At 33.7% G+C, this 57671-nt stretch carries 50 protein-coding genes; 22 read left to right on the top strand and 28 right to left on the bottom strand.

Annotated features, from left to right (window positions below):
• Window positions 1–195: 195 nt before the first annotated feature.
• Entirely contained in the window at window positions 196–615 is a 420-nt protein-coding gene (locus CLU81_RS20170; protein ID WP_099711438.1) for a DUF3244 domain-containing protein, read from the bottom strand.
• A gap of 449 nt (window positions 616–1064) precedes the next feature.
• On the opposite strand from CLU81_RS20170, the gene CLU81_RS20175 reads away from it, so the two are divergent.
• The 3 genes from CLU81_RS20175 to CLU81_RS20185 all read left to right on the top strand — a co-directional run bounded on the left by CLU81_RS20175 (window position 1065) and on the right by CLU81_RS20185 (window position 3780).
• On the top strand, window positions 1065–1937 hold the full coding sequence (locus tag CLU81_RS20175) for an AraC family transcriptional regulator (RefSeq protein WP_099711439.1): 873 nt from the start codon (window positions 1065–1067) through the stop codon (window positions 1935–1937).
• 348 nt (window positions 1938–2285) lie between these two features.
• On the top strand, window positions 2286–3155 hold the full coding sequence (locus tag CLU81_RS20180) for an alpha/beta hydrolase family protein (protein ID WP_099711440.1): 870 nt from the start codon (window positions 2286–2288) through the stop codon (window positions 3153–3155).
• Window positions 3156–3258: 103 nt separating this feature from the next.
• Complete coding sequence (locus CLU81_RS20185) at window positions 3259–3780, top strand: hypothetical protein (protein ID WP_099711441.1); 522 nt, start codon at window positions 3259–3261, stop codon at window positions 3778–3780.
• A gap of 65 nt (window positions 3781–3845) precedes the next feature.
• Here CLU81_RS20185 and CLU81_RS20190 read toward each other — a convergent pair whose 3' ends face one another.
• The 4 genes from CLU81_RS20190 to CLU81_RS20205 form a co-directional block, all read right to left on the bottom strand.
• The gene (locus CLU81_RS20190; RefSeq protein WP_099711442.1) at window positions 3846–4811 is read right to left on the bottom strand and encodes a hypothetical protein; all 966 of its coding nucleotides are present in this window, start codon (window positions 4809–4811) and stop codon (window positions 3846–3848) included.
• 163 nt (window positions 4812–4974) lie between these two features.
• The gene (locus tag CLU81_RS20195) at window positions 4975–6831 is read right to left on the bottom strand and encodes a T9SS type A sorting domain-containing protein (RefSeq protein WP_099711443.1); all 1857 of its coding nucleotides are present in this window, start codon (window positions 6829–6831) and stop codon (window positions 4975–4977) included.
• 174 nt (window positions 6832–7005) lie between these two features.
• Window positions 7006–7974, bottom strand: coding sequence for a TerC family protein (locus tag CLU81_RS20200; RefSeq protein WP_099711444.1), 969 nt, complete (start codon window positions 7972–7974; stop codon window positions 7006–7008).
• A 634-nt stretch (window positions 7975–8608) separates the two neighbouring features.
• Window positions 8609–9625, bottom strand: coding sequence for a glutamine synthetase beta-grasp domain-containing protein (locus tag CLU81_RS20205; RefSeq protein ID WP_099711445.1), 1017 nt, complete (start codon window positions 9623–9625; stop codon window positions 8609–8611).
• Between the two features lie 426 nt (window positions 9626–10051).
• Between CLU81_RS20205 and CLU81_RS20210 the strand changes: the two genes are divergently transcribed.
• The 11 genes from CLU81_RS20210 to CLU81_RS20260 all read left to right on the top strand — a co-directional run bounded on the left by CLU81_RS20210 (window position 10052) and on the right by CLU81_RS20260 (window position 21119).
• Entirely contained in the window at window positions 10052–12241 is a 2190-nt protein-coding gene (locus CLU81_RS20210; RefSeq protein WP_099711446.1) for a glutamine synthetase III, read from the top strand.
• A gap of 393 nt (window positions 12242–12634) precedes the next feature.
• Window positions 12635–13537, top strand: coding sequence for a hypothetical protein (locus CLU81_RS20215; protein WP_099711447.1), 903 nt, complete (start codon window positions 12635–12637; stop codon window positions 13535–13537).
• Between the two features lie 72 nt (window positions 13538–13609).
• Window positions 13610–14146: a hypothetical protein gene (locus CLU81_RS20220; protein ID WP_099711448.1), complete on the top strand. Its 537-nt coding sequence runs from the start codon at window positions 13610–13612 to the stop codon at window positions 14144–14146.
• A 5-nt stretch (window positions 14147–14151) separates the two neighbouring features.
• Entirely contained in the window at window positions 14152–14562 is a 411-nt protein-coding gene (gene csgH, locus CLU81_RS20225; protein WP_099711449.1) for a curli-like amyloid fiber formation chaperone CsgH, read from the top strand.
• Between the two features lie 5 nt (window positions 14563–14567).
• The gene (locus CLU81_RS20230; protein WP_099711450.1) at window positions 14568–14888 is read left to right on the top strand and encodes a CsgE family curli-type amyloid fiber assembly protein; all 321 of its coding nucleotides are present in this window, start codon (window positions 14568–14570) and stop codon (window positions 14886–14888) included.
• Window positions 14889–14904: 16 nt separating this feature from the next.
• Window positions 14905–15309, top strand: a complete 405-nt coding sequence (locus CLU81_RS20235) for a curli production assembly/transport component CsgF (protein WP_099711451.1) — start codon at window positions 14905–14907, stop codon at window positions 15307–15309.
• Window position 15310: 1 nt separating this feature from the next.
• Window positions 15311–16681: a CsgG/HfaB family protein gene (locus tag CLU81_RS20240; RefSeq protein WP_099711452.1), complete on the top strand. Its 1371-nt coding sequence runs from the start codon at window positions 15311–15313 to the stop codon at window positions 16679–16681.
• Between the two features lie 24 nt (window positions 16682–16705).
• The gene (locus CLU81_RS20245; protein ID WP_099711453.1) at window positions 16706–18193 is read left to right on the top strand and encodes a carboxypeptidase regulatory-like domain-containing protein; all 1488 of its coding nucleotides are present in this window, start codon (window positions 16706–16708) and stop codon (window positions 18191–18193) included.
• A gap of 153 nt (window positions 18194–18346) precedes the next feature.
• A complete protein-coding gene (locus CLU81_RS20250; protein ID WP_099711454.1) occupies window positions 18347–19525 on the top strand; it encodes an AIR synthase related protein in 1179 nt (392 codons plus the stop codon).
• Window positions 19526–19858: 333 nt separating this feature from the next.
• Window positions 19859–20215: a hypothetical protein gene (locus CLU81_RS20255; protein WP_099711455.1), complete on the top strand. Its 357-nt coding sequence runs from the start codon at window positions 19859–19861 to the stop codon at window positions 20213–20215.
• A gap of 295 nt (window positions 20216–20510) precedes the next feature.
• On the top strand, window positions 20511–21119 hold the full coding sequence (locus CLU81_RS20260; RefSeq protein ID WP_099711456.1) for a GNAT family N-acetyltransferase: 609 nt from the start codon (window positions 20511–20513) through the stop codon (window positions 21117–21119).
• A gap of 7 nt (window positions 21120–21126) precedes the next feature.
• Here CLU81_RS20260 and CLU81_RS20265 read toward each other — a convergent pair whose 3' ends face one another.
• Window positions 21127–21774 (bottom strand): hypothetical protein, encoded by a 648-nt coding sequence (locus CLU81_RS20265; RefSeq protein WP_099711457.1) that lies wholly within the window; start codon window positions 21772–21774, stop codon window positions 21127–21129.
• Between the two features lie 136 nt (window positions 21775–21910).
• Window positions 21911–22534, bottom strand: coding sequence for a M949_RS01915 family surface polysaccharide biosynthesis protein (locus CLU81_RS20270; protein ID WP_099711458.1), 624 nt, complete (start codon window positions 22532–22534; stop codon window positions 21911–21913).
• A gap of 188 nt (window positions 22535–22722) precedes the next feature.
• Between CLU81_RS20270 and CLU81_RS20275 the strand changes: the two genes are divergently transcribed.
• Entirely contained in the window at window positions 22723–25050 is a 2328-nt protein-coding gene (locus CLU81_RS20275; RefSeq protein ID WP_099712818.1) for a GH92 family glycosyl hydrolase, read from the top strand.
• Window positions 25051–25250: 200 nt separating this feature from the next.
• Window positions 25251–25694, top strand: coding sequence for a hypothetical protein (locus CLU81_RS20280; protein WP_099711459.1), 444 nt, complete (start codon window positions 25251–25253; stop codon window positions 25692–25694).
• 250 nt (window positions 25695–25944) lie between these two features.
• Here the strand turns inward: CLU81_RS20280 and CLU81_RS20285 are convergent, their stop codons facing one another.
• From CLU81_RS20285 to CLU81_RS20355, 15 genes are all read right to left on the bottom strand, one after another.
• Window positions 25945–27804, bottom strand: a complete 1860-nt coding sequence (locus CLU81_RS20285; protein WP_099711460.1) for a peptidase M61 — start codon at window positions 27802–27804, stop codon at window positions 25945–25947.
• 101 nt (window positions 27805–27905) lie between these two features.
• Entirely contained in the window at window positions 27906–28184 is a 279-nt protein-coding gene (locus CLU81_RS20290; RefSeq protein ID WP_068843242.1) for a DUF2805 domain-containing protein, read from the bottom strand.
• Between the two features lie 119 nt (window positions 28185–28303).
• Complete coding sequence (locus CLU81_RS20295; protein ID WP_099711461.1) at window positions 28304–29131, bottom strand: sterol desaturase family protein; 828 nt, start codon at window positions 29129–29131, stop codon at window positions 28304–28306.
• Between the two features lie 93 nt (window positions 29132–29224).
• Entirely contained in the window at window positions 29225–29467 is a 243-nt protein-coding gene (locus CLU81_RS20300; RefSeq protein ID WP_099711462.1) for a GlsB/YeaQ/YmgE family stress response membrane protein, read from the bottom strand.
• Window positions 29468–29508: 41 nt separating this feature from the next.
• Complete coding sequence (gene aqpZ / locus CLU81_RS20305; RefSeq protein WP_099711463.1) at window positions 29509–30216, bottom strand: aquaporin Z; 708 nt, start codon at window positions 30214–30216, stop codon at window positions 29509–29511.
• Between the two features lie 24 nt (window positions 30217–30240).
• Window positions 30241–30597 carry a DoxX family membrane protein gene (locus tag CLU81_RS20310; RefSeq protein WP_099711464.1) on the bottom strand — a complete coding sequence of 119 codons (357 nt, stop codon included), beginning with the start codon at window positions 30595–30597 and terminating at the stop codon, window positions 30241–30243.
• Between the two features lie 87 nt (window positions 30598–30684).
• Window positions 30685–31581, bottom strand: a complete 897-nt coding sequence (locus CLU81_RS20315; RefSeq protein WP_099711465.1) for a DMT family transporter — start codon at window positions 31579–31581, stop codon at window positions 30685–30687.
• Between the two features lie 223 nt (window positions 31582–31804).
• Entirely contained in the window at window positions 31805–32971 is a 1167-nt protein-coding gene (locus CLU81_RS20320; RefSeq protein ID WP_099711466.1) for a peptidylprolyl isomerase, read from the bottom strand.
• Between the two features lie 49 nt (window positions 32972–33020).
• Entirely contained in the window at window positions 33021–34094 is a 1074-nt protein-coding gene (locus CLU81_RS20325; RefSeq protein WP_099711467.1) for a peptidylprolyl isomerase, read from the bottom strand.
• Between the two features lie 15 nt (window positions 34095–34109).
• Complete coding sequence (gene gldI / locus CLU81_RS20330; protein ID WP_099711468.1) at window positions 34110–34799, bottom strand: gliding motility-associated peptidyl-prolyl isomerase GldI; 690 nt, start codon at window positions 34797–34799, stop codon at window positions 34110–34112.
• A gap of 4 nt (window positions 34800–34803) precedes the next feature.
• Window positions 34804–35808, bottom strand: coding sequence for a bifunctional oligoribonuclease/PAP phosphatase NrnA (locus tag CLU81_RS20335; RefSeq protein ID WP_099711469.1), 1005 nt, complete (start codon window positions 35806–35808; stop codon window positions 34804–34806).
• Between the two features lie 334 nt (window positions 35809–36142).
• A complete protein-coding gene (locus CLU81_RS20340) occupies window positions 36143–37387 on the bottom strand; it encodes a chloride channel protein (RefSeq protein WP_099711470.1) in 1245 nt (414 codons plus the stop codon).
• Window positions 37388–37573: 186 nt separating this feature from the next.
• The gene (locus CLU81_RS20345; protein ID WP_099711471.1) at window positions 37574–37957 is read right to left on the bottom strand and encodes a RidA family protein; all 384 of its coding nucleotides are present in this window, start codon (window positions 37955–37957) and stop codon (window positions 37574–37576) included.
• Between the two features lie 356 nt (window positions 37958–38313).
• A complete protein-coding gene (locus tag CLU81_RS20350; protein WP_099711472.1) occupies window positions 38314–38619 on the bottom strand; it encodes a chaperone modulator CbpM in 306 nt (101 codons plus the stop codon).
• Window positions 38612–39535, bottom strand: a complete 924-nt coding sequence (locus tag CLU81_RS20355; RefSeq protein ID WP_099711473.1) for a DnaJ C-terminal domain-containing protein — start codon at window positions 39533–39535, stop codon at window positions 38612–38614. The genes CLU81_RS20350 and CLU81_RS20355 overlap by 8 nt, the downstream gene beginning before the upstream one ends.
• Before the next feature lie 256 nt (window positions 39536–39791).
• Here CLU81_RS20355 and CLU81_RS20360 point away from each other — a divergent pair, with 256 nt between their 5' ends.
• Both CLU81_RS20360 and CLU81_RS20365 read left to right on the top strand, forming a co-directional pair.
• Window positions 39792–40211: a hypothetical protein gene (locus CLU81_RS20360; RefSeq protein WP_144444534.1), complete on the top strand. Its 420-nt coding sequence runs from the start codon at window positions 39792–39794 to the stop codon at window positions 40209–40211.
• A gap of 289 nt (window positions 40212–40500) precedes the next feature.
• A complete protein-coding gene (locus CLU81_RS20365) occupies window positions 40501–41214 on the top strand; it encodes a hypothetical protein (RefSeq protein ID WP_099712819.1) in 714 nt (237 codons plus the stop codon).
• A gap of 199 nt (window positions 41215–41413) precedes the next feature.
• On the opposite strand, the gene CLU81_RS20370 is transcribed toward CLU81_RS20365, so the two are convergent.
• From CLU81_RS20370 to CLU81_RS20380, 3 genes are all read right to left on the bottom strand, one after another.
• Window positions 41414–42667 carry an MFS transporter gene (locus CLU81_RS20370; RefSeq protein ID WP_099711475.1) on the bottom strand — a complete coding sequence of 418 codons (1254 nt, stop codon included), beginning with the start codon at window positions 42665–42667 and terminating at the stop codon, window positions 41414–41416.
• A 137-nt stretch (window positions 42668–42804) separates the two neighbouring features.
• Window positions 42805–44541 carry a thiamine pyrophosphate-dependent enzyme gene (locus CLU81_RS20375; RefSeq protein ID WP_099711476.1) on the bottom strand — a complete coding sequence of 579 codons (1737 nt, stop codon included), beginning with the start codon at window positions 44539–44541 and terminating at the stop codon, window positions 42805–42807.
• Window positions 44542–45263: 722 nt separating this feature from the next.
• Window positions 45264–45791, bottom strand: a complete 528-nt coding sequence (locus tag CLU81_RS20380; protein WP_099711477.1) for a hypothetical protein — start codon at window positions 45789–45791, stop codon at window positions 45264–45266.
• A 247-nt stretch (window positions 45792–46038) separates the two neighbouring features.
• Here CLU81_RS20380 and guaA point away from each other — a divergent pair, with 247 nt between their 5' ends.
• From guaA to CLU81_RS20400, 4 genes are all read left to right on the top strand, one after another.
• Entirely contained in the window at window positions 46039–47568 is a 1530-nt protein-coding gene (gene guaA / locus CLU81_RS20385) for a glutamine-hydrolyzing GMP synthase (RefSeq protein WP_099711478.1), read from the top strand.
• 61 nt (window positions 47569–47629) lie between these two features.
• Window positions 47630–49546: a LysM peptidoglycan-binding domain-containing protein gene (locus CLU81_RS20390; RefSeq protein ID WP_099711479.1), complete on the top strand. Its 1917-nt coding sequence runs from the start codon at window positions 47630–47632 to the stop codon at window positions 49544–49546.
• Between the two features lie 94 nt (window positions 49547–49640).
• Window positions 49641–51773, top strand: a complete 2133-nt coding sequence (locus CLU81_RS20395; RefSeq protein WP_099711480.1) for a LysM peptidoglycan-binding domain-containing protein — start codon at window positions 49641–49643, stop codon at window positions 51771–51773.
• Window positions 51773–52174: an OsmC family protein gene (locus CLU81_RS20400; RefSeq protein WP_099711481.1), complete on the top strand. Its 402-nt coding sequence runs from the start codon at window positions 51773–51775 to the stop codon at window positions 52172–52174. The genes CLU81_RS20395 and CLU81_RS20400 overlap by 1 nt, the downstream gene beginning before the upstream one ends.
• A gap of 237 nt (window positions 52175–52411) precedes the next feature.
• Here CLU81_RS20400 and CLU81_RS20405 read toward each other — a convergent pair whose 3' ends face one another.
• From CLU81_RS20405 to CLU81_RS20415, 3 genes are all read right to left on the bottom strand, one after another.
• Window positions 52412–54271 (bottom strand): beta-galactosidase family protein, encoded by a 1860-nt coding sequence (locus tag CLU81_RS20405; protein ID WP_099711482.1) that lies wholly within the window; start codon window positions 54269–54271, stop codon window positions 52412–52414.
• 93 nt (window positions 54272–54364) lie between these two features.
• Window positions 54365–55690 carry a Gfo/Idh/MocA family protein gene (locus CLU81_RS20410; RefSeq protein ID WP_233209783.1) on the bottom strand — a complete coding sequence of 442 codons (1326 nt, stop codon included), beginning with the start codon at window positions 55688–55690 and terminating at the stop codon, window positions 54365–54367.
• Window positions 55691–55772: 82 nt separating this feature from the next.
• Window positions 55773–57095, bottom strand: coding sequence for a DUF3472 domain-containing protein (locus CLU81_RS20415; RefSeq protein ID WP_099711483.1), 1323 nt, complete (start codon window positions 57093–57095; stop codon window positions 55773–55775).
• Window positions 57096–57671: the final 576 nt, after the last annotated feature.

Raw genomic sequence — 57671 nt, forward strand, 5'->3', positions numbered from 1 at the left:
GAGAAAAACCTTTGCGTACTTTGCGGTAAAAAACCTTTGCGGTAAAAAAACCTTTGTGGTAAAAAAGTTTAAAAAAGTAAAGAGCAAAAAAAAACAGCTCAATAACCACAAAGAGCTGTTTCTAAAACTATACAGTTTTTAAACTTTACTAACTATCTAACCTCATTTTTATACTGTATGCGAGTATAAACTTTTCTAGCGTACTGCTACGCTTGTTTTGTCTGCAGAGAAACCTGCTTTATAAACTGACGAAACTGCTTTTGATGATAAAACCGAAGTTTCATCAGTAATTGTAATTTCGTGTCTTACTTTTTTTGCGTTGTCTTCAACTTCTAAGAAATAAGTTCCTGCTGGAAATTCTTCTAAGCTAAAAGTTCTTAAGATTCCGTCTTTTCCTGAAGCTGATTCAGAATAAAGTACAGTACCATCTTTATCATATATTGTCAGGTTTGCTTTTTTAATCTGATTCATAGCAAACGTGATTAATTTTCCGTTGTTCTTTAATACGTGAAGATTAAAATCATTACTTCCGTTATCATTACCATCAATTGCATAAGAACTCATTCCTGTAAAAAGCACTGCAAATACTAAACTAAATTTTAAGATCTTTTTCATAACTATCGTTGTTTAAATTTTACTTCTAATTTTCTGATGCTAAATTACCTCGGTAGTTATTAATTTTTCACAACTGTATTTTCCTATTTCGATGCTATATTCTCATTTACGAAAGCGTTATAGGTTAAAATTTGAATTATTTTTTACGTTTTAGTTAATTCAGTTATTATTATTTAACCTTTTCAAATTTATTAACATTTTTTGAATAATCCAATATTCTTACAAAAATTACTAGATTTTTATAAAACGGCTTTTAAAATGAGATATATTGAAAAAATCAAGGATAAAAATATGGGTCTTGAAAAAATAACTTAATAATCGTGTTTTGTGATTTTATTTTCTGATTACTTTTCGTGCAATATTCTCAGTTACGAAACCGATATAGGTTAAATTTTGAGTTATTGTAGGTGTTTTAGTTAAATTTGCTATTATTTTTTAAAGATATTATCATGAAGACAATCGCCCCAGCTCTTGAAGTGATATCAAACTCCTACGGAAGTTCTTTTACCTACACTAAACACGCCGAAAAGACCAATAGTAAAGCTCATTTATGGCATTACCATCCGGAGATTGAATTGGTTTATATAAACGGTGGAGCAGGGAAAAGACAAATAGGAAGCCATGTTTCTTATTATACCAACGGTGATTTGATTCTAATAGGTGCTAATTTGCCACATTGTGGTTTTACCAACGAACAAACGGGAAACACAAACGAAACCGTTATTCATATTAAACCGGAGTTTTTAGGGAATGATTTTTTTATCGCTCCCGAAATGAGAAAAGTTCAGAATATCTTTAACCAGTCTAAAGGTGGAATTGCTTTTGGCGGTGAAACTAAAAAACAGATTGGTAAGAAAATCGAAATGATGGAAAAACAACTTCCATTTGAACGATTATTGACGCTTTTGAGTATTCTGGATGAATTAGATTCGTCTAGTGATTATACGGTTTTAAATGCCGATGGTTTTTCATTAGAATTGCAAACTCAGGACAGTGATAGAATAAATGTAGTCTTTAATTATGTGAAAGATCATTTTCAGGAATCAATTGCTATAGATGAGGTTTCGCGTTTAGTGAGTATGACAACGCCTTCTTTTTGTCGTTATTTCAAAAAGATTTCAAATAAAACTTTTACCGAATTTGTAAACGAATACCGATTGGTTCATGCCTCAAAACTTTTGGCAGAGAAACCAATGAGTATAAATGAGGTTTGTTACGAAAGTGGTTTTAATAATTTCAGTCACTTTAGTAAATCGTTCAAACAATATACAGGTAAAAGCGCTTCGCAATATCGTCTTGAACACAAGATTATTATTAGTTAAGATGATTGGCCGCGGGTTTTACGGATTTAACCGATTGTCGCAGATATTTTTTTTGCCACGAATGTTACGAATTTACACTAATTCAATTCGCAGAAAAAAATAAATCAGTAAAAACCCGTTCCATCCGTAAAATCCGTGGGCAAAAAAAGATGCCCAGCATTCCATTAATGATAATGAATGAAATTCGCAGAAAAAAATATATCAGTGAAAACCCGCTTCATCTGTAAAATCCGTGGGCAAAAAAATATCACAAATTCATAATCCGAGCAGAGAAAAACTGGTCGGATTTTTCATATAATTAATTCGGAAAAAGGCTATATTTACAACCCTTAATCGAAAATTATAAATATGAAAAACTTTAAGATCTTAGTATTTACGGTTCTTTTGTGCGTCTCGTCTTTGAGTTATGCAGCAAAAGTGGATACTCTACAAGTTGCCAGTACAGCAATGGGCAAAACCTACAAAGCTGCTGTTGTATTGCCAAATTCGTATGCTAAAAGCAAAACAATATATCCGGTTATGTATTTATTACATGGTGCTTACGGGCATTTTAGCGACTGGTTGAAAAATACACCAAATAAAAAACTGGTTCAAAATCTATCTGATCAATACAATATTATTATTGTAATGCCAGAAGGCGAAACATTTAGTTTTTATCTGGATAGTCCTGTAAATAAAGGAAGTCAGTTTGAGACTTTTATTACGCAGGAAGTCATTCAGAAAGTAGATAAAACATATCGAACTATAAGCAATAGAAGCGGAAGAGTTATTACGGGACTTTCTATGGGTGGTCACGGCGCTTTGTATTTATCGGCAAAACATCCTGATTTGTTTTGTGCTGCCGGAAGTATGAGTGGTGCGGTTGATATGAGCGTAATGCTTAATAGAGATTCCTCGGCTCAGGTAGTGAAATTAATGCAACCGGTTTTTGGAGATAAAAGCGATAGTTCAGAAATGTATGCGCAATATGCGGTTATGAATATGCTCGATAAAATTAAAGCGAACAAATTACCACTAATTATAGATTGTGGAGTTGACGATTTTTTAATAGAACCCAACAGAGAATTACACCGAAGATTGGTTTATAACAAAGTAGAACACGATTATACAGAACGTCCCGGAGCTCATACCTGGGATTACTGGGAGAATTCATTGCCTTATCATGTGTTATTTTTTAATAAAATACTGCTTAAAAATCAGTTAGTTGTGAAAAAATAATAGAAAAATTCAACGTTAACTGCGTAAAATATTTTTTTTGGTTTGATTTTTGGAATATCTTTATATATAAAATTTCTAAAAATTAATAAATACCACAAATATCATGAAAAAGATACTTACACTTTTTGCAGTCGTTGGACTAATTGCGTTTTCTAGTTGTGAAGGACCAGAAGGGCCTCAAGGACCTCCGGGATATGATGGATTAATTGGTCAAGTTTTTGAAAGAGAAGTAGATTTTAATCCTACTGGATACTCTGTAGTAATTCCTTTTAGTGCGCAGATTTACCCATATGATGTTGTTTTAGTTTATCATCTCTATGAAGTTAATAATGGAAATAAAGTTTGGAGATTAATGCCTCAAACATATTATATGAGTGATGGTGGCGCATTAGATTTTAATTATGATTTTACAGTAAATGACGTTAGTATTTGGCTTGCAGCGGATTTTCCATTAAATACATTATCATCTGATTGGACTCAAAATCAAGTCTTTAGGATTGTTATCGTTCCTGGTGAAAAACTTGGAGCTGGTAAATCTGTTAATAAAATGGATTACTCAGATTATAATGCAGTTATCAAAAAATATAATATTGATGATAGTAATGTTAAAAGAGTGAAATTGTAATCAATTTGTACTAAACTAAAAAAAGGAGATCGTAAGATCTCCTTTTTTTAGTTTTAAAATATAATTTATCTTCCAGGAGGTCTTGGAGAAATAACATTAAGAGAAGGATCAAATGGTTTTTCAGTTATTGTTACTGATCGTAATTGCATTGTATAGCCGTTTGTAGGTATTGAGACGTCTACTCCTCTTCCTCCAGTATGTGGTATTAATGTAAAAGATAAAGCTTTTTTTACTTCAGTTGGGGAAAATTTATATGTAATAGTTCTCTCCTTTAGTATGTTGTCTTCAAGAGTGTAAGACTTCATATAATTTTCGGTAACGCCAATTTGCCTATAACTGTCTTCACATGTTGTAATACCTCCAAACAAAATGCCAGAATCTTGTAATGCAGCACTTAATGTTGGAAACCCATTGCCATGAACGTTATAAATTAATTTATGATTATCCGTAAAAAATGTTTTTACTGAAACCTCATAACTAATATTTGCTTTAAAAGGGTATTCAATTGATATCGCTGAAATTGTAGATAAATTGCTACTTATAATTCTACCTGTTCGTATCTCTTCACGTTTTATGCCCTTGTTGCTTGCCTTTAGAACTAACGAATTATAATAAGAATTATGATACGGTTTTCCATAACCTCTTACTAAAAAGCCATTACGATTGACAGGATTTGGTCCATATACTCCTACAATATTATTTTTTCCAGTATTACCGTCATATCTTTCATCCATACATCCGCTATTTGGATAATCAGTTATTCCATAATTAAAATTAATGGTTACAGAGTTTCCTTGGGTTTTGAATACTGAATTTTTAAATTCAGTTGCTTTGTTTGGAATGTCATATATAAATATTGGTTTTTTCGGTTTTGAACCATCAGTGATTTCGGAGTAATATTTTATATCCCCATTAATAATATACAATTGCATTGGGTTATTAAGAGCTTGTTTTTTTGAAGTCAAATCTTCTTTATTGTCACAGCCTGTGATAATAAAAGTTAACAATAAATAAAAGGAAATTTTTCTCATGATAAATGGTTTTAAGGTTTACAGTGATCTAAATGTATTGTGCAACAGGGCTTGATCTTGCCAGTAAAAGATTTAATAATAATATTATAAGGTATTAATAATAATAAGGCATAAAAAAAGGAGATCGTAAGATCTCCTTTTTTCATTTTATAGTTTTTTATTTTTAATTACTTTTTAGAAAAGTTACCTGACCATTTCTTCTTGATCCCAATCCTGTGTCGACATTTATAAAATAGGTTCCAATAGGTAGGCTAGAAACATCGATACTAATTATGTTTGGGCTTACAGTTGAGAAATTGTTTGAATTTACAATCGTTCCCAAAGTATTTGCTACGGTTATATTCGTATTTGATAAAGTATAGTCAGCTCCTTTATATTCAACGTTTATAATTGAAGATGCAGGATTTGGATATGCAATTAATGTTGCAGGTCCATAATCACGTCCTGATTTTACGGAAGTCTCATTACTATACGACTTTGTAATTGCATCTGAAAAATTTCCATTACTATTTATAGTTCTATAAGTAATTGTTGCAATACGTCTGTAATTATAGATAGTCTGAACAGTTTGACTTGTTCCTCTTGGACCGTTTACTATTGTATATTGTAAAGGTACTGGAAGGCAGTCTTTTGATGTTGCTCCATTAATGTTAGTCCAAGATCCAAATACATTTGGTCTGGTATTAGTCGTTATCGTTTGATTTTGCCATTGATATGTTATATTCAAAATTTGAATATTTGCACCATTTGGATTTTCAATAGATGGAGTAGAACCTGTAATAAGTGATGGGCTCTCTATACTTGAAGCGCCTTCAGTTAAGACCTGATCACAGCAAATAATATTGTTGTTCTTTACTGTTCGTGGTATTATTTTTAAAACATTACTAACTCTTTGAATGTCTTTGTAGATTGCGATTCTTCTAACAAGGAAGTAATTATCGTCTGTAGTTGACATGTTTTCCGGAGTGAAATACTCTAAAACTGGACCGTTTTCATTTGCTAGAGTTATCCAGATTTTGTATTCACTATTATCATTCTGACTTGTTTTTGTGTATTGCCACTCGTATCGGTCCAAATCAGCATAAGTGTCTCCTCTTTGAGCAACATGATAAGGATCTGCAAGAATGTTTAAGTTTACTTGTCCTGATGTAGATCTACTATTACCATATATTGATTTAGGATTTGTGTTTGTGATTTCAATAAAACCATTCGCATCTTTGGCGCCTTCAATTGATATTTCATTTGAAGTTATTGGAGAAGGTATTATTCTGATGTTTACAGGATTACTATCGTTAAAAGGGAAATCATTACCTAATCTTCTTTTGTAAGTTCCAGGCTCTGTTAGATAATCCGTAATTAATACATTGTATTTATTTGTCGAATAATTAACGCCTTTGTACGTAGCATTAGGAAATTGACCACCAACAAGTTTAAGCCATGAAGCCGAAACTTTTGAAGGATCAATTGTACTGGCGATCATTGGAGCAGGTCTGTCTCCGTATCGTACATCTTGATCACAGCATAATGTGTTTTTGAAATTTGGAGCAGTTGGTGGTGTCGGAGGTGTCACAGGAGGAGTGGTTGGTGTGCTGCCATTTTTAATAACAGATACATTGGCACTTTTGTAGACAATACCCGAAAAACTTTTGTATTGTGCCGAGATAGATCCTCCTGAAACATTAAAAGAGCTTAGGCTTAATGTGATCACAAAACTTATCGTTGCGGAATTTCCACCTGAAAAATTTGTAATTCTTTCAAAGCCTCCTTCTGCTACAACTGGAGTAATTGCATTATCTTTGGTAAACCAGATGCTAAGACTCCCTTCGGTTCCTACAGGAATTGGAGAATCTATTTTTACGGATAAAGAAACGCTGGATCTGTCTACAGATTCCAAATTTATAGGGCTTGTACTTGCTACACTTTTGCCGTTAACGACTAGTGGCGTAATAGTAACTTTTTGTCCAAACATTAAAGTGCTCAGGAAAAACAAAAAGATAAAAGGAATGTAATTTTTACTCATAATAAAGTTTTGATTATTTATAATAAGTAAAAATAATAAATTGTTTAGGTATAATCTTATTCTTTTGAATCAAAACATAAGATTTGTTTTATATTATGATATTGTGTTAAAATGATGCGTATAAAAAAAGGAGATCGTAAGATCTCCTTTTTATGTTTATATATTTTAGAAAAACTATTCATTATCTGAATCGGTAAGTGTTTTTTCTTCTCCAAATTTTAGAGAAACCAAAATCCCCACTAAAAGCGAAAGTGCAATAAATCCTAAAGAAGCCCATTCCGGAACGTGAATAAAATCATGAAGAATCATTTTTAATCCAACGAAAGCCAAAATAGCAACTAAGCTATATTCTAAGAAACTGAATTTTGCCAGCATATTCGCCAGGAAGAAATACATAGAACGTAAACCTAAAATGGCAAAAATATTAGAACTAAATACTAAAAACGGATCTGATGTAATAGCAAGAATTGCAGGAACACTATCCACAGCAAAAAGAACATCCATAACTTCGATAACAATCAAAGCTACAAATAATGGAGTTGCTGCTTTTTTCGCCGTTTTTGTAGAAATGAAAAATTTCTCTCCATCCATTTCTGAAGTAATCGGAATAATTTTTCCAAGTGTTTTGTATACAAAAGAATCTTTTGGCTGAAAATCATCATCTTCGCCAGAAAACAACATTTTTAAAGCCGTGAAAATTAAGAACGCACCAAACAAATAAGTTGTCCATGTAAATTTATTGATTAACATTACTCCAAAGAAAATCATTAATCCACGGAAGATTACAGCTCCAAGGATTCCCCAGAATAAAACACGGTGTTGGTATTTTTGTGGTATTTTGAAAGAAGCAAAAATAATCGCGATCACAAAAATATTATCTACACTTAATGATAACTCAATCAAATAACCTGTAATAAACTTCATAGAAGCTACGGCAGGTTTTAGATTATCAGGATTTTCGATATAATCTGTTGTATAAAGCCAGTAAATAACTCCCGAAAACAAGAATGAAAGTGTAACCCAAATCAGGGTCCATTTGCTTGCTTCTTTGGTACTAATAATATGAGGTGTTTTGTTGAAAACCCCTAAATCTAAAGCAAGGATGAAAACTACGGCTAATAAAAACAAAATCCAGACTATCATGATACTTTTTTTAAATGATCTACAAAGATAGTTTTTGAAGTTTAACTTAAAAATTTATTAGTATAAATAACCTTAAAATTTATGGTTTGTCACATAGAGCGAAGTCGAAAAGTGAACCTGATGTGACCTTTGTCAAAGTTTTAAACTTTGACAAAGGTTTTAGTTCAAAGTTATTCTGCATATTTTTTGTCATTTCGAGCTAAGGGAGACCCGAGCGATAGCGAACAGACGAAGTAAATCACACTATCGCGAAGCTTCGGGACGCAATCAAAATTGCCAATCTTTGTCGAGTTACTTGCGAAGATTTCTCCTCCGTCGAAATGACAAGATTGAGGTATATTTAGATTACGCAAACCTTTGTCAAAGTTTTAAACTTTGACAAAGTTACGATGGTACAATTTGAGGGATGAGGAATACCAAAACAAACGAAAAGATTATTATAGAAACGATTGCCCTAGCCCCGATAGAAGTGAAAATCCTTTTGTGGCGGGGTTCGCCATAAAAGATTGCAACGGATAGCGGGATTAGCTCCCGAAAAAAAAAGAAAATTATAGAAATCAAAATGACAAAATTACGACCAAAAAAAAAGTGCCATCAAATTGATGGCACTTTTAAGTATATTCTAAACTAAGAATTACAACGCTGATTTTACAGTTTTGATAATTCTTGCAGCGATTTTGTATGGATCACCGTTTGAAGCTGGTCTTCTGTCTTCAAGATATCCTTTCCATCCTTTTTGAACAGTATATAAAGGAATTCTGATTGAAGCTCCTCTATCAGATACTCCATAAGAGAAATCGTGGATAGAAGCAGTTTCATGTTTACCAGTCAAACGTTGGTCGTTGTAAGCTCCGTAAACCGCGATATGCTCAGCAGTAACAGGACGGAAAGCCTCACAAATTCTTTCGTAAGTTTCTTTAGAACCACATGTTCTTAGTACTTCGTTAGAGAAGTTAGCGTGCATTCCAGAACCATTCCAGTCAGTATCTCCTAGTGGTTTTGGGTGATATTCGATATAGTAACCATATTTTTCAGTCAAACGATCTAATAAGTAACGAGCAACCCAAATTTCGTCTCCGGCTTTTTTAGCACCTTTAGCGAATAATTGGAATTCCCATTGTCCGCAAGCAACCTCTTGGTTAATACCTTCAAAGTTAAGTCCTGCAGCGATACATAAGTCAGCATGTTCTTCTACTAATTTTCTTCCGTGAGTGTTTTTTCCACCTACAGAGCAGTAGTACATACCTTGTGGAGCAGGATAACCTCCAACAGGGAAACCTAATGGCAATAAAGTTTTAGTATCCATGATGAAATACTCTTGTTCGAAACCAAACCAAAAATCATCATTATCATCATCAATTGTAGCTCTACCGTTAGAAGGGTGTGGAGTTCCGTCAGCATACATAACTTCTGACATAACAAGGTATCCATTGATACGAGTTGGATCAGGGTAAATTGCAACAGGAACCAATAGACAGTCTGAAGATCCACCTTCAGCTTGTTTTGTTGACGAACCATCAAATGACCAATTTCCAAGTTCTTCTAATGTTCCTTTGAAATTTTCGTGCTCTTCAACTTTAGTTTTACTTCTAAGATTTTGAGTTGGTTCATATCCATCTAACCAAATGTACTCTAACTTAATTTTAGCCATAATAATATAAATTAATTTTTTTGTTTTTTTCGTTGGGTCAAATATAGATTTATTTTTTTAGTCCCGAAAATTAGGGGGCTATTTTGTTTAGTGGAGTATAATTTTTTAGAGAAGCGCAATTTTGTTAGGGGTATATTTTATAAAAAGCAATTTTTGACACCTTTAAAAAATAAATTCGTAATAATTACGGTAGATTTTTGAATTTCTCGGTTAAGGAATTATGAAAAAATGTTTATTTAATGAATAATACTGAGGTGTTTTGTTATATTTCTATAGTTAAGATTCATTATTCTTTGCGAAAAGCATTTTCTATTGAAAAATCGTCGCATAATTTTATGAATTTTATCTTCAAAACAGGGCTTTTTATTGTTTATATTTGTTCCTCTTTTTTTAATGAAAATATTACGAATTTTTAAACTTATATACATGTCAACATTACGTTTCCAAGCTTTACAAGAAGCTTCTACAAGAAAGCCGGTACATTTTGAAGAAATAGATAGAAAATCTAACATTTTTGGTTCAAATGTGTTTAATGAAAAAGCAATGAAGCAATTCCTGACTTCTGATGCTTTAAAAGGGGTAAGAGATGCGGTTCAACATGGAACTAAAATAGACAGAAAACTGGCAGATTATATCGCCATGGGAATGAAAGAATGGGCTCTTGCCAAAGGTGTTACACATTATACACACTGGTTTCAGCCTCTTACGGGAACAACTGCTGAAAAACACGATGCTTTTTTTGAAACTTCTTACGACGGAAGCGATCCTGTAGAAAAATTTGGCGGAGCACAATTAGTACAACAAGAACCGGATGCATCAAGTTTTCCGAACGGCGGAATCAGAAATACATTCGAAGCAAGAGGTTATACAGCTTGGGATCCAACTTCTCCAGCCTTTATATATGGAACAACTTTATGTATTCCAACTGTTTTTATAGCTTATACAGGAGAAGCTTTAGATAATAAGATTCCTTTATTAAGAGCTTTGTCAGTTATGGATGAAGCTGCGACAGAAGTTTGTAAATATTTTGATAAAAATGTAAAGAAAGTTACAGCGACTTTAGGTTGGGAACAAGAATACTTTTTGATTGATAAAGCATTAGCAAATTCACGTCCGGATTTAATGATGACCGGAAGAACATTATTAGGACATACTTCTGCAAAAGGACAACAATTAGACGACCACTATTTTGGATCTATTCCTACGCGTGCTTTAACGTATATGAGAGATTTAGAGCAGGAATGTATGTTATTGGGAATTCCGGTAAAAACACGTCATAATGAAGTTGCGCCAAATCAGTTTGAGTTGGCACCAATTTTCGAAGAAACAAATCTTGCTGTAGATCACAACTCCTTATTAATGGATGTTATGCAAAGAGTTGCAGAACGTCATGATTTTAAAGTATTATTTCACGAAAAACCATTCAAAGGAGTAAACGGTTCAGGGAAACACAATAACTGGTCATTGGCAACAGATACCGGAGTTAACTTGTTGAGTCCGAGTAAAACGCCAATGAGCAATTTACAATTTCTTACCTTCTTTATTAATACTATAAAAGCGGTTAACGATTACGAGACTTTATTAAGAGCTTCGATCGCAACAGCAAGTAACGATCACAGGTTGGGAGCAAACGAAGCGCCGCCGGCAATTATCTCTGTATTTATTGGAGCACAATTGACAAAAGTTTTATCTGAATTGGAAAGCGTTACTACAGGAAAATTATCTCCGGAAGAAAAAACAGATTTAAAACTAAATGTAGTTGGTAAAATTCCAGACGTACTTCTTGACAATACAGACAGAAACAGAACATCGCCATTTGCCTTTACAGGAAATAAATTTGAGTTTAGAGCTGTTGGTTCAAATGCAAACTGCTCGAATGCAATGACAACTCTGAATGCAATTGTGGCTAAACAATTAAGAGATTTCAAAACAGAAGTTGATTCATTGATCGAGTCGAAAGACATGAAAAAAGACGATGCAATTTTTAATGTTCTGAGAGAATACATCAAACAATCTAAAAAAATACTTTTTGAAGGTGACGGATATAGTGAGGCTTGGGAAAAAGAAGCAGCAAAAAGAGGTTTAAGTAATTTTAAAACCACTCCGGAAGCGATCAAAGCCAAAGTTTCGAAACAAGCATTAGATTTATTTTCGGAATTAGGAATTCTTAATCATATTGAGGCAGAAGCGCGTTACGAAATAGAATTGGAGGAATACACTAAGAAAATTCAGATTGAAGGAAGAGTTTTAGGAGATATCGCAAGAAATCACGTAATTCCAACTGCAATTCGTTACCAAAATACTTTAATTGAAAACGTAAAAGGATTAAAAGAAATCTTCGGAAAAGAATTTGAAACCATTGCAAAAGAGCAAATCGTTTTAATCAAAGAAATTTCAGGACATATTGAAGGAATAAATTCTAAAGTATTGGCAATGACCAATGAAAGAAAAAAAGCAAATCAATTAACCGATGCTCAAAAAATGGCAGAAACATATTGCAATAAAGTAAAACCATATTTTGAAGATATTAGAAATCATTGCGACAAATTAGAATTATTAGTAGACGACGAAAGTTGGACATTAACTAAATACAGAGAATTGTTGTTTACAAAATAACAATTACACAACATTGTCAAAAAGCCCGTCTTAAAAAGACGGGCTTTTTTTGTGATTATGTTAAAATAAAGGTAAAACTAGTTTGAATTTAACAAATGTTTTAGGTTAATTGTAAAGAAATTGTAATATGTAGCCTATTTCGTATCAATTTTTTTTTGAATTACAGTAGTTCATCGAGATAGTTTTACCTTTCATCGAAAAGTAGTTAAGCTCTTGTAAAATAGCTGTTTGTACTTTATTTGGATTTCGATAAGTTTTCTAATTTTGAATCTGCGAAAGAGAAAAAGAAACTTTAGGTTTCATTTTCAAATGACATTTTTGGAAGCTTGATTTCCCCCAATCACACTGACCTACATAATAACTTGTATTAATAACCAATTAAATATATTTATTATGAAAAAAGTAATTTTAAGTATCTCCGCGATGCTTTTTGTTGGTGCAATCGGAACCGCACAAATTCTACCAGGAACTATTGCTCCAAACTCAAGTTATGTGAACCAAACAGGCTCTAGCCAGGATGCTTATGTTCATCAAATTGGAACTGCTCAAAGTTCTAGTGTAAAACAAATGGATTGGGATAATACATCACAAGTTTATCAAGGTGTAAATCCATCTCAAATGACAATTCTTGGCGTTAACATTTCTCATGACAACTTAGCAGAAGTAGTACAAGATGGAGAACAAAACAATGCTTTTATCTCTCAAAATAACTGGAGAAATAAAGCGTACCAAACTCAAGTTGGAGACAAAAATGAGGCAACCATCTGGCAAGATGAGACAAATGTTTCTTATGGTCTTTTTACAGGTAACTTAAAAGGAGAAGACAAAGCAACGCAAACTCAAAACGGTAAACACAACAAAGCAACAATTGACCAGGGAACAAGCGGAAATACATTGCCAACTGCTGCTGTATTTACAGGTATGGCTCCTTTGACAACTTCAGTACCGGCTTCTCCTCATGGAAAAAACAAAGCTACTCAAACACAAACCGGAAGCTATGGCGAAGCTTATGCAAGCCAAGGTGGTTTAAGCAATGAGTCAAATCAAACACAAACTAGTGGAGCTTTTGCTACTGCTGCTTCTAAAAACGTTTCTAACCACTACCAATTTGGAGATAACAACTTAGCTAACTCTACTCAAACTGGTTACAGAAACATTGAAAATGTACTACAAGAAGGAGACGGAAACAAATCTTACGGAACACAAACTGCTGCATCATTCTTCTCTACAGGAAATGTAAGCGTTGTGCTGCAACAAGGTAATGTGAACTTATCAAATGTGATTCAAAGTAATTAAAAATGGTCCTAGAAATACATAAATATAACAGCTAAATTTTATTTAGCTGTTATATTTTAAAATCATAGAAAAATGAAAACTAGCTTTTTATATATTTTTCTTTTCACAACGCTTTTTTCTGTATCAGGACAACAAAAAGAAGATACTTCAGGATTTAAGCCTTATAGTTCTTCTGTGTTTGATTCTAAAGATACAGCTTTGAGCATAGTATCATCGATTAATAAAAAAAGCACAGATCAATTACAGTTACAACAAGTGCAGCAATTTTCGCAAGGCGTAATAATTCAGCAAATAGGCGATTACAATAAAGCCAATGCAGAAGTTGATGCTTCAAAAATTAATATTTCGGTTTTCCAAAAAGGAGATTTTAATGAGTTATCGTTAGTAAAAGATGCTAAAACAATATCTCAGAATTTCATCCAACAAGGAAAAAACAATAGTATTTCAGATTACTCTTTTCGAACAAATCTTGACATAAAAACAGAGATGATTCAAAACGGGAACGATCAAAAAATACAAAGTTATGGCTCAAATTCTATTTCAAAAGATATGAAAATTACACAAACCGGAAATGGAGCTTCAGTCATTATTTTAAACAAATTAAACTAAAAGAAATGCAATTTTTATTCAGATACATACTCTTGAGTTTTTTGTTTTTTAGTGCTGTTTTGACCGGGCAGGTTTCGGTTCCTCAAAATCAGATAAAAGCAAAAATAGACATCGAGAAAATAGAAGATAACTTTAAAATCACAGGAACGGCAGAAAACCTGACTGATGTTCTTAAAAGTGCTTCTTATCGATTATCTGTAATAAAAAATAATGATAAAAGTGATAATCAGTCTAATAATTCTCAAGTGGGAATTTTTACACTAGAACCAAATGAAGTTAAAAAATTGTCAACTACTCAAATAAATGTGAGTGCAGATGATGAGGTTATTGTATTGCTATTGTTCTATGATGAAAACAAAGAAATAGTAGCAAAAGACAGAGTGGTTCTGGGTGAAGAAAAAAAAAAGATGATGTAATAATTATGCCCGTTGACGGATTTGAGTTAAGAGGTATCGTAACAGATGATACGAAGACCAAAATGGGAAAAGATTTTTACGATAAGTATTATTACAAATACAATGACATTGGAATAAATGCAAAAAAAATAGTTGTTATAACTGAAGAATATAGTTTTGGAAGAAATACAAAAATAACCGTCTGGATAGACAACGAAGTTATTTATGATTTTTTAGTGCGACCGGACGATGAATTTTTAGAAGCTGTAGCTCAGGAATCAATCAATGCAACTATTTATTATTTGAAAGATTTAGAAAAACAACGCAAATATTTCACTCAGTATTAATTTTATTATTAAGGTCATGAAATTTATTTTAAGCCTCTTATTATTCCTTCTGTTTTCACCATTTATCAGATCACAAGCGTTGGTTTACAAGCCTGTAAATCCAGCTTTTGGAGGTGATACTTTTAATTATCAGTGGCTCTTAAGCAGCGCTGAATCTCAAAATAAATTAAAAGACAAAACAGCAGTCACACCACAAAAAACAGATCTGGAGCAATTTAAAGCAAGTTTAAATGCCCAGTTATTAAGTCAGATCTCAAGCTCACTTTATAAACAGCAATTTGGAACAGATGGTTTATCTGTAGGTTCGTACACTTTTGGAAGTTATTCAGTCGATATATTCCCTTCGTCCCAAGGTTTATCGGTGAACATTTTAGATACAACTACAGGAGAACAGACACAAGTAATCATTCCAAATAAATAAAATGAGAAATCACTATTTATTGCTGTTATTTGTTTTTTTATTTTCGGGTTGCGGTGCTTTTTACAATCAGCCAACCGGAGTAGAAAAAGCAGTTCTGGGCGAAAGCACACCAGCAACTTCTCTATTAAAAGAACTTCCAAAACCAAAAGAACAAATTGTAGTTGGAGTTTATAAATTTAGAGATCAGACAGGACAATACAAACCTCAGGAAAACGGAAGCAATTTTAGTACCGCCGTAACTCAGGGCGCAACTTCGATATTGCTAAAAGCGCTGGAAGATTCTAAATGGTTTATACCAATCGAACGTGAAAATATTGGAAACTTATTGCAGGAACGAAACCTTATTCGATCTACAAGACAAGAGTATTCAAAAAATCCAAATCCAAATGAACCACAATTAACACCATTGTTATACGCAGGAGTTCTACTGGAAGGCGGAATTATCTCGTATGATTCCAATATTATTACAGGCGGTTTTGGAGCTCGATATTTTGGTACCGGCGGTTCTATAAAATACCGTCAGGATCGTGTAACGGTTTATTTGAGAATGGTTTCAACCTCAAACGGAAAAATTTTGAAATCAGTTTACGTCTCAAAAACAATCTTGTCACAAGCAATAGACGAAAGTTTGTTTAAGTATGTAAGCTTTAAAAGATTACTTGAAGTAGAAACAGGATATACTACAAACGAACCTGTTCATATGGCAGTTACCGAAGCTATAGAAAAAGCAGTTCAATCATTGGTTTTAGAAGGAATTCAGGACAATATCTGGCAAGCAGATGCAACGCCATCAGAATTGAAAATCGCCATGAACAAATATGAAACCGAGAACGAAGTCGCAGACCGTACCGCATTATATGGAAGAGATTTAGAGCCAAGACGTTCTAAGTTTGCTATCGAAATTGATGGAGGAACTTCACTTATTGATGGCGATTATGTAAATCCGGTTTTAAAACCAATGGGACGTGGCGCTTTAAAATGGTTCATTACACCCAGTCTTAATCTAAGCGCTTCTACAAATGCAGTTTTGCTCGCCAATAAGGATTTACTTGATGTGGGATATCTCACTTATGATTTAAATCTGGAACTTTTACTGCTGCCAAGAGATAAATTTAGTCCTTATATATATGGTGGCGGAGGATTTGGAATGAATAAGAAATTTGAAAACACACATTCTAAAGTACAGTTTGGTGCAGGAGTAGAATATCTCGTATCGAATGCTATCGGAATTAAATTATTTGGAGAATATAATGTCAATTTTAGTGATAATCTGGATTATATCGAGGCAGGAGTCCGAGATGATTATTACTATAAATTCGGATTGGGATTGACGTATTATTTTTCGAGTCATAAAAATAAGAGTAAAAAATAGCCTGTTGAATAATTTAAAACACAGATGATGAGTAACTTATATTTTAAATTTTGTTTTCTTTTTTTCATTGTGCTAAGTTCTTGCAGTGAAGAAAAAATAGACGCCGTAAGCTACGGAACCGTTACCGGAAAAGTAGTAATCGCAGACAGCTTTTTGCCAATGGAGAACGCAAAAATTACATCAAGCCCAACTTCTGGAACCGTTTTTACAGATGCCGACGGGAAATTTGTAATGACTAACGTAAAAATTGGAGAATACTCCTTTCAGGCTCAAAAAGATGGTTATATCGCAAAATACGAATCAGTAACTGTGACAGCCAACAATACATCTGAAGTTATATTTGAGATAAAAAAATCAACAGGAAATAACAAAGCGCCTGCAATTCCGGCTTTGACAGCTCCTACAGACAATGCCGTAAAACAAAATACAGCACTCGATCTTACCTGGACAGCAACAGATCCTGATAATGATGTTTTGACTTTTAAAGTCACTTTGCGAAATGATGCTAATACAGATGTAAAAGTTTTTACAGATATAAAAGATAAAAAATTATCACTAACAGGATTATTATATGGAGTAAAATACTTTTGGCAAGTAACCGTAAATGACGGAATAAACGCAGATGTTTTAAGCGCTGTAAGTTCATTTACCACAATAACATTCCCAACCACGAGATATTTGGTAGTTAATAAAGTGGGTGACAATAATGTAATATCTTCGATTGATGATGCAGGCAATAAATATCAACTCACGGCCAATGAAACCAATAGTTGGAGACCGAGAAGAAATACACAAGCCAAAAAAATCGCTTTTATAAGAGCCAGCGGAGGACAAAATCATATTTATACCATGAACGAAGACGGATCATCGATCACAAAAATCACAAACTCGGTTCCTATTGCAGGCTTTAATTCAGATTATATAGGCTTTAGTTGGAATACCTCAGGAAGCCAGATTATTTATCCGAATTTTGATAAACTCTACCGAATCAATAATAACGGAAGCGGTTTGGTACAAATTTATAAAACACCAACCGGCAAGTTTATATCAGAATGTGATTGGAGTAATGACGGCACGAAAATCGCTTTAAAAGTTAATGATGTCAGCGGTTATAGTGTAGAAATTTATGTTATAAATATGTCAGGAACCGTACTTACTCAGGTACTTTTCGGATATAAAGGAGCCACAAACGGATTAAATTTTTCGATAACCGGACAAAAACTGCTTTATGCCAGAGATATTTCTGAATATGAAAATCAGAATTACAGACAACTCGACAGCCGAATTTTTGAGTACAATTTTGCTACTTCAACTGCAGTATCAATTACCAACGAAAAACCAGCAGGAACGAATGATTATGATCCAAGATATTCGCCTAATGAAGCCGAATTTATTTTTACCAATACTTCAAATGATGGCGTATCTGCAAAAACTGTAATGAAAAGTGGTATTTCAACCGCAGATACACGCGTCAATTTATTTTCAGGATTCTATATGCCAGATTGGGAATAGCCGAAAAAGATCAAAATTTTTAAACCAATTTTATTATAGAAAATCGGCAGAGACAACAAACTGCCGATTTTTTTTGTGAAACAGACATCGGAATCAATCAAAGAATTAAAAAAAGGGATTATCTTTGCACCACATCAACACAAACTAAGTTTCATGAGTTCAGATTCTAGCAAAAGGTACGCACAAAGAGGTGTTTCGGCATCAAAAGAAGACGTACACAACGCCATAAAAAACATCGATAAAGGTTTATTTCCTCAAGCATTTTGTAAAATCGTCCCTGATTATTTAACGCAGGACGAAGAATATTGCTTGATAATGCACGCAGACGGAGCAGGTACAAAGTCGTCATTAGCGTATATGTATTGGAAAGAAACCGGAGATATTTCAGTTTGGAAAGGAATCGCTCAAGATGCTTTAATCATGAATATCGACGATTTATTATGTGTTGGAGCAACAGATAATATCTTGCTTTCTTCTACAATTGGAAGAAATAAAAACTTAATTCCAGCCGAAGTTATTTCAGCAATCATCAATGGGACAGAAGAATTAATCAACGAATTAAAATCTTTTGGCGTAACTATTCATTCAACAGGAGGAGAAACTGCTGATGTTGGAGACGTAGTTCGTACCATAATTGTCGATTCTACCGTTACCGCTCGCATGAAACGCAGCGATGTAGTCGATAATGCAAGTATCAAAGCCGGAGACGTAATTGTAGGTTTGACTTCTTTTGGTCAGGCAACTTACGAAAAAAGCTATAATGGCGGAATGGGAAGCAATGGATTAACATCTGCGCGTCATGATGTTTTTGGAAAATATTTGGCTAAAAAATATCCGGAAAGTTACGATGCCCTTGTTCCAGAAGAATTAATTTATTCAGGTCAGGTAAATTTAACCGATGCCGTAGAGAACAGCCCAATCAATGCAGGTCAATTAGTACTTTCTCCAACGAGAACTTACGCGCCAATTATCAAGAAAATTTTAGACACTTATACACCAAACGAAATTCACGGAATGGTGCATTGCAGTGGAGGAGCACAGACAAAAATTTTACATTTCGTTCAAAACCTTCACATTATAAAAGATAATTTATTTCCGGTTCCACCATTATTTAAATTAATTCAGGAACAATCAAAAACAGATTGGAAAGAAATGTATCAGGTTTTCAATTGCGGTCACCGTATGGAAATCTACGTTCCGGAGAATATTGCACAAGATATTATTGCAATTTCAAAATCATTCAATGTCGATGCACAAATCGTAGGTAGAGTAGAAGCAGCCGATGCTAAAAAACTTACTATCACCAGCGAATACGGAACATTCGAGTATTAGGATTTAAGTTGCAAAGGTTCTGAGTTACTAAGGTTTTGAGCTTAATATTAGAAGTAAATATTAAAATTTATTCAGCATATAATGCGTAGAGGCGCACAGCAGTGCGTCTCCCGCAAAGTTAGACATCGCTTTTGAAAGTCGATTGTCAGGCTGAGCGAAGTCGAAGCCCGTTCCAATTTTCTAGACTTCAACTTCGATAAAGAATAAAATTTTATAAAATAATAACCATTAGCTTTTTTAGGAGCTAATCCCGATAGTAGTGAAAATCCTTTTGTTTTTTAAAGAAAAAACAAAAGGATTTTCACTACTATCGGGGCTAAAAAACATCAGGCTATGTACGAATTACTTTTTTGGAAATATTTAGAAGAAGTTTACTTAAATCATCACGAAGTTTACGAAGCCCTTGTCGAAAAAGAAGAAGTCGAAGGTTTAGAAAAACTTCCTGTTGAGGTAATCATGAACAGAATCAATTCTGTTTTTTCAGAATGGGAAAAAGTAGATGAAAACAGCTGGAAAAATACCAACGGAAAAGGAGCATTTCAAGTAATTACAACACCACAAAGTGTCAAAATCGATTGTTACGGAACTGAAGGTAAAACCATGAACAAGTTAGTTGCCTTAATGGAAGAATTCAAATGTCCGTTGTACGATCCGCAAGTTCCGGAGCGATATGACGAAATGAGTGAGTAATAGATTTATTATTCTTTAAATCTTGTGAATCTTTGAAAAATAAAATATCACAGCGTTGCATGAAGGCGTCAAAAGTATAGTCCCTACGGGACATTTTTATAAGTCATTCATTTTATTTTACCAATATCTAACTCCTATCGGAGTATTTCAAATCAGATTAAATATCTCGGAGAGATTAAATATTGGTAGAAACATATTTTACAAATTCCTCATTTGTCCCGTAGGGACTACATAATTAAACCAGAAAAAAATATTGGATATTTTTATAATCTATTAAATCTGCGACAAAAAAAATATGAATACAACATCAAATTTCAGTTTCTCAGACAACATTATCCTTGAAGACGATTTAGTTTTATTGCGTCCATTACAAGAATCCGACGTCGATAATTTATTAGAAATCTCGATCAACGAGCCAGAAACCTGGAAGTATTCATTAGTTGGTGCAGACGGAAAAGAAAATTTGATAAAATACATCCAATCGGCAATAAAAGCGCGAGAAGACAAAAAAGAATTTCCGTTTATTGTATTCGATAAAAAAACTCAAAAATACGCAGGATCAACACGTTTTTACGATATTCAATTAGAGTACAAAACCCTGCAATTAGGATATACGTGGTACGGTTCAGCCTTTAGAGGAACCGGACTCAACAAACACTGCAAATTTTTATTGCTGCAATTTGCTTTCGAAACACTCGGAATGGAGCGTGTAGAATTCCGTGCTGATAATAATAACGAGCGAAGTGTCGCTGCGATGAAAAGCATCGGTTGCAAAGTCGAAGGCGTTTTAAGAAGCCACATGCCAACTGCAAACAGTGAAGTAAGACGTGATTCTATAGTTCTAAGCATTCTAAGAGATGAATGGTTTGCTGAGGTAAAAGAAAATTTAAGGAAGAAATTATAGTTTGGTACTACTGGTAGTAACTTTTCGGAAAATTAGGTAAAGAAAATATACTGTCATCTAGTTTCTCCTCACTTATTTCAATTGCTGTATAGGTAGTTGTAAAATTTTCTCCTTCATATTTATATTTTAACCAAGGCGCTTTTGTTTGCTTAAAATATATATCAGTAAAACTAAATTTACTGTCTTTATAATTTTCCGGATTTATATATAATGAGGAATCATACCAATAATAATTTTTAGTATTCTCCATTTCATGAATTAATAATTTACATTTTCGGTTAAGAATTATTTTTTCAGAATTGTCAAATTTAGAAGTAATTAACTTTCGTGTTTCCTCGTTATAAGGTGTTACAAAAAGAGTATCAATACCATTTCTATAATCATATTCCTTATTGTCATTCTTAATAAAATATATGGTATTTATATCTTCTCCATTATATGACATTTTAAAATTACCATTCTTAAAGTATTTTGTCATTCTGGTACCATATATTTTTTGAAGATTTTCTGTAGATATGTTATTTGTTTTAGAAACTACAGAAACTTCATAAGTAATTTTTCCTTCGAATTCATTTTTGTTGTTTTCAATATTTTTTTTCTGGCAACTAGAAGTAGCAAATATTAAAATTGATAAAAGTAGTGTAATTGATTTCATTTGATGTTTTTGTTATTATCGCTAGCGTTATCCTTTTGTTATTGCAACTTATAAAAATAGTTCTTTACGCAGAACGAAAATAGAAATTAAAAATCGTAATTCAACTAAATTTGCAAATGCATAATTTTGCAAGCTTCTACCCATCTTTCAACAATAAATCTTGTTCCTTTCTTAGCTTCACAAGCAATTGATCGACATAAGTTTTTATTTTCTGCGGAAGCGTATTCCAATTTTGATCTTTTTTGAAACTTCTGCAATAATCTAAATCACATTCAACGGCACGAATTGCATATTTTTTGTTCTTATAAACCGTAATGATTTTAACGCGTTTTATTTCATTATCCTCATTTCGAGTTCCGTAAACAATAATAGGATCAATATAACCATCGCCATCAAGATCTTTAGTGCTGCAATATTTTGTCCAGAACCAAATGTTAGTTTCTTTTGGTTCAGTATTTTCTAAAAGATCATTAATTCTCCATTTTTCCAGAAAACCACCATGATCATTCATTGTAGAAATCGCCTGAATCTTAGTATTTAGAGTGTCTTTTTTAGAAATAGTTTTCTGGTTTTCACAGAAAAGCAATTCATAAACACCGCCTTTATCCTGATATTCGAAAGCTTTGTAAATAGGAAAATCAGAAACTCCGTTCAGTTCTTTCTGTATTATTTCGTCTTTAGTCAATTTATAACTGCTTACTTTTTGTGAAAAGCTGAAAGTTGAATAAGAAAGCAGCAGCAATAAAATATAATGTTTCATAGAATGAGGCGCGTTTTTTTGATATTTCAAAGATATTTAAAACCTTATTTAACGATGGGAAATTTATATTTTTAAAAAAGCATATTTTGTTGTATTTTTCTAACCTAAAAGTATTGGTAAATCGTTTTAGTAAAAAGCCAATGCTGTTCTGGACCAAAATAATATTAAAAAATTACCTGATGAATAGAATGAAATGTAAAAGTCTTCTTTTGGGATTAACCTTTTTATCGCTGGGTTACGGCAATAAAATGAATGCACAAAAGAAAATAGAGAAAAAAAATCTAATTCAGTATGTCGATCCAATGATTGGTACAGCCAAGATGGGACATACTTATCCCGGAGCTACCGTTCCTTTTGGAAGTGTGCAATTAAGTCCTGAAACAGATACAATTGCTTACAGTTTAAACGGAAAATACAATGGCGATGTTTATAAATATTGCGCTGGATATCAATACGAAGACAAAACGATTGTAGGTTTTAGCCATACCCATTTTAGCGGAACAGGACATTCGGACTTAGGAGATTTTTTAATCATGCCAACAACCGGAAAATTACAATTGAATCCTGGAGTAGCCTCAAAACCATTGTCAGGTTATAGATCTGCGTTTTCACATTCAACCGAAAAAGCAGAACCAGCTTATTACAGCGTATTTCTTGAAGATCATAAAATCAAAGCCGAACTTACGGCAACGACAAGAGTTGGAATGCATCAATATACTTTTCCAAAGTCAGATGAAGCACATATTATTCTTGATTTAACTTCGGGAATCTATAATTATGATAAAAAGAATGTCTGGACATTTGTTCGCGTTGAGAATGACACATTAATCACAGGATATCGTCAGACAAACGGATGGGCGAGAACCAGAACTGTTTATTTTGCCATGTCTTTTAGTAAACCAATTAAAAGTTACGGACAAGCAGCACAGGAAAAAAGTGTTTACAGAGGTTTCTGGGGAAGATTTGATCAAACCAAAAACTTCCCTGAAATGGCGGGTCAAAACTTAAAATTGTTTTTTGATTTCAATACAGAAGAAGGAGAAAAAATCAAAATAAAAATGGCCTTATCGCCGGTAAGTTCTGCCGGAGCACTAGAAAATATGAAAAAAGAAGTTCCGGGTTGGGATTTCGAAAAAGTCAAAAAACAAAGTCAGGAAGTCTGGAATAACGAACTGAACAAAATTCAGATTGAAACCATTCAAAAGGAAGATTTAGTGAATTTTTATACCTCAATGTATCACGCTTTTTTAGGTCCAACAGAATACATGGATTTAGACGGGAATTACAAAGGTTTGGATATGAATGTTCATAAAGCCGAAAACTTTAAAAATTATACCAGTTATTCTTTGTGGGATACTTATAGAGCTTTACATCCTTTATTTAATATTGTTCAGCCTGCGAGAAACTCAGATATGATTAGTTCAATGTTGGCACATTCAGATCAAAGTGTGCATAAAATGTTGCCAATCTGGTCGCATTATGCCAATGAAAACTGGTGTATGATTGGTTATCATTCCGTGTCTGTTGTTGCCGATGCAATTGTAAAAGGAAACGGAAATTTTGATAAAGAGAAAGCGCTTCAGGCTTGTATAAATACAGCAAAAGTTCCGTATTACGACGGTTTAGAATATTATATGAAAATGGGTTACGTACCCGAAGATAAAAACGGATCTTCGGTTTCTAAAACATTAGAATATGCTTATGATGATTGGGCAATTGCTCAGGCAGCAAAAAAGTTAGGTAAAACAGAAGTTTATAATGAATTTATCGAAAGATCTAAAAATTACAAAAACGTTTACGATGCAAAAACAGGATTTATGCGTCCTAAATTGAATGACGGAACTTTCAAAAAAGAATTTGATCCGCTTGATACACACGGACAAGGTTTTATCGAAGGAAATTCATGGAATTATAGTTTATACGTTCCGCAAGATCCTGCAGAAATGATTAAAATGATGGGTGGAAATGACAAATTTAATGTTCGTTTGGATTCTTTATTCAGCATGCATTTACCGGACAAATATTTTGAAAATACAGAAGATATTACCAGAGAAGGAATCATAGGAAATTATGTGCACGGAAATGAACCTTCGCATCACGTTGTTTATCTATACGATTGGACAAATTCGCCATGGAAAGCGCAAGACAAAATCAGAATGATTCTGAAAAAAATGTACAGAAATGGTGCTGACGGTTTAGGTGGAAATGACGATTTTGGACAAATGAGCGCTTGGTATATTTTTAGCAGTTTAGGATTTTATCCAGTTGCTCCAGGTTCAGATGAATATGCTTTGGGAAGTCCGTTGGTTAAAAAAGCTGTTTTTAATTTAGAAAACGGAAAAAATTTCGAAGTAGAAACCGTAAATCAATCTGATAAAAATGTGTTTGTGAGTAAAGTACTTTTAAACGGAAAACAATTAGACAAGCCTTTCTTGAAACATGCAAATGTTATTAATGGCGGGAAAATTACTTTTTACATGAGTGCCAAACCTAACAAAAAGAATTACGTGAACTAATAAATTTGCCCACGGATTTTGCGGATGAAACGGGTTTATGCGGATTTTTTTATTGTCATCCTGAGCGAAGTCAAAGGCTTTTGTAACGAAAAGGGCTTCGACTTCGCTCAGCCTGACAAATATAATTTGAGAAAATTTGTGCAATTCGTGGCGGAACAACAAAAAACTTCACGAAATTTGCACTTTAAACAAAAGTAAATATGAAAATAAATCTAAAATCAGGAATTGATAAATTGCTTTTCGGAATGAAGCAGAACGATGTAACGGCTGCTTTAGGAAAACCTGATAAAAATTATAAAGACGAAGATGATAATGTGATTTTTGTATACAACGCACAAAAAATCAGATTGACATTTTATCAGGAAGAAGACATGAAATTAGGTTATGTAGTGGCTTCAAGTAATGATTTAGAGGTTTTTGGCTTTAAGTTAATCGGAAGAAAAATTGCTGATGTAAAGAAAGATTTAGCGACAAAAGGAATCACAAAATATACTCAGGAAACTTTTGATACTTTCGAAAACTATTTCAATGAAGACAATTGGTTTATTCTACAAACTGAATTTGACGAAGTAGTAAAATTCGAAGTAGGAGCAATCATAAATGATAAAGACGAATTTGACTGGAAATTTCCGGTTAAGAAATAAACGTATTGTTTTGAAAAACCTTTGTCAAAGTTTTAAACTTTGACAAAGGTAAAACCAAAGGATTACACACAATCATTGTCAGACTGAGCGAAGTCGAAGTCCGCATAGTGATTCGGCTTACGGGACTTCGACTTCGCTCAGTCTGACAAAAAAAGTCTGACAGATTTTAAAGTAACAAGAATCTAACAGATTAATAAACATAAAAAAAACCGACAATCACTTGTCGGTTTTTTTGTGTTTTAAAAAGAAATTATCCTTTTAACCAAGCATTTCTAAGTTTCTCTTTAGAAGCGTCAGTTGCTTTAAAAGTTTCTTTTTCTTCAAAAGGTACTTTTACAGTTCCTTTGATAGTTTCCTCTTTTCCTGCACGTTTGATTTGAAGAGTGATCGGATCATTTTCTTTCCAGTTTTCACTTTCTGTAATCAAATCATAAATATTGTCAAGACTATATGCTTTATTATTTACAGAAACAATTACGTCTCCGGCTTTTAGATTTAAGTTCGTAAAAAATACGTTTAGATCGATATCAGGGCGAACATTAATTGCTTTAGTTGCTTTATCTACGCTAATGTATGGGTTTTGTCCTTTGATGAAAATTGACCCGGGAGTTTTCTCAGAAGCTTTTGTAACACCAACTTTTGCTAAATAAAAATCATAAGGAATTGGAGTTGGTCCAGCCACATATTTATTCAAAAATTCTCCAACTTCAGGATATGTCAATTGAGTGATTTTTGCAAAAAGATCTTCATCATTAAATGGTTTTTCAACACCATATTCAGCAGATAATTTATGCATTAAATCAAGAATACCTCTTTCTCCGTTGCTTTTTTCTCTGATGATAATATCAATACACATTCCAATTAGGGCACCTTTTTGGTACACATTTAAGTATTGATCTTTGTACGGCTGCTCTAATACATTTTTACTCATTACAGTAAATGGCATTGTGTCATTTAATGATTTTGATTGTTCGATTTTATCAGCAATACGAGTATAGAATTCAGATTCATTAATCAAACCTTGGTTGATTTGAAAAAGATTAGCAAAATATTCTGTTACACCTTCATACATCCATAAATGCTCAGACATTTTAGGCGCATTATAATCAAAAAACTGAATTTCTTTTGAGTGGATAGTCAATGGAGTCACAATATGAAAAAACTCATGAGAAACGACATCTTTCATCGTTTCTACTAATTTTTCTTTTGGCATAGATTCCGGTAAAACAACCGTAGTTGCAGTTGGATGCTCTAAAGCTCCAAAACCGTGAGCGTCGTCTTTTGCCATAGATGATAAATACACTAAAACTGTATATTTTTTATTAGCATTTACTTTTCCTAAAAAGTTTTTCTGCGCCGTCATCATTGTCTTCATTTCCGGAGTGATGCTTTCTGCAGTAAATTTTCCTGTTGGAGAATAAACAGCGATTAAAATATCCATTCCGTTTACGTTAAATGTAGTATAATCCGGTTTTGAGTACATAATTGGATTCTCTACCAAAACTGCATAACGTGATGTTGTAAAAACGTCGCTTGTTTTGCTTGCATCTTCGTCAGTCATTGAAGTTGCTCCCCAAAGTGTTTCAGGATGTGTTATTGTAACTTTGTAAGGAACTTCTAGTTTATCTTGAAAATAACCTACAAAACCGTGCGTGTTAACTAAGAAATTGATTCCTGCATTGATGTTTGTTCCCGCTGGCGAGAATACATCGTCGTTACCAAATCCGGTTCCTTTTTCAGTATCAAATGTGTCACCTACCAAATAAGTAACTTTTTTTAATGTTTTAGCATTAGAAATTGACCAAGAGTTATCGTCAATTCTTTTTACAGTTAATTCTTTTCCTTTATCATCAAAAGCCTTAAAAGAATCAGAGTATTTTCCGTAATTATCCGTAGAATAAGTTCCCGGAACTGTTTTAGGAATGCTATAAATGATTTCGTCAGTTTTAATCTGTGGAGGAGTAACAGTTACGAGAACTTTGTCATCTTTTACATCGACAAGATTAATATTGACCTCTACAACATTGCTTTTTGCAGCGCCTGAAGAACTTCCTGTTTTACAGCTCCAAAGCGTTACTGCAAGAGCTAAAGTATAAAGTATTTTTTTCATTTGAATAAGTTTAGTTATTTGTATTTGACTAACAGTCGGTAAAAATGTTACAATAAAAATTAAAATATAAAAAAAAACTCCTGAAGAACAGGAGTTTCGTCTTAGTCTAGTTTGTTTTTTATATAATATTTACCATCCAAATCTTCATCAAAATCATCTATTTTAACTGGTTTTGGTTTTGGTTTATTAGCAATGGCCTTCTTTTTCCACATCTCAAATTTTTCAAGAGGCATTTTCTTTTTCATGATTTCCAGAACTTCTTTTTCTGCTAATCCAAATTCTTTTTTTATGATTTCAAATGGATTTTTTTCTTCTAAAGCTAACGAAACAAGTCTTTCCGTTTGTTCCCAATTCAATTCTTTGCGGTTACTCTTTTTCATCACGTGAAAATTAATTCAAAATAGAGGTTAATGATTAATAGATTGATTTTCAATTTAAGTATCAATATTAATAAAAAAAATAATTACTTGGTGAGTTCAAGTACGTTTTTTTATTGTTTTTAACTGTTTTTTATAGATCTCGATTTTTGAAACGGAATTTTCAATAAATTTTTCAATTTATTGTTTTCTTCAGGCAGCATATGTGTGTCAACGCCATAGATTAATTTGTCTTTGGATAATGTTGTAAAAGTTCCAAAAAGACGATCCCAAACCGAAAATATGTTTCCGTAATTACTGTCTGTGTAAGGAACAACATAATGATGATGTACTTTATGCATATTGGGAGAAACAATAAAATAACTCAGAAAAATATCTAGTTTATTTGGCAGCGAAATATTAGCGTGATTAAACTGCGTCGCTACAACTGACAAGGTTTGGTACAAAAAGACCATCCACATTGGAGTTCCTACGATCAGAACCCCAAGAGTTGTAAATACAAAACGAATTACGCTTTCTCCCGGATGATGTCTGTTGGCAGTTGTTGTGTCAATCCACGTGTCTGTATGATGGACAATATGAAAACGCCACAGGAATTTTATTTTATGTTGAATATAATGCGGTAAATAAGCCCCGATTAAATCCAATAAAAGCAATCCGATTAAGGTATAAAGCAAAATTGGAATCTCCGGAAGCCATTGTAAAATTCCAAAATGATTTTCAGTTGTCCACGATGCTGTTTTGATTAAGATAAAAGCCAGTAAAAAATTAATGATAATGGTTGTCAATGTCAGGAAAAAGTTGATTCCTGCATGATGCCATTTTTTATATTGCATCTGAAATAGGGGAAAGGTGTTCTCTATAATCCAGAAAAAAGTTATTCCTCCAACCAGAATTAAACTTCGATGTGCAGAGGGAATCGTACTGAAATATGCAATTACTTCATTCATAATACTTGAATTTAGAATAAAAATGAGAAAGAGAAAATCAAATATAAATATATCAGATTTTCTCTTTCAAAATAGAGTTACTTATAAAAGTATTTATGCTTTTTTTACGAGACTAATTAGAAATAATAGCACCCATGCACCTCCAACGGCTATAATAATTTGCCAAAGCAATCCGCCGCCACCAATACCGAGTCTTCCGGCAATCCAGCCACCAATGATTCCACCAACAATTCCAACGATGATATTACCAAGTAATCCAAAGCCTGCACCTTTCCAGATTTGGCCTGCTAACCATCCTGAAATGGCTCCTATAAGTAAAAAGTACAAAAATTCCATAGTGTTAAGTTTTTTAGTTATGATTTGATTTATAAAGGGGATTAAGCTTCAGCGTGGTTTTGCAATAATGTTTTATAAATAAATCCGGCGACTATTGCTCCTAAAATTGGTGCTAGCCAAAATAACCAAACTTGAGATAAAGGTTCTCCTCCGGTAAAAATTGCTTGTGACAATGATCTTGCAGGATTTACTGAAGTATTGGTAATTGGAATACTGATTAAGTGAATTAAAGTCAAGGCTAAACCAATTGCGATTCCTGCAAATCTTCCGTTTGCAAATTTATCTGTAGCGCCCAGAATTACCAATAAGAAGAATAATGTCAGAACAAACTCAGCTATAAATGCAGATTGTAAAGAATATCCATCAGGAGAAAATGCGCCAAAACCATTTGAAGCAAAAGCTCCGGCTTTAGTATTATCAATTACATTTCCTGCTTTGCCTGACCAGATTATAAACAATGTTCCCGCAGCTGCTAATGCTCCAACACATTGCGAAATAATGTAAGGCAATAGATCTTTTGCCGGAAATCTTCCTCCAGCCCATAAACCGAAAGATACAGCAGGATTAAAATGTCCGCCTGAGATATGTCCAACTGCATAAGCCATCGTTAATACGGTTAAACCGAAGGCCAAAGCAACACCAGCAAAGCCAATTCCCAGATTAGGAATGCCGGCAGCAAAAAGAGCGCTCCCGCAACCTCCAAAAACAAGCCAATAGGTTCCGAAAAATTCTGCAAATAATTTTTTCATAATAAAATAATTTAATGGTTAATGTTAAATAGTGTATTGGTAAGCCCAATACACGAAAATAATCTGTAAGAACAAACGTACAAATAAAATCCATTTTGGCAAGCCGAAACTTGCTTTTTTATTTTGAAACATGAATAAGTTAGCAGGAAATACAGCAATTAAGAGTACAATGATACCCCAAGCTGCTAATTTAGTCGTAGGATGAAACAGCAGAAGTATGCCAAGAATTATTTCGGCAGCTCCGCTTATGGTATTTATTAATTTAGGGTTTTTAAATGCGGGAGGAATGATTTTGATATACATTCCCGGTTTTCTAAAATGATTAAGTCCGGCAACTATATAAAGAAAAGCCATTAAATATAAATGCCAGGGTAGATTCATGATATCTTATTGTTTATCACGAATTTATAAAAAAATTAACAATTATAACATTACAAGACGCTTTTTTTTCGTGTCTTGCAAATTAGGCTATTTTTTAGACTTGAAATTTACATTCATAATAATTATCGCTAAAATAATTAATACAATTCCAACCCATTGAGAGAAGATAACTTGCTCATTTAATAAAACGTAAGCCATCATAACAGAAACCGGAAGTTCTAGTGCCGAAACAATACTTCCTAATCCAATTCCGGTTAACGGGAAACCTGCAGTCATTAACATAGGAGGAATAATAGTACCGAATAAAGCCAGTATAATTCCCCATTTCATGAAAATCTCAAAGTTAAAAGGTGTAACCTGAGTTGCAAACGCAAATGAGAATACGATAATAGCTCCACCTAAAAGCATGTATAAGCTTCTTTGAGCAGACGAAATTTCAGTTGCAACACTATTTGCAGTAAACATAGTTGTAGTAAAAGATGCCGCCGCCAAAACTCCCCAAGCGATACCTCTCCAGTCTAATTGAATATCATTATGGATAATATTGGTTGCCAAAACAGTACCAATAAGTACAATAATTACGGCAATGACTTTTTGTTTTGAAGGTAATTTTTTTTCTAAAATCATTTCAAGTAAAACTCCCATCCAAACTGTTTGCATTAAAAGAACAATACCTATAGATACCGGAATGAATTTTACGGCTAAATAATAGAATAAACTTGTCATTCCTAATGAAGTTCCTGCAAGCATTAAGCTAAATATATTTTTTTTGGAAGCTTTTACAACTTTGTCTTTATGTTTTGCTTTTTGAAAAGCATTGATCAATAAAATACCAATAATTCCAAGTATAAATTGAGATGTTGTTACTTCGGCAGTTGTATATCCTTCAGAATAGGCCATTTTTACGAAAGTAGCTAACATTCCGTAAGTTGTTGCTCCTATTGCAACTAAAAATACTCCCTTTAATACGTTGTTTTGTGACATCTTATACTTGTTTGATTAAAAAAATAAAGCCGGCAAAGGTAAGCTATTTTGTTTAAGAATTAGTAGAAAAAGGTTATAAACATTATTATCACTATGGTTTGAAGTCTAATTTTTATTCTAAAATTATGAATTTGATATAATTACCACCCGAATAAAAATAAGAAACCCATCAAAATCTAAATTTTGATGGGTTTGACTTATATAAGATAAAATAAACTTGTTGTTATTTTACAACAGGCTGATTTTGATATACTTCAATTTCGAAAATCAAAGTTGCATTTGGTGGAATTACTCCTCCGGCACCTTTTTCTCCGTAAGCTAAATTTGCAGGAAGAATGAATGTTGCTTTTTCTCCGTCAGTCATCATATCCAATGCTTCGATAAAACCAGGAATCATTCCGTCTTTTTTACCAACTTCAAAAGGAAACGCTTTGTATCCGCCTTGTGCATCTCTTGCGGCATTATATTGACCATAAGCTTTTGCTACACTTGGTAAACTGCTGTCAAAAAGATTTCCGTCTTCAAAATAACCTGCATAATGAAAGTAGATTGTAGATCCCGGAGCACCTTTTACACCACTTCCTTTTTTTGTAATTACATATTTTAAACCAGATGCAGTTGTAGTCGCTGCGGCTTTTGTTGCTGCAAAAGAAACGGCTTTTTCTGAAGCTGCTTTTTTAGTTAGTTCTTTTTGAGCCTCTAATTTTTGAGCTTCTATTTTTTTCTCAGCTTCTTTGTTTTTTTCATAATCGCTAAAAACTTTTACAGCATCAAATTTTTTGGCAGCAGCGCCTTTGCGTGTAATAACGATTTTTGTGATCACATCATCCTGAACAATTTTATTTACAACGTCCATTCCAGAAACTACATGACCAAAAATAGTATGTTTTCCGTTAAGCCATTGCGTGTCTTTGTGCGTGATAAAAAATTGACTTCCGTTTGTTGCAGGTCCAGAATTAGCCATTGCTAAAATTCCGCCTTTATCAAATTTCAATTCAGGAACAAACTCATCTTTAAATGCATATCCCGGATCTCCAGAACCATTTCCTTGCGGATCTCCACCCTGAATCATAAAGTCATTGATAACTCTGTGAAATTTTAATCCGTCATAAAAAGGCTTTCCTTTTTTGCTTTCAACTTTTACATAAGGGTTTTTACCTTCTGCCAAAGCGATGAAGTTTGCAACTGTTACTGGAGCTTTTACATATTCTAAAGTTAAAACAATGTCTCCTTTTGTAGTTGAAATAGTAGCAAAAATACCTTCACTAGGATTTGTTGCAGGAGCCGCTTTTGCTGTTGCAGGTTTTGGTTTTGCAACCAGTTTTTTTGGTGCTTGAGCTTGAATATTAGCTATCGCTAAGCAAAATAAAAATAGAAATTTAAATTTCATAGTGTATCGAATTTAAGTCTGTAATAACGCTTTAAAGATAAGAATATTATTACGGTTTCTCTAATAATTGTATTTCGAAAATAATATTAGCATTTGGCGGAATAACTCCTCCTGCTCCAGTTGCTCCATATGCTAAATGAGACGGAATAAAAAGAACTGCTTTATCTCCAAAAGAAAGTTGCTCGATTCCTTCAATAAATCCTGGAATCATACCGTCTTTACGACCTGCCTGAAACGGAATTGGTTGGTATCCGTGTTGTTCTGCTCTTGCCTGATCAAACTTTCCATAAGCTTTATTAACTTCTTCTACACTTGAATCAAACAAAGTTCCGTCTTCTAAGAAACCAGAATAGTTAATGTAGATTTGAGTTCCTGCAGCTGGTTTTTTACCATTTCCTTTTTCAGTAATTACAAACTCTAAACCAGTAGTTGTTTTTGTCGCTTTTGGTCTTACAGAAGCCAAATAAGCTACTTTTTCTTTTTGAACACCGTCAAATTTGCTTTTTTCTTTTGCGATTTCAGAAAAATAATCGTGAAATACTTTTACAGCATCAAACTTCTTTGCAGCTTCACCATTTCTGATGATAGTTACGGTTACAATTTTATCGTCTTGTTTAACTTGATTTACAACTTCCTGACCTTTTTCTACAACGTGACCAAAAATAGTGTGTTTTCCGTTTAACCATGGAGTTTCAACATGTGTGATAAAAAATTGGCTGCTGTTTGTTCCAGGACCATTATTTGCCATCGCCAGAACTCCGCCTTTGTCAAATTTAAGATCTGTGATTTCATCTTTAAATCTGTAACCTGCATCTCCAGAACCAGTTCCTTCAGGATCTCCGGTTTGAATCATGAAATCTTCAATAACTCTGTGGAATTTTAATCCGTCATAAAAGTGTTTATTTTTTAAATAATCTTTTGTCACGAATTCATTTTTACCTTCGGCAAGAGTTACAAAGTTAGCTACCGTAATTGGAGCTTTTTTATAATCTAATTCTACAATAATATGTCCTTTATTAGTTTCAATATCAGCATATAAACCATCAGGTAAATTGCTGTGTTCGTCTTTACAAGAATAAAATGAGGTAACGGCTAGTAGTAATAATAAAATACTTTTTTTCATTTTTAAAATGTTTTTTTATGGGTTTATTGTATCTTTTTTAGCTTTAGGTGCCGGTTTTACGGCTAATGGTTTTGGCGTTGCAGGTGGTGGAGTTTGTCCTCCTGCAGTTTGCGCAGCGGGAGTTTGTCCTGCCGGAATTCCTGTTTTTGCTGCAGCAGGATCCGGTACAAAATTTCTAAGCGTAACCGTGCAAATTAATGATTGATTAGTACCAATTTTTTTGTTGTCTCCATGATATCCGTAAGCAATATGAGACGGAAACAAGAAAGTCACCGTTTCATTTTTATGCATCAGTTTAATACCATCGCGCAATCCCATCATGATATCTTGTTTGTCTACATAATAAGTTTGCGGTCCAAGATCAGCTTCTGAATAAATAATATTGCCTTTTATATCTTTTACTTCCAAATTAAAATAAGCGATATCGCCTTTTCTAGGTGTTGCAAGATCGGTTTCATTTTTTTCATCATAAGAAAACCAATATCCTTTTCTGGTAGCAAAATATTTAGTTTTAGGATTGCTTTTGATTATTTTTTTGATAACCTCTTCTTCATTAGCAATTATTTTTTTGTTACGATCAACTGATTTTTTCATGAAAGTTCCCGAAGTCCTTGAAATAGGTCTTCTCGCATCTTCATGCTGTTTACAGCTAACCAGTAAAACAGCAAAAAGTAGGGTGTAAATGCTTGTTTTTAGGTAGTTCATGGGGTTATATGTTTAGTTTGGTTACTAAATTTTCAAATTTTGTCAAAGTTTCTTCCATCGAAACATCAGATCTTCCGCCGGCAGCATTGCTATGTCCGCCTCCGTTAAAATGATCTCTCGCAAATTGGTTCACATCAAATCCTCCTTGCGAACGGAAAGAGATTTTGATTATTTTCTCGTCTTTATTTTCGATAAAAATAGCAGTAAAAAGAATACCTTTTATACTTAATCCATAATTTACGATTCCTTCAGTGTCACCTTTTACATAATTAAAAGAATCCAACTCAGCTTGAGTAAGCGAAGTATAAGAAGTTTTATGGTCCTCAAAAACTTTCATGTTCTGCAAAGCACGACCTAATAATTGCAAACGGCTGTAAGAACTATTGTCAAATAATAAAACCGGAATTTGAGTATTTTCAACTCCCAGATCAATTAATTCAGCAATGATTCGGTGTGTATTTCCTGTTGTTCCCGGAAAGCGAAACGAACCTGAATCGGTCAAAATTCCTGTATAAATACACGTTGCAATTGTTTTGTCCAGATCTTCTTTTTTGCCTAAAAACGAAATGAAGTTATAAACCATTTCGCAAGTAGACCCAAATGTAGTATCAGAATACATATAAGCAGCATAATCATCAGGTTTTTGATGATGATCAATCATGATAAATGGAGCCGTTAGCTTAGCCAAAGTATGTTCCATTTCGCCTGTACGATGAAAAGCATTAAAGTCAAGCGTAAAAATCAACTCAGCTTCTTCTAATATTTTGGTGCAGTTTTCAGTATCTTTTTCGAATATTTTTACAGTTTCTGAGCCTGGTAACCAAGCTAGAAAATCAGGAAAATCGTTCGGTGCAATTACAGTTGCCTGATGCTTATTTTTTAGTAAAAAATGATATAATGCTAAGGTCGAGCCCATAGCGTCTCCATCAGGACCTCTATGCGGAATTATGGCGATTTTCTTTGGGGTTGCGAGTAATAATTGTATCGCTTGAATATCTTGTATTTTCATAGTGTGCGAATTTACATTTTTTTAATGTAATGTTGAAATCATTTTACAGATTAACACACTTTTATGTTGGTCGTTAATTGTGAAATGTAAAATGTGAAATGTAAAAGGGAATTGCGTTTGGAATTTGGAATTTAATTTTTGAGATTTAAATTTATACGCAGATGAAACGGATTCGCTAAAGCGAAAACGCGGATTTAAACTGATTTTTTGCGTGATTTTACCTTAATAAAATTAAAGTTCCAGAGGAACGATTTATTTTGTAGCAACGGATTTTAATCCGTTGAGAATTTGGGATTTGGAATTTATTCTTTGGAATTTTTTAATATTTTGGAATTTAAAAATTGGAGTTTAATCTTTGGTACAGCCTGAACTTCGCTCCTTTGACAATTTGTGATTTATAAATTCCCATAGAACCTGAAGAAAAGTAAGCGATAATACAAGCAATTGCAATGAAAATTCCGGGTTGAATTCCAAAGAGTTCCATGCCCATAATTGTACAGGCGATAGGAGTGTGGGTCGCGCCCGAAAATACAGCAACGAATCCCAATCCTGCTAAAAACGCAATTGGCAACGGAATTATCAAGGATAAAGCACTTCCTAAAGTAGCGCCAACAAAAAATAACGGAGTTACTTCGCCACCTTTAAAACCTGCTCCTAAAGTAAAACCTGTAAACAGAATTTTCAATAAAAAATCATACCACGGATTTGCATTCGAAAATGAATCTACAATTACAGGAACGCCTAATCCGGAGAATTTCGTAAGTCCGAAACCTGCAATTGCAATGGCAAGAATAATTCCGCCAATAAAAGGACGCAACGGAGGATATTTTATATTTTTCGAAAAAAGCGAACCCCAAAAATGAGTACTTCTGGCGAATAACAAAGCCGAAAATCCGGATAAAATTCCAATTATAATTACATAGCCAATTGTCGGAATACTAAGTTCAGGAACAACCGGAATGCTATAATGTGTATGTTTTACATGCCAAAATTCTACGGTAAAATAAGCTGCATAAGCCACTAGAAAAGATAAAATGATACTTTTAAGATTGATTTTGCTGAAATATAAAACTTCTAAAGCAAATATTGCGCCTGCCAATGGAGTTCCAAAAACAGAAGCAAAACCGGCACTAATTCCCAGAATAATTAAAATCTTTCTTTCGGAATTATCCAATTTAAAAATCTTAGTAAATTGATCTGCAATTGCTCCGCCCATTTGGACCGCTGTACCTTCGCGACCGGCTGAACCTCCAAATAAATGGGTAAGTAAAGTTCCTAAAAGTACTAAAGGAGCCATTTTTAGCGGAATCACTTTTTGAGGATTTTCGTATTCTTCAAGCAATAAATTATTGCCTTTTACGACAGATTCTCCCCAAAAATAATAACTCAAACCAACTAATAATCCACCAAAAGGCAAAAGCCAGATAATCCAATCGTGGTGAATTCTAAATTGTGTTACAAATTCCAGAGAAACCAGAAAAAATGCTGATGCAGATCCTGATAAAATCCCTATCAAAACACAAATGAGAATCCATTTGAAAATTGTCAGAAGTATTTGTTTTGGGGTTTGAGAAGTCATTAATTATTTAAGAGAAGTTTTTTCTGCCACGAATTTCACGAATTTTCGCGAATTTCTTCGTGTTTTTGCGGAATTTTTTGCCACAGATTGAATGGATTAAAAAGGATTTTTTTAGTAAATACTTAAAGCCATTTTTTGAAGACAAAAAAAATCGAGTTAATTCGTGAAATTCGTGGCAAAAATAAATTACTGCACAACAGCAGTAAATTCAATTTCAACTAAATATTCAGGAGCAACCAATTTACTGATTTCATAAAATCCGGTTGTTGGTTTTACATCTTTAAAAAACGCTGAGTGCGCTCTTGCTACATCTTCAAAAGTAGAAATGTTGGTTGTAAAGATTCTGGTTCTGATCACATCTTTCATTCCAACATTTAAATCTTCTAAAACTTTTTCAACACGTTCCAGGATGTTATAGGTTTGAGCATAAGCGTCGTCCGCCTTTACTTTATCGCCATCAACAATAGCCACAGTTCCTGAAACTTCAATAATATTGCCAATTCTTACTGCACGACAATATCCCATTTTGTCCTCCCAAGGTGATCCTGTTAAGATGTTTTCTCTTTTCATTTTTTAAGTTTTTTTGAATTTGTTTTAGCATTTTTAAAAACAAATTCCGGTTCGTTAATTTTGCTGCAATTTATAAAATATGCAGATGAAAAGGAATTATCTTAGACTGAAATCATTTCGTAAATCATTCTTTTTTGTGATATTTTGAGTATAGATTTTATTTTCAGTAGATACTTAGAAAAAAAATATTTAACACATAGATACATAGGTTTTTTGTATTCAAAAAGTGATGCAAAAAAGAAACACGTTTCTTCACACATGGAGCTATGTGTATTAATGTTTAGTGAAACGTCTTTTTTACAACATCAAAAGCTATGTTTCTATGTGTTAAAATTAGCTTGAAGAAAGTTTTTCATTTATTCGATTTGATGCTGTTCATAAAGGCGGAGTTTATTTTGCGTCGTCGTAAGATTTTGTTGCAAAGTTTCGATTTTGTCCAGTAAATTGGCAATGACATCAATCCCTTCAATGTTGATTTTAAGATCATAATGAAGGCGAATCATTTTCTCGACAGCAGGCAATTGTTCCGGTTGTAAATATTCATCTTCTTCAAGAACAATAATTTGCACTAAACCATAATTATGCAATTCCGTTATAAAAGTATTTTCGATTTCGTGATACACACAAAACTGTTTTATTTGAATTAAGTTTTTACTATTCATGACTTCTTAATTTAGCTAATTCCTGAAATAATTCTTTTTCTTTTTGAGATAATTTAGTCGGAAGTTTTAAAGTATAAGTGATGTATAAATCCCCAAACTGACTCTCTTTTTTATACACGGGAAAACCTTTTCCTTTCAGTTTAACCTTAGTTCCGGGTTGTGTTTCGGCAGGAACTTTTATTTTTACTTTTCCATCGAAAGTATTCACGAAAATTTCTCCGCCTAAAATTGCCGTGTACAAATCCAGATCAACATCGGCATATAAATTATTGCCTTCACGTTTAAAATCAGAATTATTATCAATTAAAAAAGTAATGTATAAATCTCCATTTGGGCCTCCATTTGCGCCGGGAGCGCCATGATTTGGAATCTTTATAATTTGCCCGTTTTCAACTCCCGCCGGAATTGTAATTCGGATATTTTTGCCGTTTACAGTTAAGTTTTGTTTGTGCGTTGTATAAGCCGATGCGAGATCTAATTGCAATTCAGCATTAAAATCCTGCCCTCGGTATTTAGCCTGACTTCTGGAACTTCTTCCCGCAGAACCATACATAGAATTAAAGAATTCAGAAAAATCACTTCCTGAAAAATCTCCTCCGCCAAAATCAGTATAACTTTGATTTCCGCCTTGTTGTTGTCTCGTATACTGTTGCTGGTTAGGATCGTAGCCTGCTTTTTCAAACTCATCAGCATGTTTCCAGTCCTTTCCGTATTTATCATATTTTTTACGATTTTCAGGATTGCTCAAAACCTCATTAGCCTCATTTATCTCCTTGAATTTTTTCTCAGCCTCTTTGTCATTCGGGTTTAAATCCGGATGATATTTTCGAGCCATTTTTCGATAAGCCTTCTTAATTTCAGCTTCAGTCGCTGATTTTGTGATTTCCAATACTTTATAATAGTCGATATAATCCATTTTATAAGATTTTATTAAAGAAATTAAAGTCTTGAAGTTAGGAATAAGTTGGTAATTATCAAAATTTTATATTTTTTAAATAAGGAACTTAATATATAATGCTAATTGTTTGTTTTTAATATAATTCTTACAAATATATTTTCTTATACATAGAATATTGTCTATAATTGTAAAAAAATAAATATAGACTATTGTCTATTTCTTTAAGGCAATTAAAAGATGATAAAGAAACCACAACAATAAATATTTTATAATTATGAGAAACTTATCTTTTTTTAAATCGACGCTTAGTTATGTTCTTTTATTGAGTATGTCAATTTTATTAGTAAACTGTAGTTCAAGCAGTAATGATGATGATTATGTGCCATCGAATGCCAATACATTTAATGTGGAGGATTTTGCTTTAACCTATACACCACAAAAATTATACGGTGATTATCTTGTAATTGCTTTTAATGTAAAAAACACTTCTAAAACATCTTATTCGAAATATGAGCAAGGAAATTTCACGGTGAAGTTTACGGCTAAAACTACTGATGGCGAAATTTTTCAGAGAACTACATATGTAGAATATGTTGAGGCAGGAGTTACATATACAGATAGTGTGCACCTTTCTTATACTGTTGGTAAAACATTAGATCTTACGACATTGACCGCGGTTATTGTTAGGGATTAGTTTAGTATTTGGACTGAAATTTAAGTAATTTTTTTTATGTATTTTTTATTTTTTTTCAGTAATCCGACTTGTGAAAATAAGTCGGATTTTGTTGTTTTTACTATAATTATGATTGAATAAAATTCAGTGTGATAATCTTTTTGGCAGGTTTTTTGATTCCAAAAATTAGCCTAATATATTGTTATAATACTCTTAAAGTTGTAGCCCGTAATTAAATTATGCTATTTTTGTGATGCTATACTTAGATTTTATAAAAACTATAAAAGCCGATTCGATAAATACTTTTTCAATGAAGCACATTTTATTTTTCATACTACTTTTTACAGCTGTAACGGTATCAGCACAAACTGAATTTGGAACAAAATTCAAGCCTATCGCTGCTCCAAAATTTAGTGCAAAACCTAAGAAAACACCCATTCCTCAAATAAAAGATCCTCAGGCAGACAATAGCGATATTCCGAGTATTAAAACGCCAAATGTTTTTGATAATACAAGTATTACTCCAAAATCTCAATTGCAGGTGGGACAGGAAAAGAGCAAATTTACGATGTCTACTGAAACTGATTTTGCAAATCCCGGAGATCGTTATGTTGCAAAAATGGAGAAGGATTTAGACAAAGCTCTTAAAGATGCCGGATTGCGTGAAGGTCGTGGAGAACTTGTTAAGAAAAATATTTCGCTTGGTGAATTTAAAACCAAGTCAAATTATTTTATTGTAAAGTTCCGTGATTTTGGCGCTATCGATGGCGATTTGGTTAGAGTATCTTCAAACGATATGGTGATCAGAGATCAGATATTTTTAGATTCTAATTTTAAAGATGTAAAAATCGTGCTTTCAAATGGCTTTAATAAATTAGATTTTGAAGCGTTAAACATTGGTTCTTTAGGTGGAAACACTGCAGAAATTCAGGTTTATGACGATAAAGGACAATTAGTTACCAATGATTATTGGAACAATCTTGCCGCTGGATTCAAAGCTTCGATTATTGTTACTAAAGAATAGTAATATACTACAAGATTTTTTTCATGCAGATTAAGCAGATTCTAATTTTTTAATCTGTTTAATCCTTTTAATCGGTGGCTTTTATTTAAAAACACATAGAAACATAGATCAACTATGTGTTTTATAAATAAGTGAAACGCCTCTTTTAAATAATCAAAAGCTATGTTTCTATGTGTTATAAAATTACACACAGGATTTATTAGTTTTCCAAATTACTTGCTTTTCCCTGACCTGTTTCTTTAAGCATTAAACTTACCAAAATAGCGATCGAAATTCCGATAATCCAAAATAAACCTGCTTGCTGAAAATGCAATGCTTTATCTGTAGTATCCTGAAGTGTTTTTCCAAACAAATTACTGAATAACGGACTTAGAAGCGTTGTTACTCCAAAGGTTATGAAGTTGATGGCTCCGGTTGCGCTTCCTTTTACGTTATCCGGATTTGCTTCTTTGATTATTGAATACGGAATCATCGCTGCGCCGGAAGCAACTCCCAATAAAAACATACTGATTTTTGTGGGAAGTAAATCCGGGAAATACAACAACTGCACTAAACTTGCAATCATTAAAAGCGCACCAAATATTAAAACAGGTTTTCGTCTGTTTATTTTATCGGTAATATAACCTAATAACGGACATCCAAATACCCAACCGAAAGCTACCATTGCGCTTGAAATCGTTGCGGTATGAAAATCAAAAGCGCGATCTTTTTGGAAAAAATCAACTGCCCAAGTCATCGCAAAAATAGTTGTTGGTGCAAATAATAATCCCGAAACAATACCGCACAACCACGATTGCGGATTGCTAAATACAATTTTATAAGGATTGAGTAAACTTTGTTTCTTGGTGTTCGCTTCTGTTTTGGGTTCGGTTTGGTTTGCCGGAGTTATAAACCAAAGTCCAAAGGCTACGATAATAGTAAAGATTCCAATTGACAACCAAAAAGTAGTAATGTCCATTCCTTTTTCGATCAAAGGTCCTACAACAAATTGTCCGGCAGAACCGCCAAGCATTCCTAAACATTGCGTAAAACCTATTGCTGTTGCCAATGATTTTGCCGAGAATCCTTTGCTCGCAAGATACACACAACCAGGAAAAGCAAAAGCACAACCGGCACCTTGAAATAGTCGGCCAACGACTCCACTAAACTGACTTGAAATAAGGAATAATAAACAGCCAATTCCTAAAATAAGTGCTCCGGTAAAAAGGGAATATTTTGCTCCAAATCGATCCAAAGCAATTCCTGCAATCAAGCTACAAGTAGAATACGTGTAATAATAAGTCCCGACAATTTCGACTAATCTGATTTCGTTAACCGAAAAATTTTGAGAAAGTTCCGGAAACATTACCGCCGGAGCAGAACGAATTACATAATCCAAAAAATAGAAAACTAAACCAAATACCCACGCAATAACATAGTATTTGCTATACGATTTATTACTGTTTATATCCATAAGTAATTTTTATTTAAGCCTAAGTATGTAAAAGTAAACGAACACGAATTGCACGAATTAGCACAGATTTTAAAGTTTAGCTTATTCTGTGAAATTAATTGCACGAAAGAATTAGTGTTAATTCGTGCAATTCGTGTTTAGATACCTTCTTTTAGATGTTTGTAATTTGATTTAATAGTATCTATAACTTCTTCCATTTTGCCGCCAAGCATTAATCTGGTCATTGATTTTGTCATACCAATTACTTGTTTCCATTCGACTGTTGGTGGCATTGCAAGCGCATTCGGATTCGTAAAAATATTCAGTAAAACGGGACCATTATGTCGAAATGCATTTTCAATTGCGGTTTCAACTTCTTCGGGTTTGTGAACATTTATACCTTGAAAACCCATCGCCTGTGCAATCAAACCAAAGTCAGGATTTACCATATCGGTTTCGTTATCGGGTAAACCGTTAACTTCCATTTCGAGTTTTACCATTCCCAAAGCACGATTATTAAAAACAATAATTTTGACGGGAATATTATATTGATTTATAGTAGCTAAATCTCCCAAAAGCATCGATAATCCGCCATCGCCACACATTGCGATAACTTGTTTTTCAGGATGTGCAAGTGCTGCTCCAATCGCCATTGGCATTGCATTTGCCATTGATCCGTGATTAAAAGAACCTAGCATTTTTCGTTCTCCCGTTCCTTTAATAAAACGAGCGCCCCAAACACAAGTCATTCCGGTATCAACCGTAAAAATGGCGTCTTTATTGGCCAATTTATCAATAATATGCGCCACATATTCCGGCTGAATTGTGTCTTCGCCGCCATTATCATCAATATAAGTATTCATGTTTTCTTTTACACTGGCGTATGATTTAAGTTGCGCTTGTAGAAAACTATCATCCGTTTTGGTTTCCAGAAGCGGCAATAAAGCTTCAATTGTATCGGCTACATCGCCACATAATCCCATATAAAGATTGGCTCTTCGGCCTAAACGTTCAGAACTTGTATCAATCTGGATAATTTTATTGTCTGTAGGCATGAATTTATCATACGGAAAATCTGTTCCCAGCAATAAAACTAAATGTGATTCGTGCATACTATGATATGCCGAAGGTTGTCCGAGTAAACCTGTCATTCCTATTTCATTAGGATTATTGGGCTGAATACTCATTTTTCCTCTAAAAGAATATCCTACAGGAGCTTTTATATGTTGAGATAATTGTACGACCTGATCGTGTGCTTTTTCGGCGCCAATTCCGCAGAATAAAGTGATTTTGGAACTTTCGTTTATAGCCTTTGCTAAATGTTGTAATTCCTGATCTGAAGGTCTGATTACAGGATTACAGTGAAAAAACTGAGTAGAAATATTGCTTTCAACCGCTTTTAATTCCGAAACATCACCCGGTAAACCAATCACGGCAACACCTTTTTTGCCTAAAGCATGCTGAATAGCAGTTTGTATAATTCGGGGCGCTTGCTCCGCCGTCATAATCATCTGATTGTAACAACTGCAATCGTCGAAAAGCTTAAGAGTATTGGTTTCCTGGAAATAATCCATTCCCATTTCGCCCGTATTAATTGTAGATGCAATTGCTAATAAAGGCACTTGTGAACGATGTGCATCATACAAACCATTAATTAAATGCACGTGTCCGGGACCGCAACTTCCGGCACAAACAGCAAAACCGTCCAATTCGGCTTCGGCAGCAGCGGCGTAGGCTCCAACTTCTTCATGCCTAACATGAATCCATTTTATTTTTCCGTTTCTGCGTATCGCATCATTAAAATAATTTAAACTATCGCCAGTCACCGCATAAACGCGTTTTACTCCGGCTTCTACCAACATTTCAACTAATTGTTCTGCAACTATTTTACTCATGGATTATATTTTTAAAATTAATATTCAGATAGTATAAACATTGGTTATAGTTTACTTTCTTAATAATTACATTTTAAGATACACTGGTTATGATGTAAAAGCGGTTTTTGGTATGGGTTTATAAATTTAGTAAAAAAAATCTTTTTTTTTGAGGTTCAAAGGGACAAAGGTTCAAAGGGACAAAGGTTCAAAGGGACAAAGGTTCAAAGGGACAAAGGTTTTTTTTGAAGGTTCTGAGATTCTAAGCTACTATTCCGAGGCTTCGGGCAATGCCATTAAGTTAATATATCTTAGATTCTGTTCCATCGGAACACCTCATTGGTAGAAAAAAAAATGCATCGTGAGAAACATCGTCCCATTGGGACGTTTGATAAATTGTATATGTAATCTGCATATGTTTTTACCAAATATTATTTATAAAATCAAACGTTCCAACGGAACGTGAAAAAATGCCGTATTTATTGAACTACCAATGAAATGTTCCGATGGAACAAAAAAAGTGATGAGATATTATCCTTAACAAATTGTTCCATTGGATTTTTCCTTAACTTGATAAGATTGGGTTTCGGGACTAAGGTTTTCTTTTTGGGGAAAGACAGAAAAAAGGTTCAAAGGAACAAAGTTTTTACACTTCATATACCTTTGAACCTTTGTTTTTTAAGAATCGAAAATTCTAGTTTTTTAACTTAGAACCTTAGCAACTCAGAACCTCAGAACCTTTTTTAAAACGGATCCGCAGTCACTTTAAACTTCATATCTGCCTTAACAGTTACATCTTTCGTAAGTGTTTCTTTTAAGGTAACCTGAGTTCTGATTTTATATTTATCGGATTTAATATATTGGTCTAATTTTTTATCGGTACAAATTAAATCGATCATATTCGTTGTTTCGTTGATATTGTCTTGATAAGCCAATTCTATTTCATCAGAATCGGTAGTTGAAATAAACAAGTGAATCGATTTTAAAAACGTAAAGGTTTTATCTGCCGGATTTGTGATCGTCAATTTAAGCGATTTCAGTTTTACATCTTTCACCAAACTAGCTTTGGTTTTGTTGTTTGCAAATTCAGCTGATGAATTTGTAGTAACGTCAGGCGTAATAATTTCTGACGGCAAATTGATTGGAAAAGTACTTTTTATCTGAATCGAAGCTTGATTCGAAATTGTAAAAGTCAATAAGTCGTCGACCGCACTACAAGAATTTAAAAATACAGCTAAAAAAAGAATAAGGGCAATTGATTTTGATTTCATAAAATGGGTTTTCTCTAAATACGGATTTTTTTGAAGAGTGGATTTTTTCTTTTGAGGTTCAAAGTTACAAAGGTTCAAAGGAACAAAGTTTTTTTTTGAAGGTACTAAGTTTCTAAGGTGCTAAGTAACTAAGTTTTTTTTGACGATCCAACACCTTAGAAGCTTAGTAACTTAGAAACTTAGAACCTATATAGAAAAAAAATAAAAATCCATTTTTCATTTTGGAATATAAAAAGTATTTTTGCGCATGCAACACAACGTACTTATTTTAGATTTCGGATCGCAATATACACAGCTTATTGCGCGTAGAGTTCGCGAATTAAATATATTCTGCGAAATTTTCCCTTACAATCACTTTCCTAGTGATTTATCACCTTATAAAGCCGTAATTTTAGGAGGAAGCCCATTTTCTGTTCGTGCAGAAGATGCTCCACATCCTGATTTATCTCAAATTCGAGGCAAGCTTCCAATGTTGGCAGTTTGTTACGGAGCACAATACTTAGCACATTTTAGTGGAGGTGAAGTAGCAGCTTCGAACACCAGAGAATATGGTAGAGCTAATTTATCTTATATTAAGGAGAACGAAGTTTTCTTTAATGGAGTTTCAGAAAACAGTCAGGTTTGGATGAGCCATAGCGATAGTATCAAAGCTTTGCCAACAAATGCTGTAAAATTAGCAAGCACGCATGACGTAGAATATGCAGCTTACAAAATTGAAGGCGAAACAACTTATGCAATTCAGTATCACCCAGAAGTTTTCCATTCTACAGATGGATCAAAAATGCTGAAAAACTTTTTAGTAGACATTGCTGAAGTTCCTCAAAATTTTACACCAAATGCTTTCGTAGAAGAAATGGTGGCAGAATTGAAAGAGAAAGTAGGAAATGATAAAGTAGTTTTAGGATTGTCAGGCGGAGTAGATTCTACTGTAGCGGCAGTTTTATTACACCAGGCAATTGGAAAAAACTTATACTGTATTTTCGTAAATAACGGTTTACTTCGTAAAAACGAATTCCAAAATGTATTAGATCAATACAAAGGAATGGGATTGAACGTAAAAGGAGTAGATGCAGGAGATCGTTTCCTTGGCGAGTTAGCCGGAATCAGTGATCCTGAAACAAAACGTAAAACAATTGGTCGTGTATTTATCGAAGTTTTTGATGATGAATCACACTTAATCGAAGACGTAAAATGGTTGGCGCAAGGAACTATTTATCCTGACGTAATCGAATCAGTTTCGGTAAAAGGACCATCGGCAACAATTAAATCTCACCATAATGTAGGTGGATTGCCGGATTATATGAAATTAAAAATTGTAGAACCACTTAGAATGTTGTTTAAAGACGAAGTTCGTAGAGTTGGAGCTACTTTAGGAATAGATCCTGAATTATTAGGAAGACACCCTTTCCCGGGGCCAGGATTATCAATCAGAATTTTAGGAGATATTACTCCTGAGAAAGTTCAGATTTTGCAAGATGTTGACGCTGTTTTCATCGACGGATTAAAATCTTGGGGATTATATGACAAAGTTTGGCAAGCTGGAGCAATTTTGCTTCCGGTAAACAGTGTTGGTGTAATGGGAGATGAGCGTACATACGAAAAAGTAGTAGCGCTTAGAGCCGTAGAATCAACAGATGGTATGACTGCTGACTGGGTTCATTTACCGTATGATTTCTTGATGAAAGTGTCAAATGACATTATAAATAAAGTAAAAGGCGTGAACCGTGTGGTTTACGACATAAGCTCAAAACCACCTGCAACAATTGAGTGGGAATAGTATTGTTTTTCAAATTAAGGCGTTACATTTGTAATGCCTTAATTTTTTAAACCTACTAATTATGAGAGAGTTTTTAACGATTTCTCTTGTGTTTATTTTGTCTTTTAACAAAATAACTGCGCAAGATTCAATTATTGAACACAAAATTCAAAAAGGAGAAACCGCTTATTTTATCGCCCAAAAATATAAGGTTTCGATTGACGAAATTTACAAACTCAACCCCGAAGCACAAAACGGAATCAAAGACAATCAGATTATCAGGATTCCTGTTCACGGTGAAGAAAAACAAAATCCTAACCAACAAATTACTCATATTGTTGGAGCAAAAGAAACGCTTTTTGGCTTGTCGAAACAATACAATGTTTCTGTAGAAGCGCTACAAAATGCAAATCCAATTCTTGCCAACGGACTTCAGATTGGTCAGGAATTAATTATTCCGCAGAACCCTGCAAATATTTCCAAAACAGAAAGTACAGCTTCGTCAAAAGTGACACATCAGGTTGTAGCCAAAGAATCTTTGTTTAGCATTGCGAGACAATACAATGTTTCTGTACAGGATTTAGAAAATCAAAATAAAGATATTCTTCAAAATGGTTTGCAAATTGGTCAGACGATTGTAATTCCAAACAAACGAAAAACTTTAGACGGAAGAGTTCGTGTAATTAATCAGGAAACTATTTTTCATGTGGTCGAGCCAAAGGAAACCAAATTCTCGATTGCCAAAAAATACGGAATTTCAATCGATCAGTTAGAATCTCAAAATCCTGAAATTGTAAACGGATTAATTGTTGGCAATAAATTAGCCATTAATACCAAAGAAGTTAAACCCACAAATGAAAGTGAAGAATTGATGTTGGCTCTTGCCGAAAAACAAGTTGTGGTCGAAAAAGGAAAAGCCAAAACGGTTGAAATTGATGATCTAAAAGACAGATTGGTGGTTCAGAAAGAAATGAATCAGAAGATTATAAAGATTAATGATCTTAAAGTTAATCTAAATGATATGAATGGTTCCAAAGAAAATTCAGTTGAGAAATTACGTTTGGTTCTGGAAGCCAATAAAAATGTGCAGGATATTTTAATGGCAAAATTAGATTCATTAGTTAATACAATGAACAATGATTTGATCGATTTAAAACGAATGGATGTTTTGAATATCGACCAATCAAAACGTCTGGAAAAACAATCGTATGAAAGCATCGGAAAAACAAGTGAATTATCTTCTCAACTAAAGAAAGAATTAGCTGAAAACCGAAAAGCTTACGCCGGATTAATGAATAAAGTAGAAAGAATTGCTGTTGAAGAAAATCAGGAATACAAGAAGAAAATCCGCGAAAGCGAGAAAAATACTGCTTCAACTTCTTTACAACAACGACTTTCATTAGAAGAAATTAAACGTTATAAAATAGAGCAGGAGCAAGGTGATGCACAAAATCAGCTTTTGATTGCAAAAATAGATTCCTTAGATACTCAGAAAAAAATTGAAGTAAAGCGTCATATTAGTAAAGCTTCGTTTTATAGTATGGAAGCCAGAAAATTTGATGATAAACTAGCTTTGGTAAAATTGAAAAAGTATCAGGATCAAGCGGTTAAAAATCAAAGTAAAAATGCTTCCGCCGAAGCTGCAAAAACAATTTCGCTGGAAGAAATGAAGCAGGAATTAAAGGAAAATCCTCTTAAAAATGACAAAACAATAAAGGTTGAAGTTTTTGATAATCTTAAAGAAGTTTCAAACGGCTATTACTTAGTTTTAGGTATATTTACAGACGCGACGCTAAGAGATAAGCTCATTATGAAACTCATTGATTCTGGTGATTTTAACGCTAGTTTCTTCTTTAATATCAACAGTCTTTCGTATTATGTTTATTCGGATAAGTTCGAAAATATGGAAGAAGTGCTCTATCAATGCAAGAAAAAAGAAGAAGTTGAGTTATATAAAGAGATCGTTATTGCTAAGTTAGAAATTGATCTTAGACAATAATTAGCGCAAAATTAACAAGTGGCAAGAATCTTGTTTTAAAGAGAAATTAGTAACTTGTTTTTGAATTAGAAATTAAATTGTTTTAAGCCCTATTATGAAATATTATTCAACATTATTGTCTCTGGTTTTTTTTGTTACGTGTAATGCTTTTTCCCAAGAAAAGGTAGTTAAATACACGGTTTCAAGTGGAGAATCGATAAACCAGATTGCCGTAAAATTTAAGGTTACGCCTTACGATATTTATGCACTAAATCCGGATGCCAGAAATGGAGTAAAACCAAATACGGTTTTGTTAATTCCAACAAATGGTGCAAAAACTTCTGTTGCTAAAACAGAAGAAAAAGCAGTTAAAAAAACTGCGGGTAAGAATCCAACTACGCACGAGGTACAGCCTAAAGAAACCTTATTTGGGATTGAAAAAAAATATGATATTACCGATGAAGCTTTAAAAGCAGCAAATCCTTTTTTAGTAAAAGATGGTTTGCAAATTGGACAAACATTGGTAATTCCTGCAAAAGGATCAACAGCAAAAACAGCGGCTACAACTACTTCAGCTGCAGCTAATAAAACTGTAAAATCTGTTGCACAGGAAAAGTATGTATATCATGATGTTGTAGCAAAAGAAACTAAGTTTTCGATTGCAAAAAAATACAATACAACAGTTGAAGATCTGGAAAAACGCAATCCTGAAATCGTTTCAAGTTTGCCTGTTGGATATCGTGTTACTATAAAAGGAACAGCTCCAAAAACGGAAACTCCTGCTCAAACAGTTACAAATGTTGCAAAACCAGTTGAAACTAAAAAAGGGGCAGAGACTTCTAAAAAAGCAACTTCTTATATGGAATATCAGGTAAAACCTAAAGAGACTTTTTATAGTTTAGGAAGAACTTTTCATATCTCGCAAGAAGAGTTAACGCAATTAAATCCTGCACTTTCTGAAGGTGTAAAAGAAGGAATGGTTCTAAAAGTTCCTGCTGGATATTTAGCGCCACAACCAATTATTCCTCAGGAAAAACCTGCTGAAAAACCAACTGAAAAAGCAACTGAAGTAGCGATTGACAAATCAACTGAAAGTACTGCTGGTATTAAAATAGTAGATAAAGTGAAATCTGAAACTGTTTCTGCAAATCCAGAAGTAGTAGAGTTGACTAAAAAAAGAGGTCAGAATGAACGTAAAAAATTAGTTTTGTTATTGCCATTTAATCTGGCAAAAATGCAATATGATACTACAAGTACGGCTAACAGAATCAAAAATGACAAGTTCCTTAATATGACTCTTGATTTTTATTCGGGAGCTATGATGGCAATAGATTCAGCTAAAACGTTGAAATTGCCAATTGATGTTTCGATTTATGATTCTCAGGAAACTAAAAGTTCTTCGAATATTGCAAGTTTAATTGCTCAAAATAAATTGCAGGATGCAAATGCTGTGATCGGACCATTTTATCAAAGTAATGCCGAAGCTACAGCAAATGCATTGCGTTCTTACGAAGTTCCTGTGATTTCACCATTATCAAAAGATTCGGCGAATCCAATTGAAAATTTATATCAGACAATTCCATCGAATGACGTTGTTAGAAATGCCATTTTTGACTATATGCGTTCTAAAAATGGAAATATCGTTGCGGTTGTAGATAAGAAAAAAGAATCTGTGATTAATTACATCAAACAAAACCAAAAAGGGGTTGTATTTGCTGCCTTGACAGAAACTGGCGGTTTGGATGTTGCTAATTTAAAAAGCTCATTATTGCCAAACCGAATGAATTATGTCGTGATGGAAACGGGTAATACTGCAATGGTTAAAACTACTATTAAAGCATTGCTTGATGCTCAAAAAACATGTCAGGTTCAATTGGTGATTTTAGAGCCAAACAGCACACTTGATACAGATGAAATTAGTTTTGATAATTTGGTAAAACTAAAATTAATGTATCCTTCTGTAACTCGTGAAAGCGATGAAGCGGGAGTTTTAATTTTCGAAAAACAATATAGATTGAAAAATAAAGTAAACCCAAATACTTATGCAACTCGCGGATTTGATGTTACTTTTGATGCGATGATGCGTTTGGTACAAGGAAAAACATATCAGGAAACAGCAGATTTAATGACAACGGAACAAGTTGATAATAAGTTTCAATTTTATAAAAAAGAAGATGGCGGACACGCAAACAAAGGTGTTTACATTTTATATTACGATAGCGATTTAACTTTAAAAGTAGCAAATTAATGACATCAAAAGTAACCTATTTAGGCGATTTAAGAACAAGCTCAATTCATGTACAATCAGGAAGCGAAATTATTTCTGATGCACCACTTGATAATAACGGAAAAGGTGAAGCTTTTTCTCCAACAGATACTGTTGCCAATGCTTTGGCAAGCTGCATGATGACTATTATGGGAATCAAAGCACGCGATTTGAATGTGAATTTCGTTGGCTCAACTGCCGAAGTAACTAAAATTATGAATGCTGAACCAAGAAGAATTGGAGCAATCGAAATTGTTTTTGATATGCAAGGTGTTGAAGACGAAAAAAGCAGAACAATTCTTGAACGTGCCGGAATGACTTGCCCGGTATTCTTGAGTTTGAGTTCAGAAATTGATAAACGAATTACTTTTAACTGGAAGTAATTTCGAAATTAATAAAACAAAAAAGCCATCCGATAATCGGGTGGCTTTTTTTTGTTCTTTGCGCAAATTTAAACACAATATTGTCATTTCGACGAAGGAGAAATCTTCGCGAGAAGCTCGACAAAGATTAGATTTTCGTTGCGGAGTTACTTGCGAAGATTTCTCCTTCGTCGAAATGACAAAACCTTTGCGCCTTTGCGTCTTTGCGAGATTAATTTTGTTTTGTAAAAGCTTAATTTATTGTCCCTTCTCCGGCTTTAAATCTTCCAGAATTGGCGTACTTATAGTTTTCACTTCTTTTTGCATCACTTCATTTTTTTGTTCGAAAATCATAATGCTGTTTTTACCTTTTTTAAGCCAACAACCTGGCAAGTATAAAGTTTGTTGCGGACCAACGCTCCAATAACGTCCAATATTGATTCCGTTTACAAAAACGATTCCTTTGCCAAAATCGCGCATATCCAGAAAAGTGTCTCCGGTTTTACTAAGCTCAAAAGTTCCCTGATATAAAGTAGGACGATTTATTTTACCTGAATTTTTATAAGCTTCCAGATTTGGTTCCTGCGACATTGGTAATTGATACATTTTCCAATCTCCGGTAATTGTTTCACCGTTTATAATAACTGGACTTATGATTCCTTTATTATTAGCGTTAATTTGAGAACCATAATTAATACGTCCCATGTTTTCGACTAAAATGTCTAAAGTTGCATTAAAAGGAACTTCGATTTCGCAATCGTATTTATTATAATAACGGTTTAACTCAGCAACTTTTTTTCCGTTTACATAGACGATTGCATAATCACGTAATCCGTTTAATTCCAATTTTCCGCTTATTGGCTGCGTAAATCTTTTGCTGTACCAAACATAACCGTCACCTTGATTTAATTGTTCAAATGTTTGCGGATTATCGTTTATAACGGGCGTGATTTTAGATTTTACATCGGCAAGATCAACGATTTTTGTCAGCGCTATATTCGGAATTGTAATTACAGGCATTTTCTCCGGAACTGCTGGAGTTTCCTTTGTTTTTAGTAATTCTCTTAAAGCATTATATTTTGGCGTTGCCCAACCAGCTTCACTAATTGGAGCATCATAATCATAAGAAGTCATATCAGGCTGAATATCGTGTTCTTTGTCATAATTTGCGCCCGATGTAAAACCAAAATTAGTTCCGCCATGAACCATATAATAATTGAAAGAAACCTGATTGTCCAGATATTTTTTTGTTAGTTGAGCAGTTTCTTCCGGAGTTTGCGTCGGGAAAGGTTCTGCCCAATGATCTAGCCAACCCGGATAAAATTCGGCAACCATATAAGGACCTTTTCCATTGTTGAATTGATCGACTACTTTTTTTAGTTTAGTGATATCACTTTCGCCATTTGCAGTTGGTAATGCACCTGGTAAAGCGCCTCCTTCAAACAACCAACTTCCGTCTGAGGTAAAAAACGGAACTTCAAAACCAATATCTTTTAATTGTTGAAATACGGCTGCACTGTATTTTTTATGTTCGTCAAGCGGAATATCTTTGCGTTGCGCTACATAAGAACCAAATTCGTTTTCGCCCTGAACCATAATAATTGGACCGCCTTTGGTAATTTGCAAATCTTTGACTTGTTTGTATAATTCAGTAAAATAAGCTTTTGTCGCAGCCAAATATTCTTTGTTGTTTCCGCGAATAACCATATTTGGAACGTTTTGTAAAAACCACGGATAACCGCCAAATTCCCATTCGGCACAAACATATGGACCTGGACGCAAGATTACGAATAAACCTTCTTCTTGCGCTGTTTTAATATATTCAGCTAAGTTTTTATTTCCGGTTTTAAAATCCCAAACTCCCGGAGCGATTTCATGATAATTCCAGAATACATAAGTTGCAACAGCATTTAATCCCATAGCTTTCATCATTTTTAAACGGTGACGCCAATAAGGTTGCGGAATACGAGAATAATGCATTTCTCCGGAATGAATTTGAACTGGTTTTCCGTTCAATAAAAAATTCCCTTCGCTAATAGCGAAAGTTTGCTTTTTTTGGGCTGAAGTAATCGAAATCGTGAAGATTGAAAATAGAAGTATAAAGTATATTTTTTTCATTTTAATTTTTCATTTTGAAATGTAATTAAATGAGCAAGAGAGCACCATGACTTGCTCTCCTGCTTCCTTTTCAACTAACCAATATAAAAATATTTATTCTGAAAACTCTAATTTTTGTAATTTTTTCCATCCGCCACGAGTAAAATCGGGAATTTCTACCGGAACAGAACCTTTATCAAGGGAAATTTCTGTCAAAGGACCAAGACAAGACCATTCGGCAAGATCATAAACATCCATATCAAGCGGAAGTCCTTTTTGCAAACAGTGAATCAAACGATAATCCATAACGAAATCCATTCCGCCATGACCGCCTACTTTTTTGGCTTGCTCTTCGATATTTTTTACAATTGGATGTTTGTATTTTTCCATCAAAGCTTTTTTAACTTCTTCAGGAACAAATGAATGTGCGCTTAATTTTTCGTGATTTGGTTTTACGTCATCACCTAATGCTGCACCGTCTAAAGCATAACCTTCTAACGGATATTTGTTTGCAAAACCTTTTGTACCACTTAATTGATACATTCTGCTATACGGACGAGGAGAAGTTACATCATGCTGAATTTGAATTGTTTTTCCGTTTTCAGTACGAATCATTGTCATTGTGTGATCTCCATTTCTAAAATCTTTAATTTCTACACCAGATTTTTCTTTGATATAAGCAGGATTTCCAACCGCTTTTGTATCCATAGAAACCAAGAAATTCATTTTGTCACCACGGTGAATATTCAAAGCCTGACAAGCGGGACCCATTCCGTGTGTAGCATAAACATCACCACGATGTTTGATGTTGTAATCCATTCTCCAGTTGTTCCAGTATTCGCCCCAAAAAGGTTGTAAACCGTGGATATAAGATCCTTCGGCGTGAAGAATTTCGCCAAATAAACCTTGTTGCGCCATGTTTAATGTCGTTAATTCGAAGAAATCATAAACGCAATTTTCAAGCTGCATACAATGTTTTCTGGTTTTCTCAGAAGTATCAATTAAATCCCAAATTTCTTTCATTGTTAAAGCTCCGGGAACTTCTATAGCAACGTGTTTTCCGTCTTTCATTGCCTGAACACCAATTAAGGCATGATGTTTCCAATCTGTGGCAACGTAAACTAAATCAACATTTGGTAAAGCGGTAACTTTTCTCCAGGCGTTTTCGTCTCCAAAAAATTCTTGTGCTTTTGGAAGTCCTGCTTTAGTCAAAATTTCATTTGCCGATTGTGTATTTTTTTCTAACATATCACAAAGCGCCACAATTTCGACTCCCGGAATATGTGTCATACGCTCGACTGCTCCCGGACCGCGCATTCCAAGTCCGATAAAAGCAACGCGAACAGTTGGAATGGGGTCTGTAGCCAAACGCAAAACATCTTGTTGATCTTTTGGACGTGAAGGCGTTTTGGTTTTAATCATTTGAGCCGATGCAATCATTCCTCCAAATAAAATAAAAGCGACTAATGTAAATTTTAAAAATCTGGTTTTCATAGTTAATTTTGGTTTTGAAATCAATTTATTAAGGTAATTTGCTAAAATCGATTTCTGGTTTTTTATTGTTTAATGGTCTGGTAAAAATGGTTTTAGGTGTTGTATAATCGTTAAAGAATCCGCCGTCTTTTAGATAGAAAGAACCCTTTTCAAGTCCGCCGGCAAAATCCATTCTGTATTCTTTTGTACCGGTATTATCTGTTGTAAAACGTACCGAATTAATTTCTGACCAATTTCCTTTATCATCACATATCCATTGATTATTGAATAAAACTTTGCATGATAAATCGCCTTGTTCAGGAACAAAATTTTCTAAAAACGAATGAAATCTTTTTAAGTAAGTATTGGTTTGCGGACGGTTGAAACTCGCAATTAAAATCCATTTTTTCAATTCGGGAGCAAAAAAATACGCGGTGTAATTGGTGCTGTTATTGTTTTGAGGAATTCCGTGAAGCAAGAATTTATAAGTTGTTCCGGCTTTCCAATTGTATTTCAAATAACTCTGACCGCCAGAACCTTCACTTCCAAATTCACCTGTATGAACGTTTTCGCCTTTTTTTAGCATTTTAATTTTTTGCGTTTCCGGAATACTTTTCGGATCATCTGTCTCAAACGGACTCCAGACTGAGAATAAAATTCTTCGTTCTGTAGCTGAGTTTACCTGAATTCCAAAATAGCCTTCGCCAAAACCATTTGCCATGAAATACGAACCTATTTTATCTTCATTTTCAGGAACCGTAACTTCGTTATAATACCATTCGGCGTTTGTAGTTTCCGGAATCTGATAATTTAAGTGTACAGATGGTCCGCGGCGTCCCCAATGATAAAAATTACCTTCATTATTTGGAACATAAGAAATTTTGCCATCGTAATCTTCACTCGAAATCGTCAAGCGATTCAGGGACGGAAATTGACTTCCTGTTTTACTAATTCCTTTTATTTTAACGGCAACATAACCTTCTTTGCTGATTGTCCAGCTTCCAACGGTTATTGCTTTTTTTGTAGTGTCGAATTTTACTTTTTTAGAAATTCCGTTAATCGAAAATTCCAATTCTGATTTTCCAAAAACTTCAACAGATTCTTCTACGGTAATTTGAAAAGTTCCCGCTTTATAAATTCTAAAATAAGCCGTAAAAACTTCTTTAGAGTCTGTCCAGTTTTCTATCCCATTTTCTGTAATTGTTGTGCTTCCGTCGATATGTTTAGAACTAAAAGCGTTTCCGGCAAGTGGAAGCGAAATTTTGGTTTTCGGATTTTCTATTTTGTTTTTTTCAATTGAAGGTATATTACCTTTTACAGGAGAAAAAGAAACCAATGCTGAAGCAAGAAATAAGTAAAATATGTTTTTCATTTGAATGATGTTTAGTTCCTTTTTTGAATTACCTCTCTAATGAACCAGATTAGAGAGGTTTCAAAAAACAAAAACCTAAATAAATTGTGGTTTTTAATGAAATTATATTGGCTTAAAAAACTTTAACTTTATTTATAAACTTGATAATCATTGGTTTATGAATAAAATTATAACAAATAAACGTCTGATGACTTTTTATTGTTTAACGAAACTATCGAATATATTTTGATTAACCAAGAAAAAACATAAAAAATGTGCTCGAACACACTAATTTTGTGTTCTCGAGCACATTTTATAAGGGCTGACGTAATTTAAACTGAAAAACGTTGTTTTTTGATAAAGACAAAACGATATAAAATGATAAACCCGACAGGTTTTTATCCCGAGGTTTCGGGACTGTCGGGTTTAATTTGCACACACATAACCACAATATTGTCATTGCGAGGAACGAAGCAACCACACTAACAAAAATCACTACTTAAATTCTGCAAATGAGATTGCTTCGTTCCTCGCAAAGACCAATCTTTGTCGATCTGCTATTGTCATTTCGATCCCGAAGCCTCGGGATCGAAATGA

The organism is Flavobacterium sp. 9, assembly GCF_002754195.1.
GTDB lineage: Bacteria > Bacteroidota > Bacteroidia > Flavobacteriales > Flavobacteriaceae > Flavobacterium.

Coding starts and splice junctions, on each gene's coding strand:
- CLU81_RS20170 (WP_099711438.1), bottom strand. CDS start 615: ATGAAAAAGATCTTAAAATTTAGTTTAGTATTTGCAGTGCTTTTTACA.
- CLU81_RS20175 (WP_099711439.1), top strand. CDS start 1,065: ATGAAGACAATCGCCCCAGCTCTTGAAGTGATATCAAACTCCTACGGA.
- CLU81_RS20180 (WP_099711440.1), top strand. CDS start 2,286: ATGAAAAACTTTAAGATCTTAGTATTTACGGTTCTTTTGTGCGTCTCG.
- CLU81_RS20185 (WP_099711441.1), top strand. CDS start 3,259: ATGAAAAAGATACTTACACTTTTTGCAGTCGTTGGACTAATTGCGTTT.
- CLU81_RS20190 (WP_099711442.1), bottom strand. CDS start 4,811: ATGAGAAAAATTTCCTTTTATTTATTGTTAACTTTTATTATCACAGGC.
- CLU81_RS20195 (WP_099711443.1), bottom strand. CDS start 6,831: ATGAGTAAAAATTACATTCCTTTTATCTTTTTGTTTTTCCTGAGCACT.
- CLU81_RS20200 (WP_099711444.1), bottom strand. CDS start 7,974: ATGATAGTCTGGATTTTGTTTTTATTAGCCGTAGTTTTCATCCTTGCT.
- CLU81_RS20205 (WP_099711445.1), bottom strand. CDS start 9,625: ATGGCTAAAATTAAGTTAGAGTACATTTGGTTAGATGGATATGAACCA.
- CLU81_RS20210 (WP_099711446.1), top strand. CDS start 10,052: ATGTCAACATTACGTTTCCAAGCTTTACAAGAAGCTTCTACAAGAAAG.
- CLU81_RS20215 (WP_099711447.1), top strand. CDS start 12,635: ATGAAAAAAGTAATTTTAAGTATCTCCGCGATGCTTTTTGTTGGTGCA.
- CLU81_RS20220 (WP_099711448.1), top strand. CDS start 13,610: ATGAAAACTAGCTTTTTATATATTTTTCTTTTCACAACGCTTTTTTCT.
- csgH (WP_099711449.1), top strand. CDS start 14,152: ATGCAATTTTTATTCAGATACATACTCTTGAGTTTTTTGTTTTTTAGT.
- CLU81_RS20230 (WP_099711450.1), top strand. CDS start 14,568: ATGCCCGTTGACGGATTTGAGTTAAGAGGTATCGTAACAGATGATACG.
- CLU81_RS20235 (WP_099711451.1), top strand. CDS start 14,905: ATGAAATTTATTTTAAGCCTCTTATTATTCCTTCTGTTTTCACCATTT.
- CLU81_RS20240 (WP_099711452.1), top strand. CDS start 15,311: ATGAGAAATCACTATTTATTGCTGTTATTTGTTTTTTTATTTTCGGGT.
- CLU81_RS20245 (WP_099711453.1), top strand. CDS start 16,706: ATGATGAGTAACTTATATTTTAAATTTTGTTTTCTTTTTTTCATTGTG.
- CLU81_RS20250 (WP_099711454.1), top strand. CDS start 18,347: ATGAGTTCAGATTCTAGCAAAAGGTACGCACAAAGAGGTGTTTCGGCA.
- CLU81_RS20255 (WP_099711455.1), top strand. CDS start 19,859: ATGTACGAATTACTTTTTTGGAAATATTTAGAAGAAGTTTACTTAAAT.
- CLU81_RS20260 (WP_099711456.1), top strand. CDS start 20,511: ATGAATACAACATCAAATTTCAGTTTCTCAGACAACATTATCCTTGAA.
- CLU81_RS20265 (WP_099711457.1), bottom strand. CDS start 21,774: ATGAAATCAATTACACTACTTTTATCAATTTTAATATTTGCTACTTCT.
- CLU81_RS20270 (WP_099711458.1), bottom strand. CDS start 22,534: ATGAAACATTATATTTTATTGCTGCTGCTTTCTTATTCAACTTTCAGC.
- CLU81_RS20275 (WP_099712818.1), top strand. CDS start 22,723: ATGAAATGTAAAAGTCTTCTTTTGGGATTAACCTTTTTATCGCTGGGT.
- CLU81_RS20280 (WP_099711459.1), top strand. CDS start 25,251: ATGAAAATAAATCTAAAATCAGGAATTGATAAATTGCTTTTCGGAATG.
- CLU81_RS20285 (WP_099711460.1), bottom strand. CDS start 27,804: ATGAAAAAAATACTTTATACTTTAGCTCTTGCAGTAACGCTTTGGAGC.
- CLU81_RS20290 (WP_068843242.1), bottom strand. CDS start 28,184: ATGAAAAAGAGTAACCGCAAAGAATTGAATTGGGAACAAACGGAAAGA.
- CLU81_RS20295 (WP_099711461.1), bottom strand. CDS start 29,131: ATGAATGAAGTAATTGCATATTTCAGTACGATTCCCTCTGCACATCGA.
- CLU81_RS20300 (WP_099711462.1), bottom strand. CDS start 29,467: ATGGAATTTTTGTACTTTTTACTTATAGGAGCCATTTCAGGATGGTTA.
- aqpZ (WP_099711463.1), bottom strand. CDS start 30,216: ATGAAAAAATTATTTGCAGAATTTTTCGGAACCTATTGGCTTGTTTTT.
- CLU81_RS20310 (WP_099711464.1), bottom strand. CDS start 30,597: ATGAATCTACCCTGGCATTTATATTTAATGGCTTTTCTTTATATAGTT.
- CLU81_RS20315 (WP_099711465.1), bottom strand. CDS start 31,581: ATGTCACAAAACAACGTATTAAAGGGAGTATTTTTAGTTGCAATAGGA.
- CLU81_RS20320 (WP_099711466.1), bottom strand. CDS start 32,971: ATGAAATTTAAATTTCTATTTTTATTTTGCTTAGCGATAGCTAATATT.
- CLU81_RS20325 (WP_099711467.1), bottom strand. CDS start 34,094: ATGAAAAAAAGTATTTTATTATTACTACTAGCCGTTACCTCATTTTAT.
- gldI (WP_099711468.1), bottom strand. CDS start 34,799: ATGAACTACCTAAAAACAAGCATTTACACCCTACTTTTTGCTGTTTTA.
- CLU81_RS20335 (WP_099711469.1), bottom strand. CDS start 35,808: ATGAAAATACAAGATATTCAAGCGATACAATTATTACTCGCAACCCCA.
- CLU81_RS20340 (WP_099711470.1), bottom strand. CDS start 37,387: ATGACTTCTCAAACCCCAAAACAAATACTTCTGACAATTTTCAAATGG.
- CLU81_RS20345 (WP_099711471.1), bottom strand. CDS start 37,957: ATGAAAAGAGAAAACATCTTAACAGGATCACCTTGGGAGGACAAAATG.
- CLU81_RS20350 (WP_099711472.1), bottom strand. CDS start 38,619: ATGAATAGTAAAAACTTAATTCAAATAAAACAGTTTTGTGTGTATCAC.
- CLU81_RS20355 (WP_099711473.1), bottom strand. CDS start 39,535: ATGGATTATATCGACTATTATAAAGTATTGGAAATCACAAAATCAGCG.
- CLU81_RS20360 (WP_144444534.1), top strand. CDS start 39,792: ATGAGAAACTTATCTTTTTTTAAATCGACGCTTAGTTATGTTCTTTTA.
- CLU81_RS20365 (WP_099712819.1), top strand. CDS start 40,501: ATGAAGCACATTTTATTTTTCATACTACTTTTTACAGCTGTAACGGTA.
- CLU81_RS20370 (WP_099711475.1), bottom strand. CDS start 42,667: ATGGATATAAACAGTAATAAATCGTATAGCAAATACTATGTTATTGCG.
- CLU81_RS20375 (WP_099711476.1), bottom strand. CDS start 44,541: ATGAGTAAAATAGTTGCAGAACAATTAGTTGAAATGTTGGTAGAAGCC.
- CLU81_RS20380 (WP_099711477.1), bottom strand. CDS start 45,791: ATGAAATCAAAATCAATTGCCCTTATTCTTTTTTTAGCTGTATTTTTA.
- guaA (WP_099711478.1), top strand. CDS start 46,039: ATGCAACACAACGTACTTATTTTAGATTTCGGATCGCAATATACACAG.
- CLU81_RS20390 (WP_099711479.1), top strand. CDS start 47,630: ATGAGAGAGTTTTTAACGATTTCTCTTGTGTTTATTTTGTCTTTTAAC.
- CLU81_RS20395 (WP_099711480.1), top strand. CDS start 49,641: ATGAAATATTATTCAACATTATTGTCTCTGGTTTTTTTTGTTACGTGT.
- CLU81_RS20400 (WP_099711481.1), top strand. CDS start 51,773: ATGACATCAAAAGTAACCTATTTAGGCGATTTAAGAACAAGCTCAATT.
- CLU81_RS20405 (WP_099711482.1), bottom strand. CDS start 54,271: ATGAAAAAAATATACTTTATACTTCTATTTTCAATCTTCACGATTTCG.
- CLU81_RS20410 (WP_233209783.1), bottom strand. CDS start 55,690: ATGATTGCATCGGCTCAAATGATTAAAACCAAAACGCCTTCACGTCCA.
- CLU81_RS20415 (WP_099711483.1), bottom strand. CDS start 57,095: ATGAAAAACATATTTTACTTATTTCTTGCTTCAGCATTGGTTTCTTTT.